Annotated in this window: 49 protein-coding genes (1 of these 49 running past the window's edge); 22 read left to right on the forward strand and 27 right to left on the reverse strand. The window is 61.5% G+C overall.

Going from position 1 to position 57,671, the window contains the following annotated elements; genetic code table 11:
* From AC1DWF_RS02995 to AC1DWF_RS03020, 6 genes are all read right to left on the reverse strand, one after another.
* Nucleotides 1–1,481: M14 family metallopeptidase (locus AC1DWF_RS02995; RefSeq protein ID WP_476841441.1), on the reverse strand; the 1,481-nt coding region annotated here is incomplete at its 3' end.
* On the reverse strand, nucleotides 1,478–2,332 hold the full coding sequence (locus tag AC1DWF_RS03000) for an ABC transporter permease (RefSeq protein WP_476787848.1): 855 nt from the start codon (nucleotides 2,330–2,332) through the stop codon (nucleotides 1,478–1,480). The genes AC1DWF_RS02995 and AC1DWF_RS03000, both read right to left, overlap by 4 nt.
* A gap of 6 nt (nucleotides 2,333–2,338) precedes the next feature.
* Complete coding sequence (locus AC1DWF_RS03005) at nucleotides 2,339–3,262, reverse strand: ABC transporter permease (RefSeq protein ID WP_476783936.1); 924 nt, start codon at nucleotides 3,260–3,262, stop codon at nucleotides 2,339–2,341.
* Between the two features lie 129 nt (nucleotides 3,263–3,391).
* Nucleotides 3,392–4,891, reverse strand: coding sequence for an ABC transporter substrate-binding protein (locus AC1DWF_RS03010; RefSeq protein ID WP_476783940.1), 1,500 nt, complete (start codon nucleotides 4,889–4,891; stop codon nucleotides 3,392–3,394).
* Between the two features lie 90 nt (nucleotides 4,892–4,981).
* A complete protein-coding gene (locus AC1DWF_RS03015; protein ID WP_476783937.1) occupies nucleotides 4,982–6,814 on the reverse strand; it encodes an ABC transporter ATP-binding protein in 1,833 nt (610 codons plus the stop codon).
* Nucleotides 6,815–6,824: 10 nt separating this feature from the next.
* On the reverse strand, nucleotides 6,825–7,409 hold the full coding sequence (locus tag AC1DWF_RS03020; RefSeq protein ID WP_476783938.1) for a winged helix DNA-binding protein: 585 nt from the start codon (nucleotides 7,407–7,409) through the stop codon (nucleotides 6,825–6,827).
* A gap of 116 nt (nucleotides 7,410–7,525) precedes the next feature.
* Between AC1DWF_RS03020 and AC1DWF_RS03025 the strand changes: the two genes are divergently transcribed.
* Nucleotides 7,526–11,155, forward strand: coding sequence for a hydantoinase B/oxoprolinase family protein (locus AC1DWF_RS03025; protein WP_476841442.1), 3,630 nt, complete (start codon nucleotides 7,526–7,528; stop codon nucleotides 11,153–11,155).
* Between the two features lie 183 nt (nucleotides 11,156–11,338).
* On the opposite strand, the gene AC1DWF_RS03030 is transcribed toward AC1DWF_RS03025, so the two are convergent.
* Together AC1DWF_RS03030 and AC1DWF_RS03035 are read right to left on the reverse strand one after the other, a co-directional pair.
* Nucleotides 11,339–12,139: a LuxR C-terminal-related transcriptional regulator gene (locus AC1DWF_RS03030; RefSeq protein WP_476787851.1), complete on the reverse strand. Its 801-nt coding sequence runs from the start codon at nucleotides 12,137–12,139 to the stop codon at nucleotides 11,339–11,341.
* Nucleotides 12,140–12,302: 163 nt separating this feature from the next.
* On the reverse strand, nucleotides 12,303–13,526 hold the full coding sequence (locus tag AC1DWF_RS03035; RefSeq protein WP_476786910.1) for an acyl-CoA dehydrogenase family protein: 1,224 nt from the start codon (nucleotides 13,524–13,526) through the stop codon (nucleotides 12,303–12,305).
* Between the two features lie 17 nt (nucleotides 13,527–13,543).
* On the opposite strand from AC1DWF_RS03035, the gene msuE reads away from it, so the two are divergent.
* The 4 genes from msuE to AC1DWF_RS03055 all read left to right on the forward strand — a co-directional run bounded on the left by msuE (nucleotide 13,544) and on the right by AC1DWF_RS03055 (nucleotide 17,011).
* Nucleotides 13,544–14,296: an FMN reductase gene (gene msuE / locus AC1DWF_RS03040; RefSeq protein ID WP_476787852.1), complete on the forward strand. Its 753-nt coding sequence runs from the start codon at nucleotides 13,544–13,546 to the stop codon at nucleotides 14,294–14,296.
* A gap of 18 nt (nucleotides 14,297–14,314) precedes the next feature.
* A complete protein-coding gene (locus AC1DWF_RS03045; RefSeq protein WP_476787853.1) occupies nucleotides 14,315–15,115 on the forward strand; it encodes an alpha/beta fold hydrolase in 801 nt (266 codons plus the stop codon).
* A 46-nt stretch (nucleotides 15,116–15,161) separates the two neighbouring features.
* Nucleotides 15,162–15,605: a cupin domain-containing protein gene (locus AC1DWF_RS03050; RefSeq protein WP_476784383.1), complete on the forward strand. Its 444-nt coding sequence runs from the start codon at nucleotides 15,162–15,164 to the stop codon at nucleotides 15,603–15,605.
* A 191-nt stretch (nucleotides 15,606–15,796) separates the two neighbouring features.
* Nucleotides 15,797–17,011 (forward strand): MFS transporter, encoded by a 1,215-nt coding sequence (locus AC1DWF_RS03055; protein ID WP_476787854.1) that lies wholly within the window; start codon nucleotides 15,797–15,799, stop codon nucleotides 17,009–17,011.
* Nucleotides 17,012–17,315: 304 nt separating this feature from the next.
* On the opposite strand, the gene AC1DWF_RS03060 is transcribed toward AC1DWF_RS03055, so the two are convergent.
* From AC1DWF_RS03060 to AC1DWF_RS03070, 3 genes are all read right to left on the reverse strand, one after another.
* Nucleotides 17,316–18,095, reverse strand: a complete 780-nt coding sequence (locus tag AC1DWF_RS03060) for a FadR/GntR family transcriptional regulator (protein WP_476787855.1) — start codon at nucleotides 18,093–18,095, stop codon at nucleotides 17,316–17,318.
* A 68-nt stretch (nucleotides 18,096–18,163) separates the two neighbouring features.
* Nucleotides 18,164–19,087 (reverse strand): dihydrodipicolinate synthase family protein, encoded by a 924-nt coding sequence (locus AC1DWF_RS03065; protein WP_476784381.1) that lies wholly within the window; start codon nucleotides 19,085–19,087, stop codon nucleotides 18,164–18,166.
* Between the two features lie 11 nt (nucleotides 19,088–19,098).
* Entirely contained in the window at nucleotides 19,099–20,814 is a 1,716-nt protein-coding gene (locus AC1DWF_RS03070) for an IlvD/Edd family dehydratase (protein WP_476841443.1), read from the reverse strand.
* Between the two features lie 553 nt (nucleotides 20,815–21,367).
* On the opposite strand from AC1DWF_RS03070, the gene AC1DWF_RS03075 reads away from it, so the two are divergent.
* The 5 genes from AC1DWF_RS03075 (at nucleotide 21,368) to AC1DWF_RS03095 (ending at nucleotide 25,869) form a co-directional block, all read left to right on the forward strand.
* Nucleotides 21,368–22,372, forward strand: coding sequence for a TRAP transporter substrate-binding protein (locus AC1DWF_RS03075; protein WP_476784379.1), 1,005 nt, complete (start codon nucleotides 21,368–21,370; stop codon nucleotides 22,370–22,372).
* A 72-nt stretch (nucleotides 22,373–22,444) separates the two neighbouring features.
* Nucleotides 22,445–22,990 carry a TRAP transporter small permease gene (locus AC1DWF_RS03080; protein ID WP_476787858.1) on the forward strand — a complete coding sequence of 182 codons (546 nt, stop codon included), beginning with the start codon at nucleotides 22,445–22,447 and terminating at the stop codon, nucleotides 22,988–22,990.
* Entirely contained in the window at nucleotides 22,987–24,267 is a 1,281-nt protein-coding gene (locus tag AC1DWF_RS03085) for a TRAP transporter large permease (RefSeq protein ID WP_476787859.1), read from the forward strand. The genes AC1DWF_RS03080 and AC1DWF_RS03085 overlap by 4 nt, the downstream gene beginning before the upstream one ends.
* A gap of 43 nt (nucleotides 24,268–24,310) precedes the next feature.
* Nucleotides 24,311–25,222, forward strand: coding sequence for a 2-dehydro-3-deoxygalactonokinase (locus tag AC1DWF_RS03090; RefSeq protein ID WP_476841444.1), 912 nt, complete (start codon nucleotides 24,311–24,313; stop codon nucleotides 25,220–25,222).
* A gap of 14 nt (nucleotides 25,223–25,236) precedes the next feature.
* A complete protein-coding gene (locus tag AC1DWF_RS03095; RefSeq protein WP_476782848.1) occupies nucleotides 25,237–25,869 on the forward strand; it encodes a 2-dehydro-3-deoxy-6-phosphogalactonate aldolase in 633 nt (210 codons plus the stop codon).
* Nucleotides 25,870–25,878: 9 nt separating this feature from the next.
* Here AC1DWF_RS03095 and AC1DWF_RS03100 read toward each other — a convergent pair whose 3' ends face one another.
* The 5 genes from AC1DWF_RS03100 to AC1DWF_RS03120 all read right to left on the reverse strand — a co-directional run bounded on the left by AC1DWF_RS03100 (nucleotide 25,879) and on the right by AC1DWF_RS03120 (nucleotide 31,081).
* Nucleotides 25,879–26,658 carry an SDR family oxidoreductase gene (locus tag AC1DWF_RS03100; RefSeq protein WP_476782849.1) on the reverse strand — a complete coding sequence of 260 codons (780 nt, stop codon included), beginning with the start codon at nucleotides 26,656–26,658 and terminating at the stop codon, nucleotides 25,879–25,881.
* On the reverse strand, nucleotides 26,655–27,539 hold the full coding sequence (locus tag AC1DWF_RS03105) for an aldose 1-epimerase (RefSeq protein WP_476782850.1): 885 nt from the start codon (nucleotides 27,537–27,539) through the stop codon (nucleotides 26,655–26,657). The genes AC1DWF_RS03100 and AC1DWF_RS03105 overlap by 4 nt, the downstream gene beginning before the upstream one ends.
* Before the next feature lie 8 nt (nucleotides 27,540–27,547).
* Nucleotides 27,548–28,498 (reverse strand): L-arabinose ABC transporter permease AraH, encoded by a 951-nt coding sequence (gene araH / locus AC1DWF_RS03110; protein WP_476787861.1) that lies wholly within the window; start codon nucleotides 28,496–28,498, stop codon nucleotides 27,548–27,550.
* Between the two features lie 11 nt (nucleotides 28,499–28,509).
* Nucleotides 28,510–30,021 (reverse strand): L-arabinose ABC transporter ATP-binding protein AraG, encoded by a 1,512-nt coding sequence (araG, locus tag AC1DWF_RS03115; RefSeq protein WP_476804351.1) that lies wholly within the window; start codon nucleotides 30,019–30,021, stop codon nucleotides 28,510–28,512.
* Nucleotides 30,022–30,088: 67 nt separating this feature from the next.
* A complete protein-coding gene (locus AC1DWF_RS03120; RefSeq protein ID WP_476782853.1) occupies nucleotides 30,089–31,081 on the reverse strand; it encodes an arabinose ABC transporter substrate-binding protein in 993 nt (330 codons plus the stop codon).
* A gap of 198 nt (nucleotides 31,082–31,279) precedes the next feature.
* On the opposite strand from AC1DWF_RS03120, the gene AC1DWF_RS03125 reads away from it, so the two are divergent.
* Nucleotides 31,280–32,023, forward strand: a complete 744-nt coding sequence (locus AC1DWF_RS03125; protein WP_476787863.1) for a FadR/GntR family transcriptional regulator — start codon at nucleotides 31,280–31,282, stop codon at nucleotides 32,021–32,023.
* Nucleotides 32,024–32,057: 34 nt separating this feature from the next.
* On the forward strand, nucleotides 32,058–33,206 hold the full coding sequence (dgoD, locus tag AC1DWF_RS03130; protein WP_476841445.1) for a galactonate dehydratase: 1,149 nt from the start codon (nucleotides 32,058–32,060) through the stop codon (nucleotides 33,204–33,206).
* Nucleotides 33,207–33,272: 66 nt separating this feature from the next.
* Here the strand turns inward: dgoD and AC1DWF_RS03135 are convergent, their stop codons facing one another.
* The 4 genes from AC1DWF_RS03135 to kynU form a co-directional block, all read right to left on the reverse strand.
* Nucleotides 33,273–34,313, reverse strand: coding sequence for an amino acid ABC transporter permease (locus AC1DWF_RS03135; RefSeq protein ID WP_476782856.1), 1,041 nt, complete (start codon nucleotides 34,311–34,313; stop codon nucleotides 33,273–33,275).
* Nucleotides 34,310–35,461, reverse strand: a complete 1,152-nt coding sequence (locus tag AC1DWF_RS03140; RefSeq protein ID WP_476841446.1) for an amino acid ABC transporter permease — start codon at nucleotides 35,459–35,461, stop codon at nucleotides 34,310–34,312. The genes AC1DWF_RS03135 and AC1DWF_RS03140 overlap by 4 nt, the downstream gene beginning before the upstream one ends.
* A 25-nt stretch (nucleotides 35,462–35,486) precedes the next feature.
* Nucleotides 35,487–36,521 (reverse strand): amino acid ABC transporter substrate-binding protein, encoded by a 1,035-nt coding sequence (locus AC1DWF_RS03145; protein WP_476782858.1) that lies wholly within the window; start codon nucleotides 36,519–36,521, stop codon nucleotides 35,487–35,489.
* A 140-nt stretch (nucleotides 36,522–36,661) separates the two neighbouring features.
* Nucleotides 36,662–37,909, reverse strand: a complete 1,248-nt coding sequence (gene kynU, locus AC1DWF_RS03150) for a kynureninase (RefSeq protein WP_476782861.1) — start codon at nucleotides 37,907–37,909, stop codon at nucleotides 36,662–36,664.
* Between the two features lie 170 nt (nucleotides 37,910–38,079).
* On the opposite strand from kynU, the gene AC1DWF_RS03155 reads away from it, so the two are divergent.
* From AC1DWF_RS03155 to AC1DWF_RS03180, 6 genes are all read left to right on the forward strand, one after another.
* Nucleotides 38,080–38,832 carry a GntR family transcriptional regulator gene (locus AC1DWF_RS03155; RefSeq protein ID WP_476782859.1) on the forward strand — a complete coding sequence of 251 codons (753 nt, stop codon included), beginning with the start codon at nucleotides 38,080–38,082 and terminating at the stop codon, nucleotides 38,830–38,832.
* 61 nt (nucleotides 38,833–38,893) lie between these two features.
* Nucleotides 38,894–40,570, forward strand: coding sequence for an amidohydrolase (locus AC1DWF_RS03160; protein ID WP_476782860.1), 1,677 nt, complete (start codon nucleotides 38,894–38,896; stop codon nucleotides 40,568–40,570).
* 32 nt (nucleotides 40,571–40,602) lie between these two features.
* Complete coding sequence (locus tag AC1DWF_RS03165; RefSeq protein ID WP_476787866.1) at nucleotides 40,603–41,478, forward strand: alpha/beta hydrolase; 876 nt, start codon at nucleotides 40,603–40,605, stop codon at nucleotides 41,476–41,478.
* A 572-nt stretch (nucleotides 41,479–42,050) separates the two neighbouring features.
* Nucleotides 42,051–42,902, forward strand: a complete 852-nt coding sequence (gene exbB / locus AC1DWF_RS03170) for a tonB-system energizer ExbB (protein ID WP_476841447.1) — start codon at nucleotides 42,051–42,053, stop codon at nucleotides 42,900–42,902.
* Nucleotides 42,903–42,913: 11 nt separating this feature from the next.
* Entirely contained in the window at nucleotides 42,914–43,372 is a 459-nt protein-coding gene (gene exbD / locus AC1DWF_RS03175) for a TonB system transport protein ExbD (protein WP_476784226.1), read from the forward strand.
* Nucleotides 43,369–44,262: a TonB family protein gene (locus AC1DWF_RS03180; protein WP_476784227.1), complete on the forward strand. Its 894-nt coding sequence runs from the start codon at nucleotides 43,369–43,371 to the stop codon at nucleotides 44,260–44,262. Before exbD ends, AC1DWF_RS03180 begins: the two co-directional genes overlap by 4 nt.
* A gap of 146 nt (nucleotides 44,263–44,408) precedes the next feature.
* Here AC1DWF_RS03180 and AC1DWF_RS03185 read toward each other — a convergent pair whose 3' ends face one another.
* Complete coding sequence (locus AC1DWF_RS03185) at nucleotides 44,409–45,359, reverse strand: helix-turn-helix transcriptional regulator (protein ID WP_476784228.1); 951 nt, start codon at nucleotides 45,357–45,359, stop codon at nucleotides 44,409–44,411.
* 363 nt (nucleotides 45,360–45,722) lie between these two features.
* Here AC1DWF_RS03185 and AC1DWF_RS03190 point away from each other — a divergent pair, with 363 nt between their 5' ends.
* The 4 genes from AC1DWF_RS03190 to AC1DWF_RS03205 all read left to right on the forward strand — a co-directional run bounded on the left by AC1DWF_RS03190 (nucleotide 45,723) and on the right by AC1DWF_RS03205 (nucleotide 51,171).
* A complete protein-coding gene (locus AC1DWF_RS03190; protein WP_476841448.1) occupies nucleotides 45,723–48,002 on the forward strand; it encodes a TonB-dependent siderophore receptor in 2,280 nt (759 codons plus the stop codon).
* Between the two features lie 130 nt (nucleotides 48,003–48,132).
* On the forward strand, nucleotides 48,133–49,173 hold the full coding sequence (locus tag AC1DWF_RS03195; RefSeq protein WP_476784230.1) for an ABC transporter substrate-binding protein: 1,041 nt from the start codon (nucleotides 48,133–48,135) through the stop codon (nucleotides 49,171–49,173).
* Nucleotides 49,174–49,221: 48 nt separating this feature from the next.
* Nucleotides 49,222–50,304, forward strand: a complete 1,083-nt coding sequence (locus AC1DWF_RS03200) for a DUF2218 domain-containing protein (RefSeq protein ID WP_476787867.1) — start codon at nucleotides 49,222–49,224, stop codon at nucleotides 50,302–50,304.
* A gap of 417 nt (nucleotides 50,305–50,721) precedes the next feature.
* Nucleotides 50,722–51,171 (forward strand): Ros/MucR family transcriptional regulator, encoded by a 450-nt coding sequence (locus AC1DWF_RS03205; protein ID WP_476785416.1) that lies wholly within the window; start codon nucleotides 50,722–50,724, stop codon nucleotides 51,169–51,171.
* Nucleotides 51,172–51,336: 165 nt separating this feature from the next.
* On the opposite strand, the gene AC1DWF_RS03210 is transcribed toward AC1DWF_RS03205, so the two are convergent.
* The 6 genes from AC1DWF_RS03210 to AC1DWF_RS03235 all read right to left on the reverse strand — a co-directional run.
* Complete coding sequence (locus AC1DWF_RS03210; protein ID WP_476787868.1) at nucleotides 51,337–52,248, reverse strand: LysR substrate-binding domain-containing protein; 912 nt, start codon at nucleotides 52,246–52,248, stop codon at nucleotides 51,337–51,339.
* 142 nt (nucleotides 52,249–52,390) lie between these two features.
* Nucleotides 52,391–53,935, reverse strand: a complete 1,545-nt coding sequence (locus AC1DWF_RS03215) for an ABC transporter ATP-binding protein (RefSeq protein WP_476841449.1) — start codon at nucleotides 53,933–53,935, stop codon at nucleotides 52,391–52,393.
* Nucleotides 53,936–53,945: 10 nt separating this feature from the next.
* Nucleotides 53,946–54,878 (reverse strand): ABC transporter permease, encoded by a 933-nt coding sequence (locus tag AC1DWF_RS03220; RefSeq protein WP_476787869.1) that lies wholly within the window; start codon nucleotides 54,876–54,878, stop codon nucleotides 53,946–53,948.
* Between the two features lie 7 nt (nucleotides 54,879–54,885).
* A complete protein-coding gene (locus tag AC1DWF_RS03225; RefSeq protein ID WP_476787870.1) occupies nucleotides 54,886–55,983 on the reverse strand; it encodes an ABC transporter permease in 1,098 nt (365 codons plus the stop codon).
* 76 nt (nucleotides 55,984–56,059) lie between these two features.
* Nucleotides 56,060–57,043, reverse strand: coding sequence for a BMP family lipoprotein (locus AC1DWF_RS03230; protein ID WP_476787871.1), 984 nt, complete (start codon nucleotides 57,041–57,043; stop codon nucleotides 56,060–56,062).
* Nucleotides 57,044–57,091: 48 nt separating this feature from the next.
* Nucleotides 57,092–57,671, reverse strand: the 3' portion of a protein-coding gene (locus tag AC1DWF_RS03235; protein WP_476787872.1) for a BMP family protein. 404 nt of this gene lie beyond the right edge of the window; the window shows 580 of its 984 coding nt (coding positions 405–984); its start codon lies off the right edge, out of view — the gene reads right to left on this strand; its stop codon occupies nucleotides 57,092–57,094.

Here is a 57,671-nt window from a genome sequence, read left to right on the forward strand (position 1 = left end):
AGGCCGGGGATCTTGCCCAGATGGGCGGTAACCTGATCAAGCATGCGTTCGGCGCGCGCCTCCCACCCTGCGTGATGGCGCATGACGAGGAAGAAGCCCTTCGGCAGCGTCCACATAGCGAAGTTGCGTGGCACGTAGCCCGATAGAGGCCGTGTCCATTCATGGCTCGGATAGCCGTGCAGGTTGACGTGCAGCTGTGCACCGGTCAGGCGCTGGGCCTCGATGCGAATGGCCTTTTCGTGCAGCACGCCGCGGGTGTTTTCCAGCGTGCGGTATTCAAGATCGTCGCCCATCGCAGTGTAGCGCGCGGCATGATGCATGTGGCGTGGATTGGCGGCCCGCAGCCTTTGATGCAGCGCATAGCCGTCAGGGTTTTCCATTGGGCTAACGCTGAAATGCGCGTTTGGCCGCCGTGCCAGCACCTTTGCCGCGCGCATGGCCCCAACGATGCCGGTATTTTCATTGGCGTGCTGGCCACCGCTGATGATGACGGGCGCATCCGTTCCCTTGACAAAGCGACCCAGTACAGGCCGGCCCGCGCGGCTCAGAGCTTCGAAGGGCTGGCCGCCGATGGCATCGAGCTCAGCGATCACCTGCGCGAAGAAGGGCGGCTCGCGCATCGTATCGACTGCGACAACAGGACCGCCAGTAATATGCGATGACAATGGCCGCACGCTGACCGCGACAGCGGGCACCGAGCCCTGCGCGATCTCAGGCACGATCTGGCCGGGACGAAGCCCCCGATCGCCGAGCGGACGGCCAGACTTCTTCTGGAAGACTTCAAGCAGCGAGAAGTAGAAATCCTCGTGCAGCGCCTCGCGCAGGCTGAGCACTTCGTCGCCATAGGCCAAACGCTCGTCGGCTGCGGGAAGTACTGCCTGAATGTTCAACTCGTCGAAATAGGGCTCAGTCATTCCCCACTCATGTGACTGGATGGCGGCCACCGTCTCGGCAAACAGCTGCTCGTAGTCCGTTTCCAGTCGCTCGCCAGGGCCGGTGCCGCTGATAATCCAGCCGGTCGGCGACACGATGGTTTCTCCAACAAAATCGGCATGCACCCGGTTGGGGGCGAAAACGGTGTGGCTTGCCGTGCTGCCGTCGGCCAGCGTCAGTGTCACACCGTAGTGGAACAGGTCATCGGGGCGGGCGGCGAAGGATATCCTGATGTCCCCGGCAAGGGCGGCAAGCGGATAGGTTTCGAGGATGAAGCGGTTTTTTGGCGCGCGCTCGTGAACGGGATAGGTGACCGCAATTTCGGTCACACCGGCCAGATCGAGTTCTTCGAGGAAGAAGTGCAGCAGCGGCTTGTAGGCGGAACGGATGCGGGCGCTGATGCCTTTTTGTGCCAGCTTCTGCTCGGCCGCCTTGCGGCTCGCGCTGTCGTCGAAGGTCCACGCCTGCAGCGTCGCGCCCACACCTGCAGCGGTTGCGACGAGCGCATCCAGCGTGCGCCCGTAGGTCTTTTCGAAAATCGATGTCATCGTGAGGTTCTACCTGTCGGATCGAGGCTGTCGCGGAGCCAGTCACCAAGAAGGTTGAGGCCAAGCACGGTCAGCAAAATGGCGAGGCCGGGAAAGACGCTGACCCACCAGGCCAGCTGCAGATAGGTGCGTCCGTCGGCCAGCATGCCGCCCCAGCTCGGGATCGTCGGATCGACGCCAAGGCCGAGGAAGGTCAGGCTCGACTCGAGCAGGATGTTGCTTGCGACGTTCAGCGTCATCAGCACGATCACCGGTCCGATCAGGTTCGGCAGCAAATGCTGGAAGATGATGCGCCAGTCCCGTACGCCGATGGCACGCGCCGACAAGATGAATTCCCGTTCGCGCAAAGTCAGCACCGAGCCGCGCACGAGGCGGGCATACTGCACCCATTGCGACACGATCAGCAGGATGATCGTATTGGTCAGGCTGCCACCGACGATGGCAATGAATGTGATGGCCAGGAGAATGAAAGGCATCGCCAGCTGGATGTCGGCAAAGCGCATGACGACCATGTCCCAAAAGCCGCGATAGTAGCCGGCGATCAGGCCCATCAGCACGCCGATGACCAGGGCACCTGCAACCGAGGTGAAGCCAACAAGCAGCGATATCTTGCCGCCGGCAACCACGCGCGCCAGCACGTCGCGTCCCAGCGGATCGGTACCAAGCGGATGGGCAGCGTTGACGAAGGGCGGCGTCAGGCGGGCGAGCAGGTCGATCTTGGCGCCACCGCCGGGAAACAGCAGGTCGGAAAAGACCACCGCGAGACAGATCGTCACGGTGAGGAAGGCGCCGAGAATGAATTCCAGGCTCATGAAGCGCGACTGGCGCAAGGAGAATGTCTTGGAGGCCATGGCCGTCTACTCCGTACGGATGCGCGGATCGACCAGCCCGTAAGCGATATCGACCAGAAGATTGACGCCGACGATCATCAGCGAGAGCACGGTGATGACGGCCTGAAGCACGGGATAGTCGCGTGCGCCCACAGCATCGAAGGCCAGCGTGCCCATGCCGGGCCAGTTGAACACGCGCTCCACCACCACGATGCCGCCGAGCAGGCCGCCGAACTGCAATCCGAAATAGGTGATGAGCGGAATGGCACAATTGCGAAGCGCGTGTTTGTAGAGGACCTTGCTTTCGCTCAGCCCCTTGGCGCGCGCCACCATGATGTATTGCGATTGCAGTGTCTCGAGCATCGACGTGCGCACGAGCCGCACATTGGTTGCCGTCAGGATGACACCCATTGTCACGGCGGGCATGATGTAGGCTAAGGCACTGTCCATGCCGCTGGGCGGCAGCCAGCCGAGCGTGATGGCGAAGAGCAGGACCAGCATGGTTGCTAGCCAGAAATTCGGAAACGACAGGCCGATCAGCGACAGGATGCGGATGATCTGGTCGGCCGACTTGCCGCGCGCCGTTGCCGCCTTGATGCCGAGCGGGATGGACAGCGCGATGGATACCACCATCGAGATGAATGCCAAAAGCAAAGTCGCAGGAAGGGCGGCGCTGATCAGTCCCGCTACGGGCGTGTTGCCAACAAAGCTGCGACCGAAATCCAGTGTCAGCAGCCCTTTCATGAAGTCGAGATATTGCACGATGAACGGCTTGTCGACGCCGAGTGCCTGACGAATACGAGCCAGGTCGTCTTCGGTCATGCTGCCCCCGCCCTGAAACATGGTGACGGCCGGGTCGCCAGTCAGGCGAATGGCAAACGACACCAGGAGGGTAATGGCAATGACRACAAAGATCGCCTGCAACAGTCGCTTAATGAGGAAGCCGGCCAAGTGTTTTTCCCTAGTGCGTGATCTCAGTGTAAAAGCGCGCAACGCTGTTCGAACAAAATCAGGCGTCTGATCGTTGAATAGGAACGAAGAGGGATGCCACCCATGATGGGCGGCATCCCTTGATGTGGATTAGTTGACCGAGACTTCGTTGAGTTTCAGCCGGTTATCGGGTGCTGGAACGAAGCCCTGCACGCGCTTGTTGATGCCGTAGATGGCATTCGTGTTGTAGAGCGGTAGCTCCAGAGCGCGATCGGCGGCGTATTTCGCGATTTCCTTGAGGATGCGCTCGCGCTCCGCACGGTCCGTTAACGGACGCTGCGATTCAAGCAGCTTGTCCATTTCCGGGTCGCTGTCGTAGGGGTTCCACTTTTCGCCCGAGTGGTACATCGAATACGCGGTGTTGTCGTAATCGAAGGTCCAGCCGCCCCACTTCTGCTGGAACATCGCACCGGTCTTGCCCTGTGGAATGATGTCGTTGAGCAGAACATTGGTTTCGTAGGGCTTGATGGTGGCGGTGATGCCGACCATCTGGAAATAGCTGGCGATGACCTGGGCCACTTCGTTCATCGTCGCATCATTGCCGCGAACATCGATCTGGACGGTCGCGCCTGATTTCACCCCTGCTTCAGCCAACAGCGCCTTTGCGCCTTCGGGATCGTAAGGCAGCGGCTTCAGCTCCGGATCGTAGCCAAACGAAAGCGCACCCTGGAAACTGGCGATTTCGGATGCCTGGCCAGCGAGAATCGATTGGATGATGGTCGCGCGATCCACGGCCATGATCAGCGCCTTGCGCACCTTGGTATCGGCTGTGATGCCGCTCTTGGTGTTGAAGCGCAATGCATCGACGGTAGGTCCGGGCACAGAAACAAGCTCGAGTTTGGCGTCGTTCTTAATGACGTCGATCATGCCGATCGGAATGGTCGGCGGCAGGACGAGGTCCACACGGCCGGCCTGAAGCTCGGCAACGGCGGTCGAGGGCTCTGCAATGAAACGGAAGTCGAGTTCCGAAAGCTTTGGCGCGCCGCCCCAATAGTCGGGATTGGCCGCGAGCTGGATATTGACCTTCGGCGCATAGGAAACGAACTTGAATGCGCCCGTGCCGACCGGATTGGCGTTGAAGAAGTCCTCGCCTTTTTCAGCGACGTATTTCGGCGGCACAATCATCGCGCCATAGCCTGCAAGCTTGGTCAGCAGGACGGGATCTGGTGCCTTCAGCTTCATGTCGACGGTGTATTCGTCGATAATCTCGATGCTGTCGATTGCGACGTAGTTCGAGCGCTGCGGACCTTTCGCACCCTGCTCGCCGAGCAGGCGTTCGAAGGTGAATTTTACGGCTTCGGCGTTGAACGGTTCGCCATTGTGGAAGGTTACGCCCTTGCGGAGATGGAAGCGGATGCGCTTGCCTTCGTCGAGTTCTTCCCAGGATTCAGCCAGACCCGATACGAGCTTCAGGTCCGGGCCGCGGTAGGTCAGACCGTCAAAAATGTTGGTGGCAACGGCCGCCCACTGCACCAGGAAGGTATCGACCGGGTCCCAGCTGCCCGGATCCTGCGGCGAAGAAACCGTGAGCTTGCCTTCCGCCAATGCAGGCGAAGCGATGAAAGCCGTGCCTGCCATGGCGAGCGCCATGTAAACCGCTCGAATTCCGATTATTTTTTTCACTAGCATCTACTCCTCTTCAGATGTTGTTTCTCTTCAGATGTTGTTTCGTTGATTCAGTCAGGCGCTTCTGGCGACGAAGTGCCCAGGGCTGACCTCCTCGCGGAGCAGGATTGCCGGCTCATTGCCGACTGCCCTGACCGGGCTGGGGATGTCGCCTTCCATCATTGCCGTGCCGCGCTTGCGCGTTGGATCCGCGACCGGGACAGCCGAAAGCAGCTTGCGCGTATATGCATGGGTGGGTGTTTCGAAGACCTGGCGGCGGCTGCCGAGTTCCATGATCTGGCCCAGATACAGAACAGCAACGCGGTGGCTCATTTTTTCGACGACGGCCATATCGTGGCTGATGAACAGATAGGCCAGGCCCCGTTCGGCCTGCAGTTCCATGAACAGGTTGATGATCTGCGCCTGGATCGAGACGTCGAGGGCCGACAATGCCTCGTCGGCTATGATCAGCTTGGGGTCGGAGGCGAGAGCGCGCGCGATGCAGACGCGCTGGCGCTGGCCACCAGAAAATTCGTGCGGGTAGCGTTCTGCATGCGCCGATGTCAGGCCGACACGTTCCAGCAGCCCGTCGACGCGCTTGCGGATCTCTGCGTTGCCAGAAATCAATCCATGCGTGCGAATTGGCTCGGCAATGGAGAAACCGACCGTCTTGCGAGGGTCCAGCGAGGCAAAAGGGTCCTGGAAGATGTACTGGACTTCCTGAAGCAAGCGATGGCGCTCGACGGCATTCATCTGCGCCAATGATTTGCCACCGAAAGTGATCTGGCCTGAGGTGGCCTTCTGCAATTGCTGGATGGCGCGTCCGATGGTGGATTTTCCAGAGCCGGATTCACCAACCAGAGCCAGCGTCTCGCCAGGGTGAATATCGAAACTGACCTCCTCGACCGCGTGCACGCGATGCGTCACTCCGCCGAAAATGCCTTTCTTGACATTGAAACGGACGACGAGATCGCGAACCGACAGAAGCGCCGGAGCGTCATATCTAGGCGTGTCCTGGATGCGCTCAGTACCGACCAGTTTTGGCTGGCCATCTTCGAGAATGGTCAACGGCATGCGTTTTGGGAAGTCCTGGCCTTCAAGACTGCCAAGCTTCGGCACCGATCCAAGCAGCATACGCGTATAGGGGTGCTGCGGATTTGCGAAGATCTCGCGCACCGGCCCCTGCTCGACCTTTTTGCCTTTCCACATGACCACGACATCGTCGGCCATCTCGGCGACCACGCCCATGTCATGGGTGATGAAAATCATCGCCATGCCGAGCTCTTTTTGCAGATCGCGCATGATGTTGAGGATCTGGGCCTGGATGGTTACGTCGAGCGCTGTCGTCGGCTCATCGGCGATTAACAGCTTGGGCCGACATGCGAGCGCCATGGCGATCATCACGCGTTGGCGCATGCCACCGGAAAGCTGGTGTGGATAACGGCCGAGCAGTTCGCCTGAATCCGGCAGACGCACCATGTCGAGCAGGCGCCTTGCCTCCACAAGTGCTGCATTCTTGCTCATCTTTTCGTGCAGCATCAGCACTTCGCTGATCTGGTCACCGATGGTGAACACAGGATTGAGCGAGGTCATCGGCTCCTGGAAGATCATTGCGATCTCCTTGCCGCGAATTGAACGCATCTCCTTTTGCGAGGCCTGCAGCAGATCGATGCTGCCTTTCACCCCGTTGAACGTGATGCGCCCGGTCGGAAATTTTGCGCCCATGATGTCGGCGAGCCGCATCATCGAAAGCGAGGTGACGGACTTGCCCGAACCGGATTCACCGACGATCGCCAGGGTTCTTCCCGGCGCGACCGAGAAGTCCAGATTCTCGACGACACGCGCGGCGCCGAACGCAACGGATAGATCCTCGACGGAGATGAGCGGGGTGGTAGTGGCCTCGTTCAAGCGCAGTTCCTTACAATGTCGTTGCGGCACGCGCCGCCTGATTGAACGCGCCCGACATGAAGCGAAGGACGGCTGCGATTTCCGATAATGTTTCTTCCGACGGACGGGCGTTCGCGGTCGAGTCGACCAGAAGCCGTTCGCGGATCTGGGCATAGCGAGCGCAGGCCTCAGCACCCTTTTCGGTAATCCGCACCGTCTTTTCCTTCGCCGCCTTGCCGGAAGTCAAAAGACCAGCCGCCTCGAGCTTGCGGATGGCGTAGGTGACGACGTGCGTGTCTTCGATGTCGAGCACGAGGCAGATGTCGGCGAGCTTCTTTTCGCGGCCGCGGTGGCGAATGGAATGCAGGATCAGCACTTCCATGGACGACAGGTTGGGCAGTCCGGCCGCCGACATGCAGCGCACCATCCAGCGGGAAAAAGCATGGCTTGCAAGGATCAAGCCGTATTCGACCTCGGAGAGGCCAGGCGACGCGCCCTCGGCCAGATGCGACGACGACACGATCGGGCCGATCGATGGAATGGGCTGAAGGTGCTTAGGCAGAGTCGTTTCGAGCCTTTCCAGCTCGCCCGGCTCCCGCTTCTCTTTTGTGACCATCTGCCTGCCCCCATCTTGACGGACATATCGTCACCACTTTATCGATAATTTGTCAATGTTTGCTGGTTCATTTTTGAGCGTGCCTATTTAGGCGGCAGAAATTCGGGATGTCGGATATGAACGGACAGAATGGATCGTGGGATTTCTGGATCGACCGCGGTGGCACGTTCACCGATGTCATCGGCAAGGATCCGCAGGGCAAGCTGCACGCCCGCAAGGTTCTGTCGGAGAACCCGGAGGCATACCGTGACGCCGCCGTGCATGGCATCCGCCTGCATCTCGGCCTTGAGGCCAGCGAGCCAATTCCGGCTGGGCTGATCCACGAAGTCCGCATGGGCACGACAGTCGCSACCAACGCSCTTTTGGAGCGCAAGGGCGAGCGGCTGGCACTGGTCACCACGAGAGGTTTCCGCGACGCGTTGCGCATCGGATACCAGGAGCGCAAGGATATTTTCGCTTCCGAAATCCTGAAGCCCGAGGCGCTTTACGACACGGTCGTCGAGATGGACGAGCGTATCCTGGGCGATGGCCGGGTGGAAACGGCGCTCGATGAAAATTCAGCCCTCGCCGCGCTGAAAAGCCTGCGCGATCAAGGCTATGACTGCATCGCCATCGTTCTGATGCACGCCTATAAATTCCCGCAGCATGAAGAGATTCTCGCCCGTGTGGCCCGTGAGATCGGCTTTGCGCAGGTATCCGTCAGCCATGAGGTTTCGCCGCTGGTTAAGTTCGTTGGCCGCGGCGATACGACAGTCGTCGACGMCTRTCTGTCGCCGGTCCTGTCGCGTTATGTGGCCCAGGTATCGCGCGAACTCGACGTGGAGCGCACCGGCGCGCGCGTCATGTTCATGATGTCGTCGGGCGGACTGACCGCGGCCAATCTATTCCAGGGAAAAGATGCCATTTTGTCGGGTCCTGCCGGTGGTGTCGTCGGTCTTGCGCGCACGGGTGCGTCTGCTGGTTTCCCGAAAGTCATCGGCTTCGAYATGGGCGGCACCTCGACCGACGTTGCCCATTTCGATGGCGAATATGAACGTGCATTTGAAACACAGGTCGCGGGCGTGCGTGTGCGTGCACCGATGATGCTGATTCATACGGTTGCAGCGGGCGGCGGCTCAATTTTGCATGCTGATGGCGGTCGCTTCCGGGTTGGCCCTGATTCCGCGGGCGCAAATCCAGGTCCCGCATGTTACCGTAATGGTGGTCCGCTTGCCGTAACCGATGCCAATGTGATGGTCGGCAAACTTATTCCGGATTATTTTCCGGCCCTTTTCGGACCGCAGCAGAACGAGCGTCTCGACGTAGAGACAGTTCGCACGCACTTTACCCAGGTCGCCGACGAACTTGGCGACGGGCGCACGCCGGAAGACGTTGCCGACGGTTTCATCCGGATCGCGGTCGCCAATATGGTTGAGGCGATCAAGAAGATCTCCGTCCAGCGCGGGTATGACGTGACGCGCTATGCGCTCAACTGCTTCGGTGGCGCTGGCGGCCAGCATGCCTGCCTGGTTGCCGACGCGCTTGGCATGAAGAGCATTCTGCTGCACCCGATGTCCGGCCTGCTGTCGGCCTACGGCATGGGGCTGGCCGATATCCGCGCCACGCGCCAGAAGGCGCTCGGCGTCGATCTCGATGCGGCCGCGTCACGGGCCTTGCTCGATCTCGGGCTGGAATTGCAGCGCGATTGCCTTGCCAATCTAGCTGCGCAAGGCATCACCGAAAGTGCTGCAAAGACCTTTCTGCGGGCCCACATCCGCTATGCCGGCACCGATACGGCAATCGCCGTTGAGGCGACATTCCCTGACCTCGATACGCCGGAGCGCCTGCGTGCCGAGTTCGAGCAGCTTCACAAGAGCCGCTTCGGTTTCATCGACACAACAAAGGCACTGGTCATCGAGGCTGTCGAGGTCGAATCGGTCGGCGGTAGCGGTGCGGAGATCGACTTCTCCCAGGGTGCCGCAGATGACTCCGAGGTCATCCCGGCACGCCGCACGCGCTTCTTCTCGCAGGGCACATTCCACGATGCGGGTGTTGTGCTGCGTTCGGAAATGGCTGTGGGCAACCGCGTCAACGGTCCGGCGATCATCATCGAGAGCAACCAGACCATCGTCGTCGAGGATGGCTGGCAGGCTCAACTGACCGTGCGAGATCATATCGTTTTAGAGCGCATCGTGCCGCTTCCTGCGACCACTGCCATCGGGACGGCGGCGGACCCTGTCATGCTGGAGATATTCAACAATCTCTTCATGTCGATTGCCGAGCAAATGGGCGTGACCCTGCAGAACACCGCCTATTCGGTCAACATCAAGGAACGCCTCGACTTTTCCTGCGCGGTCTTTGACGCCAGCGGCAATCTGGTCGCCAATGCCCCACATATGCCGGTGCATCTGGGATCCATGGACGCCTCGATCGCAACAGCAATCCGCGAAAATCCGGTCATCCATCCCGGTGACGTGTTCTTGCTGAACGCTCCCTACAATGGCGGCACGCATCTGCCAGATCTCACCGTCTGCACGCCGGTGTTCAACACGGACGGCAAGACAATCCGCTTCTGGGTCGCCAGCCGCGGCCATCATGCCGACATTGGGGGTATCGCGCCGGGTTCGATGTCGCCTTTGGCAACCACGATCGAGCAGGAAGGCGTCTATATCGACAATTTCAAGCTGCTGGATCGGGGCATCTTCCGCGAGAAGGAACTTACGAGCCTGTTGACCGGCGGCACATATCCAGTGCGCAACGTCATCCAGAACATCAACGATCTGAAGGCGCAGGTCGCGGCGAACGAAAAGGGTGTCGCGGAGCTGAACAAGATGCTCGCCCAGTTCGGCGAGGATGTTGTCGAAGCCTATATGGGGCATGTTCAGGACAATGCCGCTGAAAGTGTGCGCCTGGTGCTCGATCGGCTGCCGGACGGCACTTTCAGCTACGAGATGGACCAGGGCTGCAGGATCGAGGTGAAAATCACCATAGACCGGCAAAAGCGCGAGGCCACTGTCGATTTCACCGGAACCTCGGACCAGCGTGGCGACAATTTCAACGCGCCCGAACCGGTCACGCGTGCCGCGGTGCTCTATGTCTTCCGCGTGCTCGTTGCCGGCGATATTCCGATGAACGCTGGTTGCCTGCGTCCGATCCGGCTGATCGTTCCGGCAGGCTCGATGCTGTCGCCGCGCTATCCGGCCGCCGTGGTCGCAGGCAATGTCGAGGTCAGCCAGGCGGTGACGAACTGCCTGTTTGGCGCGACCGGTGCGATGGCGGCCGCGCAAGGGACGATGAACAACCTGACCTTGGGCAATGACGAGTATCAGTATTACGAGACGATTTGCTCTGGCGCGCCTGCAGGTCCGGGATTTAACGGGGCGGACGCGGTTCACACCCACATGACCAATTCGCGCCTGACTGATCCCGAAATTCTGGAAACACGTTTTCCGGTGGTGCTGGAAGACTTCCATATTCGCAAGGGTTCAGGCGGAAAGGGTGAATTCTCAGCAGGCGATGGAACGCTGCGCACAATCCGCGCCATGCAGACGCTCGATGTCGCGATCCTGAGTGGCCATCGCCGTATCCCACCGTTCGGACTTGAAGGTGGTGCGCCAGGTGAATGCGGATCAAACACCGTGCGCCGCATAGACGGGAAGATCGAAACGCTTGGCGGGTGCGACCAGACCGTTCTGCAGCCCGGGGAAGCGATCTCCATCAGCACGCCGACCGGTGGCGGCTATGGAAAACGCGAGCTCAAGCCATGACAACCACCTTGGGCGTCGAATCTGAATAGCAGCACTTTCGGCGCTGATGGCCTCCGCCTGCTCCGTGAGGGAACAAGCGAGGTTCCAAGAATCTGACTGCGCCGCTGGACGGCGCAGTCCGGTGATTTCGGAATTTCTGCCTGTAAAGAGGGCCGACGCCCACGGTGAGGTTGGACTGGTTACTTAGTGGGTTGTCAGCAGTCGCTGGACCAGTTCGGTTCGGTTGTGGGCGTGAAGTCGCTGGCAAAGTTTGCCGACGTGATCCTTGACCGTATATGCCGAAATCCCCAGCGCCCGGGCGATCTGTTTGTTGGATTGGCCGCGGCAGATCAAAAGCGCCACTTCGCGCGATCGCGCCGGCAACTGGTTCAAAGCTTGTGCCCCGCCGATTGTCCGCTCATGGCGCGACGCTAGGCTGGACTGCGATATCCAGCCGATCGGCGCACCGTCGAGCCGGCCGGTTTCCACCATGGTAGCGAGGGCGAGCGAACCTGCCCGGCAGAGAATGTCCATGCTGTCGACCGCCTGAGCACGAAAGGGGCCTGTCTCGCCGCCAATGGCGGTGTAGACGACGCCAACCACACGATCCTCGACCAGAAGCGGCCCGGCCATACAGTGCTTGAAGCCCCAGCGCCTCAGCAGCTGGAAATTGTTGCAGTGCTGCCAGCCAGATGAGCCGACCACCGTCGATCCGTCGACAGGCCGGCCTTTCTCAAAGATGTAAGCGAGCAGCGGATCGTATTTATCGAACTCATCGCTGTACTCCCGGATGAAGCCCTCAGGCGCCTGCTTGCTGTAGAACAGGCTCGGCTTGTGATCATCCAACAGGTAAAGCCCGACCGTGGGCGATCCCATCAGCTTGCCGATTTCGCGGTGGCATGACTCGCCAAGAGCTTCGAGTGAACGGCTTGCGGCAACGGCCAGCGCGGCATGGCCGACCTCCCCCGTCGAATACTTCGATCGTGCAACCGACGTAACCGGCATCAAGTTCTCCTCCTCTCAGCCCTGCTGCTCATTGTTCGAGCTTGTCAGGAAGTGTGGCAAAGGCTCCGCCAGTAAGCGAGCGTTTCTGCCGAGACGGAGTTTCCAGCAACCCCGGCAAAAATCAAGCTGACTATGGCGGCGAAGCCTGCCGTTACGCCACTATCTAGCCATCCACACCAAAGACGCCCCATTTTGCATCGGCTTTGACCGCGCCGAGATAGACGCGCCCGCATTCCTGGACGATCTCGTCGGCCATCAGGATGTGCTGGGTGCCCGAATGGATATCGCGGTAAAAGCGCTGCATCGTTCCGTTGTGAAGTGAAGCGCCGCGCGCCGCGCGATGGGCGAAGGTGCCGACATCGGAGATGACGTCATGGACATGACGCATCGCAAGCTTCACATCGGCGATCTGCTCGACAGAGGCGTCACGGCTGGCATCGAAGGTTTCGGCCATGCTTGTCCAGGCCTGATAGGCAAAGGCACGTGCTGAGCGGAAGCACGCCTCGGCGCGAGCGAATTCATATTTGAAACTTGCGCTCTCATTCATCTTGCCAAACGCGTCGACGCGAACCGCAGCCAGTTTGGCAAGCTCGTCGAGCATGCGCCGCCCGACGCCAAGCGCCCAGGTCGTGTGACCCCAGGCCGTATAGCCGACCAGACCGAGGCTACCCTGCGGACCGCCTCGCTTGGCATCACCCTCGTTGAAGCCATAACAGAGGTGATTGGGCACAAAGAGTTCGTCAGCATCCTTGAGCGTGTAGTCAAAACTGCCTGTGGCGCGCAGCCCGAGTACGTCCCAATTGCCCTTAAGCTCGATGGTCTCGCGCGGGTGATGGGTGATGACGATTTCCGGCTGACCATTGGATTGCTTAACCATGGTCTTGCCGTCCGCCTCGGTAACGAAACAACCGGAATGGATCCAGGCTGCATGATGAATGCCGCTGCCATAGGCCCAGTTACCGCGGATCATGTAGCCGCCTTCGACCGGCCGCGCATAGCCGCGCGGCACACCGTTTCCGGCAACCATGACATTGGGACCCTCGGCGAAAATATCAGCGGCACCCTTTTCGGAGACAAACAGCGACATCACACCGCCGACCGCGTTGTTCACGATCACGCACCAGCCAGCAGAACCATGCGCCCATGCCACGCGTTCGCCGAGCCGCATCGCGTCAACATGAGACAGTTCAGCGCCGCCAACCTCCTTTGGCATCATCATACTGTAGAGACCTGCATCACGCAGAAGCATGAATGTCGCATCGGACAACCTGTTCAGCTGCTCGCTCTCTTCTGCAGCCGCCTCGATCGCCGGCAGTATGGATTCGACACGCGCGGCCATCTCGGCCAGCGACGGATTTCCGGTTTTCTTGAACTCGACGACTGACATGTTCACAGGCTCCACCCTTGCTTGTCAGCGCCTTGCCGGTCGTACCAGCCGGCGCTTTCTCCCGGCACTGTTCCAATCGGGCGACGCGTCAGCAACCCCCTCAACTGGGGGGCTTGCCGGAGAAGCACGCCATTCGGAAACTGAACGCTTGTGGGAGTTGGCGAACCGCCGAACAGGTCGATGAAGATCTAGTGGTTCCATACGGGAGTGATATCTGGATGACCGGTGTCAAAGTCATCGGCTTCTGCGGCAATGCGCAGAGGCCGTCGAAAACACGTGCGCTTGTCGAAGCCGTTTCCGAAAAAATCCGCCAACGCCATGGCTTTTCCGTCGAGATATTCGACCTGGTGGACGCTGGCGATGGGCTGGCCGCCTGTTCGCCGGCCGGATTGAACAAACAGGCCCGAACAATTGTGGAGGCAATCGAAAACGCCGACGCGCTGATAGTCGGCAGCCCAGTCTACAAAGGCTCTTATGCCGGGATGTTCAAGCACGTGTTTGACCTTGTCCATCCGTCCGCGCTGATTAACCGACCTGTGCTGCTGACCGCAACGGGCGGCGGCATGCGCCATTCCCTCGTCGTTGAGCACCAGCTTCGACCGCTGTTCGGCTTTTTCGAAGCCTGCACCATCCCGACAGCGATCTATGCCAGCGAAACCGACTTTACCGATGGCGTTCCGACCAACCCGATGGTGGTCAAGCGCATCATCGACGCCGTCGACCAGTTTGCCGGCCTCGCCGGGCGACCATGTTGTGCCGCCGCCGAATAATCAGGGAGTTTTCAGATCATGACACCGCAACCCGGACCCTTTCCAGCCTTGGAAGGTTTTGAGCGCGCCGAGTACGAGATCGGCGGCATTCGCACCGTCGTGCACAGTATCGGCGATGGCTTTCCTCTGGTCTTCTTGCATGGCGCAGGCACGTTTACCGGCTTCGAATTCGCCCGCACGCTCGCCTCGGGCGCGAAAGTCATCATTCCTTATCATCCAGGGTTTGGTGACTCGGCAGATGACGATCGCATCACCTCAATCGATGACTATGTACTGCACTATGCCGATCTGTTTGACCGGCTCGGGCTCGAAGCGTTCGACCTTGCCGGCTTCTCGCTCGGCGGCTGGATCGCGGCCGAGTATGCGGCTCGGCAAAGCAGCCGTCTGCGTCGGCTGGCACTGATTTCGCCGGCCGGTCTGGTCGTGCGCGAACACCCCGCCCCCGACCTTTCCACCGTCAGCCCGCCTGAACTTCCTGGCTACCTGACCCATGACCCGAGCGTCGCGCTTGGATATTTCCCAGAGACGCAAGACCCCGCTTTCGGCGCGTCGCTTGGGCGCGAGATGACGGCACTCGGTCGCCTGCTTGCCATCGAGCCGCAAGGCAATCCGAAACTTGGCGCCTGGCTTCGTCGCATCGCTGCTCCCACCTTGCTGCTTTGGGGCAGCGAGGACCGGATGCGGCCGGCAGCGCAGGGAGACGCCTGGCAGAAGCGCATCCCCGATTCCCGCCTCGCACTGGTTCCCGGCGCCGGGCACCTCCTGTTTGAAGAAGCGCCGCAGGCGACCGCCCTGCTTCGCGATTTCCTTGCCGCCTGACGGCACCCTCAACGACGAACCACCAACCCACAAGGACAACGACATCATGATTGTAATGCAGGCCGGCGTGACAAAGAGCGACGAAGCCTATGACGGCACCGTCTGGAGCATTCTTGGCCAGACATACACTCTGAAGCAGCAATCGGATGCCTCCATGGCGTGGCACGCGATCCTGCCCTCCGGCACCTTCGTTCCGCCCCACACGCACCCGACCCAGGACGAGTTTGTCTCGGTCTTCGAAGGCCGCCTTGACCTCTGGCTCGACGGCAAGGAAGTGATTGCAACCGCAGGCGACCTGATCCGCATGCCGATGGGAGAGCCGCACGGCATCTTCAACAAGTCTTCCAGCACTGTGCGCTGCCTGTTCTGGGTCTCGCCGACGCGGGTCCTGCGTGGACTGTTCGACCGCATCCACAATGTCGGCGATCCGGCTGAAATCATGCGTATCGCAGCCGAGCATGAGGTCAATTTCCTGCCGCCGCAGTCCTGAAAGCGACACGTCTATCCGCCTGCCTCAGTCGCGGCAGGCGGAACACCCGCGGAAATGGGCCGCGGCTCAAACGAAGCTGCAGAATAGGCAGCCGCACACACAAGACCAGATTTTCCAACAGGGGACGGACGATGAACTGGGACACAATTACAGAAAACGACCGGTCGCGCATTCGGCGATGGCAAATCGGCATGCTTGCACTCGCGCTGGTGTGCGAGGTCTTTCTTGCCGCGGATTGGTATGCCTTCGCCGCAGTCATTCCATTCATCTCCGAAACCCTGCAGCTCGACCCGGCTCAGGCCGGTTTCGCGCAGGGGATCTTCGCGCTGACCTATGGCATCGGCATGGTCGTGTGGTCGCAAATAAGCCGGCACATGACGGCGCGCATGATGCTTTTGATCGGACTAGCCGGGACCGGCATGGGCATGGTCCTGCAGATCTATGTGCAGAACTATGGTCAGCTGGTCGCTCTGCGTCTCTTCATTGGCTTCTTCGATGCAGCGATCTTTCTCGGTAACATGAAGCTGGTCATCGGCTGGTTTCCGCAGTCACGGCGCGGCAGCATCATCGGCCTCATCCTGGCGGCATACAGCCTGGCGATCACGCTTGATTTCGCGCTCGGAATTCCGCTGACCATAGCCTTTGGCTGGCGCACATTCTTCGCCGTACTGGCTGCCGGAACGCTGGCGGTTGCGCTCGTCAACTGCCTCTTCGCCCGCAATGGGCCGGCCGAGATCGGCATCCACGGCTTTGCCTGGGAGCCACCGCTGCCGCGTGGCGCATCGATCCCTATCAGCGTCATCTTCCGCTCGAAGTGGATCATCGTCGGCGGCCTGGGCATCGCGGCCTGCACTTTCGCCATCGCCGGAACGGCGACCTGGGTCGTGCCGGCCTTCATCGCCGTACAGAACATGCCGGTCGAAAGCGCTGCTGTTATCGGCACGTTGATGGGACTGTCGCAGGTGCTGTTCCTGGTCCTCGGCGGTTACGCCGCCGATCGCATGGGCAAGGCCCTCATGATCAAGTTCGGCACAGCGATGGCGCTGATGACCGCCCTCGCCTTCACCGCCTCGGCAATCTATCCGATGTCTTTCGGCTGGCTGCTGGTCCTGGCTGGCCTGAGCGGCATTGCGGTGCTTGGTGGCGGTGCGATCTTCGCCCTGCTCACCGAGAAATACGCCGACGATCTGGCGACCGTCGCAATCGGCTATGCGGAGGTCCTCGGCGTCGCGGCGAGTTTCTTGTCGCCGTGGATGATGGGCGTGGTGATCCGAGCCTCCGGCGGCTCATTTTCCGAAGCCTTCATTGCCTTTGCATTGGTGGAAGCAGCTTTCCTGGTGATCCTGCTTGTCTTGGCGCGAGAGAAATTTGCACGCCCAAGCGAGATGGCGGTCTCTGCCAACTGACGGCAGACGAGCGGCGGCCACTTAGCAGATAGGAGGCCACATGTGCCTCCTATCTATAAGGAAACTCGGCCGTTCGCCGAATGTATCGGTCGACCAGAGGCTCTGATCCAGCAACCCATTCCGCTGAAACATCGGAACTGTCACAGAGGAGGTTCGCGCCTTCAGGCGTGGCACGACATCGGATGCGCGACTTTGYGGCTACAAACCTGTCGGTTCCAAATGCCGTCAAAAAGCGAGGTAAGGGCATTTCGCCATCGCTGACGATATTGCGGGCACGTTCGCGCAGATCGATGTCGCAGTGCTTTCAGGTATTGAAGTTGCGCTGATACGTGTCCTGGATCAGTTTCCGTGCGGCCTCTGCGGCACCCACTTCATCGCCCTTCTCGATCGCGATGGCGATGGCCTCGTGCATGTCGAGCGAGTGCGCGATGCCGAACGTTCTTAGTGTTTTTGGGATACTGACAGTCAGCGCGGCGCGTATTACCGAAGAAACAGGCAGCAGAAAGCGGTTGTGTGCTGCCTGAATGATCTGGAGATGAAAGGCAATATCGGCCTCTATCGACTGCCGTTCGTCGTCATATTGGCGCGACATCCCCTCGAAGGCGCGGCGAATTCCTGCCCGGTCTGCGGCGGTTGAGCGGCGCGCCGCCAACCCCGCCGCCACCGGTTCGATGGCCAGACGTATCTCGAACAGTTCTTCGGCAAGCGTCTCGCTGCTTTCGGAGTCATCTTGCCACGACAAAACAGTGGGATCGAGCGTGTTCCACCGGTCCGCCGGCAGGACGCGCGTGCCCATGCGCGGCTTGGCCTCGATGAAGCCCTTGGTGGAAAGGATCTTGAGCGCCTCGCGCAACGTCGTGCGACTGACCTGGAGGCTCGACAGGAGCTCCAGTTCCTTGGGCAGCATGTCGCCCGGCTTGAGGTCGCCACGAGTGATGCGCCGGCCAATATCGGCGGCGATCTGAGCCGGCAAGCCTCGCTCTGGCATCGGCCTTGGCGTTGTCATCAAATCCGATCCCGGCATCTTGGGCGCAACATAGACCGCGCGCTGTGCTGCGCCGGCAAAATCACCGGCGCGTGCCATAATTCATACCCTCGACCGCATTTCAACTAGCGGCAGCACACAGGGGATGCCGACACGTGGCACCCTTGTCAGGATGCGGTAGTCGTTTTGCGCGCCAGCGGCCCCAGATCGGCTGCAAAACGCTCGATCATGGCAAGCCCCGTCCCGTTGGGACGCAGCGCCGGCCCACGATCATGCACGGCCAATCCGCAACGCAGCGCAAACAGGCGCTTGCCGTAGCACAGCAGATTCTCCAGTCCCTGCATGGTGGAAACGACAGCCGGAAGCATCTGGCGATAGGTTGCCAGCGCACCGCCCTCGTCGCCGGCCTGGAAACTGTCATAGGCGGCGACGGCATAGTCGATGCAATCCGGCGCCAGGATCAGGCCACGGCAGCCGATGCGCAGATTGTCGAGCATTTCGAGCCCGGCGCGCCCGTTGAAGATCGGCAGCTTTCCCCCGGTCGCCTCGACCAGCCCGGCGATGTCGACGACCGGCCCCTCGCCTTTCACCAGCTGGATGTTGGGATGCTGGCGCACGAGATCGCTGATCTCGGTGGAGCTCAGCCCGCGGCCCATGAAGGCGGGAGCGTTCTGGATGGCGACGGGCAGATCGGTCGCCTCGGCCACGCGTCCGAAGAAGCGGATGTATTCGGCCGCACCATACTGGCCGACCATCGGCGGCTGCAGGATCAGCCAGTCGGCGCCAACGCTTTCAGCGTGGCGGACCTGGGCGATCTGCTCGGCCACCGACGCGCCGAAGATGGTGAGCGCCAGCGGCACGCTGCCGCCGGTGTCCTCGGCGATCCAGTCCATCACCGTACGGCGCTCGGCATCGGTCAGCTTGGACACTTCGGTGGCAAGGCCAAGTGCCGCCATGCCATGGACGCCAACCTCGAGGCAGACCTCGACCTGGCGGCGCATGGCGGCCCGGTCTAGCCGCTCCTGGTCATCGAACAGCGCGTAGAGGATGGCGTGGATGCCGTGCATGTCGGCGACAGAAAAACGGGACATCGGTCTCTCCCTCAATGACTTTCGCGCGGCACGTCGTGGCCACGGCAGCCAACCAGGAAATCAAGGTCGGCGCCGCGATCGGCCTGCATGACACGCTCGACATAGAGGCTCTGGTAGCCGCCCTGCATATCCGGCACCGGCGGGGTCCAGCGTTCGCGGCRGCGGGCGAGTTCTTCGTCGCTGACCTCGATGTGCAGGCGGCGGTTCTCAACGTCGAGTTCGATCATGTCGCCATCCTCAACCAGCGCCAGCGGGCCGCCGACAGCGGCCTCGGGTGCGGCGTGCAGGACGACCGTGCCGAAGGCGGTGCCCGACATGCGGGCGTCGGAGATGCGAACCATGTCGCGCACGCCCTTTTCCAGCAGCTTCTGCGGCAGCGCCATGTTGCCGACCTCGGCCATGCCGGGATAGCCCTTGGGGCCGCAGTTCTTCAGCACMATCACGCAGGTCTCGTCAATGTCGAGCGCTGGGTCGTCGACGCGCGCCTTGTAGTGCTCGATGTTTTCAAACACCACGGCGCGGCCGCGATGGCGCATCAGCTCCGGCGACGCGGCGGAAGGTTTCAAGATCGCGCCGTTGGGCGCGAGGTTGCCCCGCAGAACGGCAATGCCGCCCTGCTGGGTAAGTGCCTTGTCGCGAGGCAGGATCACTTCGTCGTTGAAGTTCTCGGCGCCGGCAATGTTGTCGCCGACCGTCTTGCCGGTGACGGTCAATGCGTCGAGATCGAGCAGGTCGGCGATCTCCTTCATGACGGCGGGAAGGCCGCCAGCGTAGCAGAACTCCTCCATCAGGAATTTGCCGGAAGGCATCAGATTGAGGATGGTCGGGATGTCGCGGCCATAACGGTCCCAATCCTCGAGCGTCAGTTCGGCGCCGATCCGCCCGGCGATGGCGAGCAGGTGGACGACCGCGTTGGTCGAGCCGCCGATCGCGCCATTGATGCGGATCGCGTTGGCGAAGGCCTTGCGGGTAAGTATCCGGGACAGGCGAAGGTCTTCCTTGACCATCTCGACGATGCGACGGCCGGACAGGCGGGCAAGCCGCGCGCGATGCGCGTCGACAGCCGGATAGGCGGCGTTGCCGGGCAAAGCCAGGCCAAGCGACTCGACCATCGACGCCATGGTCGAGGCCGTGCCCATGGTCATGCAGTGGCCGGGCGAACGCGACATGGCGCTTTCGGCGGCGGCGAATTCCTCGGCACTCATCAGGCCGGCGCGCACGTCCTCGGAGAATTTCCAGACGTCGGTGCCCGAACCGATCGGCTTGCCCCGGAAGCGGCCATTCAGCATCGGCCCACCCGAAACGACGATCGCCGGAACGTCGCAAGATGCCGCCCCCATGACAAGGGATGGCGTGGTCTTGTCGCAACCGGCCATTAGCACCACGCCGTCCATCGGGTTACCGCGGATTGCTTCTTCGACATCCATGGAAGCAAGGTTGCGGAAAAGCATCGCTGTCGGACGCAGGTTCGATTCACCGCAGGAGAAAACGGGGAATTCCAGCGGCAGGCCGCCGGCCTCCAGGATGCCCGCCTTCACGTGCTCGACCAGTCCGCGAAAATGCGCGTTGCATGGCGTGAACTCGGAGAAGGTATTGCAGATGCCGATCACCGGGCGGCCGTCGAAAGCATCGTCCGGCAGGCCGTTGTTCTTCATCCAGCTGCGGTGAATGAAGGCATCCTTGCCGAAGCCCCCGAACCAGGCCTGCGAGCGCAATTTCCGTGTCACGTCTTGTCTATCCCGTTGTTGGTCAGTGTCTTGCGACACGAATGGGTTGAGCGCGCCTGAGGTCGGTCATTCGAATGGCCCAGGCCATGTCACATGATCGCGCTGACTTGCACCGAACGCCACCGCCTTGGCGGCAAATGCGCTGCTCGAACCGGCGCCGTTCCCTGCTTCTTGTGAGCTGGCGTGCCTGTCGCTTTCGTTTCCCCAAGTCCCTCGGCAATCAGTCTTGTTTTCTCTTATAATCGGAGTTATTGGGGCGTCAAGAGCATCCAAATTTTGCCTGGGAGGGCGCGTGGCCGAGTTTGTTTCGTGGAGTGCCGACGAAGGTCCGGACGCCGGTTCAGCGAACCGCAACATCAGCCCATCGCACGGGCATTCCATGCGGCTGAGCAAGCGTTTGTTGGCTCGCAAGCCCATGCGCGGCACACGATCGCGCGCCTCAAAGCCCACTCGCGCAAACCCATCGAATTGACCCAATCGGGAATGGCGCAAACCCAACGCCATCACCCCGCTCACCGCCTGAATACAAAACCTGAAGAGAGAGGAGTTTTCCATGCGTCTCAAAACGCTCGCACTCACATTGGCGGCAGCTGTCGGCCTGACTAGTCTCGTCGCCCCCGCAACGGCCGCCCGTCTCGGGCACGGCATGCCGACGGAGCATCCGCAAGCGGTGGCGATGAAGAAGTTCGCCGAAGACGTTGCAAAGGCGACAGAAAACCGCGTCGAGATCCAGGTCTTTGACGGCGGCATCCTCGGCGGTGACGACAAGATGTTGCAGGCAACCCAGAGCGGCACGCTCGAACTCTATGTCGGCGGCGTAGCCCCGCTCTCGGGCAAGATCAAGGAAGTCCAGATATTCGACTTCCCGTTCGTGTTTGCCAACCGCGAGGAAGCCGGCGCCGTGCTGAACGGGCCGGTTGGCCGCAAGATGCTCGACCGCATGTCCGAGATCGGCCTGACCGGTCTTGCATGGAGCGAATTCGGCTTCCGCAACCTGACCAACAGCGTCAAGCCGATCAAGTCGGTGGACGACATTTCCGGCCTCAAGCTGCGCGTGATGCAGAACCCGGTGGCGCTCGACACCTGGAAGGCGCTCGGCGCCAACGCCGTGACGATGTCGTTCTCGGAAGTCTTCTCGGCGCTCGAGACCAAGGCGCTGGACGGCCAGGAGAACCCCCTCGCCCACATCTACGCCAACCGTATCTACGAAGTGCAGAAATACATCACGCTGACCAACCACGTCTATTCGCCGGTAGCGATCGTGGCTTCGAAGACCTGGTTCGAGGCCCTGCCGGAAGCTGATCGCAACGCCGTCATGACGGCGGCCTCCGACGCTTCGGCCTATCAGGCCAAGCTGATCGCCGAAAACGACGGCAAGATCACCGACCAGCTCAAGGAAACCGGCATCGAGATCGACACGATGCCGGACGCCGAACTCGCCAAGATGCGCGAGATCGTCAAGCCGGTGGTGGAGAAATACACCGCCTCGGTCGGCGCCGACTTCGTCCAGGAGTTCACGGCCGCGGTCGAAGCGGCGCGCAAAGGCGCGGCCAACTAATCACCCTGACCGATGCCGCGGACGGAAACGTCCGCGGCATCTTCGTGTCGACAATCCCGGGAGGTCCGAGCCATGCCGCGTCTCGTAGACAGATTTTTTCAGCTGCTTGAAGCCGTCATGGTGGTTTGCCTGGCCGGCATGTTCGTAATGGTGCTCGGCAACGTCATCTTGCGCGCCGGTTTCAACACCGGCATCGACGTCTCCGAGGAGCTGCCGCGCTTCCTGTTCATCTGGCTGACCTTCATCGGCGCCGTGGTGGCGATGCGCGAGAACCGGCACCTTGGCGTCGACACCGTCGTGCTCGCGCTGCCCGTCAGATGGCGGCGGCTGTGCTGGATGATTTCCCAGATCCTGATCTTCGTGTGCAGCGTCTACATCTTCGTCGGCACTTTCATGCAGCACGAGATCAACGCCACCACCGTTTCCACCGTCATGCAGCTGCCGATGAGCTGGGTCTACGGCGTCACCTCCTTCACCGGTGCGCTGATGGCGGCTCTCTGCCTCCACAATCTGGTTCGTTTCGCACGCGGCAAGGTCCGCGACGACGAACTCATCCAGGTCGAGGAAGAGGGCATGCACGAAGTCGATTCAACCGTTGAGGCGGTGCGCAAGCCATGACCATTCTTATCTTCGTCGTCTCCCTGCTTGCAGCGATGGCGATCGGCATGCCGGTCGCAATGGCCCTCATCGTCTCCGGCCTCGCTCTGATGTTCCACATGGGCATGACCGATCCGCAGATCGTCGTGCAGAACATGTGGGACGGCGCCAACAGCTTCCCCCTTCTCGCCGTGCCGTTCTTCATGCTGGCCGGCGAGTTCATGAACGCCGGCGGCATCACCCGGCGCATCATCCACATGGCGATGGCCTGGGTCGGCCATCTGCGCGGTGGCCTCGGCTTCGTGGCGATCGGCGCCGCCGTCGTCATGGCATCGCTGTCGGGTTCGGCGGTGGCCGACACCGCGGCACTGGCCGCCGTGCTTTTGCCGATGATGCGGCAGGCCGGCTACAACCCCTACCGCTCGGGCGGCCTGATCGCCGCCGGCGGCATCATCGCGCCCATCATCCCGCCTTCGATCGGCATGATCCTGTATGGCGTCGCAGCCCAGGTCTCGATCACCAAGCTTTTCATCGCAGGCATCGTGCCCGGCATCCTGATGGGGCTGTCGCTGATGCTGACGTGGATGTTCGTGGCGCGAAAGGACAAGATCGAGGTCGCGCCCAGGCAGCCCATCCGCGAACGGCTTCGCCTGACGGTCGAGAGCTTCTGGGGCCTGATGTTACCTGTGATCATTATCGGCGGCCTGAAGTTCGGCTTCTTCACGCCGACCGAAGCCGCCGTCATTGCGGCAGCCTACTCGCTGGTCATCGGGCTTTTCGTCAACCGGGAGCTGAAGTTCAGCCAGCTCTACGGCCTCATGCTCAATGCCGCCAAGACCACTGCGGTCGTGATGTTCCTCGTCGCCGCGGCTTCGGTGTCCGCATGGCTGATCGCGGCGGCCAACATGCCGGCGCAGATGGTCGAGCTCTTGCAGCCTATCATGGACAACAAGACGCTGCTCATCCTGGTGCTGATGGTCCTGGTGCTGATCGTAGGCTCGGCGCTCGACTTCGCCCCGACCATCCTGATCCTGACGCCGGTGCTGGTGCCGGTGCTCAAGCAGGCGGGCATCGATCCGGTCTATTTCGGGGTGCTGTTCATCATGAACAACGCCATCGGCCTGATCACGCCGCCGGTCGGCACCGTTCTCAACGTCGTCTGCGGCGTCGGACAGATGCGCATGGGCAATCTGATGAAAGGAATTTGGCCGTTTCTGCTGGCCGAAACCGCGGTGCTGTTCCTGCTCGTCCTGTTCCCCGAGATCGTGATGGAGCCGCTGCGCTGGATGACCCAGTGATGGCCGCCATGTATTTCCCAAGGACATGCCAGAGGGGCCGAACATGAGTGCGTCACAAGAAGCTTTCTGCGTGATCGTCGACTGGGGCACGACAAGCTTCCGCGCCTGGCTTGTGGCACGCGACGAAAGCGTGCTGGCCGAAAGCCGCGGGCGCGAAGGCATGACGCATTGCGTGACGTCGGGTTTCGAACCGGTGTTGCGCGCACACCTCGCCGCGATGGAGGCGCCGGTGGGCCTGCCCATTCTGATCTGCGGCATGGCGGGCGCGCGCCAGGGCTGGGTCGAGGCGCCCTACGTCGACGCGCCGACCCGGCTGGCCGATTTCGCGGCCTGCGCCGTCAGCGTGCCGAACGGTTTTGCCGATATCCGCATCCTTCCCGGCATCGCCCAGCGCGACCCGCTTGCGCCCGAAGTGATGCGCGGCGAGGAGACCCAGCTGCTGGGCCTTGGCAAGGGGATTGCGCGCCGGCTCGTGTGCATGCCCGGCACCCACAGCAAGTGGGTTGTGATCGAGGACGGATGGGTGAGACGGTTTTCCACCTTCATGACCGGCGAGCTCTTCAGCCTGCTCAACAAGCACTCCACGCTCGCCTTCGCGATCGACACCGACATCACATTTGGGGCCGACACGCCGGCATTTGTCCGAGCGCTGGACAAATGTGGCGCCGACCTCTCGCTGGGCGGGCTTTTCGGCGTGCGCGCGGCGCAGCTTCTGAATTTCGAGGCCAGGGCCGATGGCGCGGCCCATCTCTCCGGCCTGCTGATCGGGGCGGAGACATCGGCGGCCCGGCAGAACTTCCCTGATTACACGGACGTCACTCTGGTCGCCTCGGGTTCGATCGCCGATCTCTACAACGCAGCGCTCCAGCGCGTCGGCCTGAACGTCAGGCATGTCGACGCCGACGACGCCGTCCGCCGCGGCCTCTTCTCGGCCGCGCAATCAATCTGGGCATAGAAGGAAACAAAGATATGGCCTCAAACATCGCCTGGCCGAAGCTGAAGCGGTCCCTCGTCGCCATCCTGCGCGGCATCAAGCCGGAAGAAGCCGAAGCGGTGGTCGGCACGCTGATCGAGGAAGGTTTCGACCTGATCGAAATCCCGCTCAACTCGCCCGATCCGTACACCTCGATCCGCCGGGTGATCGACACCTTCGGCGACAAGGCGGTGATCGGTGCTGGAACCGTGCTTTCGGCCGAACAGGTGGACCGGCTGGCCGATGTCGGCGGCCGCCTGGTCGTCAGCCCCAACATCGAGCCCGAGGTGATCGAGCGTGCGTCGGAGCATAAAATGCTGACCATGCCCGGCGTGTTCACGCCGACCGAGGCGCTTCTGACGGTCAAATGCGGGGCATCGGCACTGAAATTCTTCCCCGGCGGGATACTCGGGACGACCGGCGTCGCCGCCATCAAGACCATCCTGCCTGCCGACACGATCGTTGGCGTGGTCGGCGGGGTTTCCGAAACATCCTTCGCCGACTACCGGAAGATCGGCGTCAGCACCTTCGGGCTGGCGACGAACATCTACGCGCGGGGCGACAGCGCCGAAACCGTCCGCGGCAAGGCACGCGGCATCGTATCGGCCTACGACGCGGCGTTTGCCTGAACGAAACGATCAGACGGCGTGCTGGAGCACGCTCAGGCCGCCGTCGACGACAAGGCAGGCGGCGTTCATGAACGGGCACTCGTCCGAGATCATGAACACCGCCGCCTTGGCAATCTCCTGCGTGCTGGCGATGCGCTTGCCGGGATGCAGCGCCATGGTGTCGGCGCGCGCCTTCACCGGGTCGGGGAAGCTGTTCCAGTAGTCGATCGCCTTTTGCGTTTCGACATAGCCCGGCGCCAGCCCGTTCACGCGCACGCCCGCCCCCGCATATTCCAGCGCCAGCGACTTGGTCATGCCGAGCAAAGCGTGCTTCGCCAGCGGATACGGAAAGGTGCGCGGGATGATCGTGAAGCTGTGCGTCGAAGCGATGTTGAGGATCGCGCCGCCGCCGGCCGAAATCATACCGGGTAACGCCGCCTTGCAGCAGTTCCAGGCGCCCTTGAGGTTGACGTCGAAACAGCGCTGCCATTCGGCCTCGGTGGTTTCCAGCGGCGTGTTGAAGACGTTGATGCCGGCATTGTTGATCAGCGCGTTGATCGGCCCGATCACGGTGCCGGCCTGCGCCACAGCCGCTTCTATCGCGGCGGCATCGGTGATGTCGGCTTCGCCATAGGCCAGCATGCCTTCGGGTGCGCCGAGACTGTTGACGCTGTCACGCAGCATCGGCCCGTCGCGATCGACCAGGAAGAGTTTTGCGCCTTCCCTCAGGCATTCCTCGGCAATCGCGAGACCTATGCCCTGGGCAGCCCCGGTCAGGAAGATGCGCTTTCCGGCAAGACGGTCTGTCATTGGAAGTCCTCAAGATTCGAAACGGTGATTGAAAAGCCGCCCGACAGGACCTCGCCCGGCGCGAGCACATGAAGCCCGGCAGGCCCGGCCATGGCCAGCGCGTTGGGCGCATGCGACATCGGCTCGAGACAGAAGAAGCCGGGGTCGCTGTCGGGTGCGTAGAGCATATATCGGGAAAAGATCGGGTCGGCGGCGATCTCGGCTGAGAGCCCGGTTTCCGGCCACACGATGCGGGCGCGGCCGTTCCAGCCTTCGAAGCAGTTGTTCAGCCAGTGTGGCGGCAAGGTTCGAGGTTTCGAAAAATCGGCGTTTTCGGGAATGGCTTGCCGGGCGACCGGCATATGGTTCGGGGCCTCGGTCCACCATGCGTTTGCAGGCGCCGTGATCAAGGTTCCTGCCGTTCGGGGAAAGTAGGGATGAAAGCCGATGCCGAACGGCATCGCTTCGGCGCCGCGACTTTCGACACCCAAATGGAGGCTCAGCGTTGCGTCGCTCAGCCGGATCGTCTGGACGGCCCTGTAGATATGCGGGGAGTTAGCCGGCTGTGTTTGCTCGAAAGACAGGCGCAACTCGGTATCGCTGGCGTCTTCGACAGTCCATTCGCCGAGCCAGCCGTCGCCGTGAATGTAGAAGGGCTCATCGGTATTCGGTTCGAAGGCGTAGTGTTTGCCGCCGAGATAGAACCCGTTGCCCTCGACGCGGTTGCCGATGGGCACCAGCGGGAAGCATGCCGACTTCAAGACATCGAACGCCTCACCCGGCTTAAGAGCTGCCCGCAGTAACGGCCGGCCATCGCTTGTGTAGCCGTCGACAACCGCGCCGCCCTGCGTACTGACGCGCAGGGCAAGCCGGTCGTTTTCGAGTGCGATCAGACCAGACATCGGTCGGCTTAGCGCCGTCCAAGCGCGTTTGACCTGAGATTGTCGAGCAGCACGGCGAGCAGCAGGATCACGCCACGGACGATGTATTGATAGAAGGCCGGGATGTTGAGCAGGTTCATGACGTTTTCGGCGATGCCCATGATCATCACGCCGACGATGACGCCAGCAATTGCAGCCCGTCCGCCAGCCAGCGACACGCCGCCGAGCACGCAGGCCGAGATGACCGACAGTTCGAGCCCGACAGCGGCGTTGGGCTGGCCGGAGGTGATGCGCGAGGCAAGCAGGATGCCGGCGATGGCGCAAACCATGCCCTGCAACGTGAAGATCCAGATGCGGGTGCGGTCGACATTGACGCCGGCGAGCCGCGACGCCTCCGGGTTGCCGCCAATGGCCAGCGTGTTCTTGCCAAACACTGTGCGGTTGAGCACGAAGCCGAAGACCACGAACAGGATCAGCAGCACCCAGATCGGGGTCGGGACGCCGAGCAGTTTGGACAATGCGAGCTGGTAGAAATTCGGGTCGTTGATGCCGACCGCGCGGCCGTCGGATGCGATCAGGGCAAGACCGCGCACGATCTGCATGGTCGCAAGCGTTGTGATGAGCGCATTGATGCGGAACTTGGCGATGACCACGCCGTTGATCAAGCCGACCATCCCGCCGCAGAGAACCGCAGCGAGGATGCCGATGATGATCGAGCCTGTCGCGTTCGATGCCATGACCGCAACCATGCCGGCAAAGGCGACGATGGAACCAACCGACAGGTCGAAGTCGCGCGCCGCCAGGCAAAACATCATGGTACAGGCAACGATGCCGACGGTGACGACCGACTGCAGCAGGCCAAGCATGTTGCGTTCGGTGAGGAAATTCGGAACGAAGATCGACACCAGTGCGAAGGCCAGCACAAAAAGCACGACCAGTCCCTGATCGCCGAGCAGTACCTTCTTCAAAGAATTTGTCATGCTCCGTCCCTCTAGGATGCGATTGCGTCTGGCGTTTTCTTGTCGGGAAGCGCTGCCGCCAGAATGGCGCGCTCGCTGAACTGGTCGCGGTCGAGATACGCTGAAATGCGCCCGCCGCACATGACGAGGATCCGGTCGCAGATGCCCATCACCTCGGGCAGTTCGCTGGAAACGACAATGATGGCCATGCCGTCCTCGGCCAGCTGGTAGAGGATTTCGTAGATCTCCGATTTCGCTCCCACATCGATGCCGCGCGTCGGCTCGTCGACGATCAGTACGCGAATGCCCTGCTCCGACAGCCAGCGGCCAAGAATGACCTTCTGCTGGTTGCCGCCGGACAGGTTGACGATGTCCTGCTTGCGCGACGGCGTGCGCACCTTGAGCTTCTTGAGGAAGGTTTCGGCGACCTCGATCTCCTTGCCCGGGTTGAGAATGCCGAAGCGGGTGTGATGGCGCCGCGAGGAGATGTTGATGTTTTCCTCGAGCGAACGGCCCTGGATGATGCCGTCATGCTTGCGGTCTTCGGAGCACAGCACGATGCCGGCACGGATCGCCTGACGCGGATCGTCGATCTCGACCTGCCGGCCATCGATCGTGACCGCGCCATCACGACGGGCATCCGCGCCATATACGAGGCGCATCAACTCCGAACGCCCGGCACCGATGAGACCGAAGAAACCGACGATCTCGCCGGCACGCGCTTCAAAGCTGGCGGGTACAGGCAGCTTCTCACCAGTGATGCCCTCGGCCTTCAGACGCACCTCGCCCAGTGGACGCGCACGCCAGCCCCAGACGTTGGAGATCTCGCGGCCGACCATCTCGGCGACGACCTGCTCGCGGGTGACATCCCTAAGGCTCGGGTGATGAGCAGCGAGCTTGCCGTCGCGCAGCACAGTCAGGCTGTCGCAAAGGCGGAACACTTCGTCGAGCCGGTGCGAAATGTAGAGGATGACCTTGCCGTCGGCGCGCAGGCGCTCGATCAGGGCAAACAGAATTTCGCTTTCACGCGACGACAGCGACGAGGTCGGCTCGTCAAGCGCGATCACCCTGGCGTCGAGCATGATCGCCTTGGCGATCTCGACCATCTGGCGCTCGCCGATCGACAGCGTCTTGACCTTACGGCGGGGATCGATGTCGATGCCGGCGGATTTCAGTTTCTCGCCGACTTCGGCGAACATCTGCCGCGCCTGGATGACGCCGGCATTGGCCGGGAAGCGGCCAAGCCGCAAATTCTCCGCAACCGTCAATTCGGGGACGAGCTGAAGCTCCTGGTGGATGACGATGACGCCGGCGTGAAAGGCATCGCGGGTCGATGTGTATTTCTGGATCTCGCCGTCGATGCTGATGTCGCCCAAATTGGCATGCTGGTCGCCCGACAGGATACGTATCAGCGTTGACTTGCCGGCGCCGTTTTCGCCCATCAGACCATGCACAGCGCCCTTTTCGACGCCGAACGACACGTCAGACAGGGCCTGAACGCCGGGATAGGCTTTCGAGATGCTGGAAAATTCGAGAAACGACATTGACGGTCCTCCGAAATGTCTGGCGGCGGATCATGATCCGCCGCCAGACACCGTTCAACGATACGGCTTATTGAATGCCGAGTTCTGCCCGGACCTTCTGGAAGTCGTCGCGCTTGGCAAGCGCTCCGGCGGTCAGGATCAGCTTCTCCGGCTCCTTGTTATTGGCGACCCACTCATACATATTGAGCGCGGTCTCGTAGCCATGGCGCTTCGGCGAGATGATCACCGAGCCGATGAAACCAGTGGCCGTCGGCTTCTTGAACTCGTTGATGGCCGAGTCCGCGCCGCCAATGCCGACGCCGATCACGCCGTCAGCCGGGATGCCGACGCTTTCCGACGCACGCACAGCACCCAGGACCGCCTCGTCGTTAAGGCCGAAGGCGACCCACTTCTTGATGCCGGCGTTCTTGTTGAGCACGACGGTCGCGGCGTTCAGCGCTGCTTCCGTGTCGGTCTTGGCCTGCGGCGCGTCGAAGATGTTTTCGGCCTTGAAGCCATTCGCCTTCAGCACCGAGATCGCGCCTTCGACGCGGTCCACGGCGGTCGGAAGCTGGTCGTAGGAAACGCGGATCGCACCCACTTCGTCGGCTTTCCAGCCGCGCGCCTTCATCTCGTCGACGATGGCCTGGCCGACCGCCTCGCCGATCTTGGTCGCGGAGATGCCCATATGCGGCACTTCTTCGATCGGCTTGCCGTCAGCGCTGACCAGCCGGTCGTCGACTGTCATCAGCTTGAGGTTGTTGGCCTCAGCCTTGGCAACGATGCCAGGTCCAAGCTTCACATCGGGGGTGCAGACGATGAAACCCTGAGCGCCCTGGGCGCCGAGATTGTCGATCGCCGACATCAGCTTCTCGCCGTCCTCGGCGCCGATCTTGACCAGGGTGAAGCCCTTTTCCTTGGCGGCCTGGTCGGCGAACTTCCATTCGTCCTGGAACCACGGTTCCTCGGGCTGCTTCACGATGAAGCCGATCTTGGTCTCCTGCGCATAGGCAGAAGCAATGGTGGTGACAGACAGAACCGCAAGGGCGCCCGCAACGAGCGCCTTATTCAACAATCGCATGGTTTCCTCCCAAAAACGCGCCGGGCAGGCAGCCCGGATGACAAAAGCTAGCTTCATTCATCATACCAGTCAATTGCCTTGGTATGATGAATGAGATAGCTTCCTTTCCGGAGGAGTGGCTCGGCATTTGTCGTGAGGCAGGATTGTCCGGCATGTGGAGCGCACATAAGAACGACAAGACGTCAGGGGGAGGAATGCATGGACAGCGCCAAGGCTGATACGATCGGCACCGCCGCAAAGGCGCGCCGTCCGCGCGTCATGCCCGACGTGGTGCGGGCCATCGCCTCCGACATCCTGTCCGGCCGTTATCCGACCGGCGCAAACCTGCCGAGCGAAAACGATCTTGGCGCTGAACACGGCGTCAGCCGCACCGTCATCCGCGAGGCGCTAAAGGTGCTGGCCGCCAAGGGCCTTGTGCTCAGCCGTTCGCGGATCGGCACCGTCGTATGCGACAGGGAAAGCTGGAACATCATCGACCCCCAGGTGCTGGAATGGCACGCGCCGAACACCCTGGATCCGAAGCTGTTCGATTCCATCCTCGAGACACGCCGCGCCATCGAGCCGCTGGTGGCTGAGCTTGCTGCCACGCGCGCTTCCCTACACGAGATAGCCGATCTGGAAATGGCCTGGAAAGGCATGGAGGCCGCCGGCAGCGACGTTGCAAGTTTTGCCCGTTCGGACGCCGCCTTCCACCAGGTCCTCTACGGCGCCTGCCACAATCCGATTTTCCGCCAGATCGGCGGCCTAATCGAGACCGCGCTGAAATTCGCGCTTGAGGCGACGGCCAACTCGGTCGACCGGCGCGATGAAGCCGTGAAAGTCCACTACGGCGTGGTCGAGGCGCTGCGGATGCGCGACGGCACAGCGGCACGCAACGCCGCCAACGAGATCCTGGACCTGGCCGCCCGCGACCTGGAAAAGGCAAAGACCCAGAGAATATGAGACTGAACGAGCGCGAKCATTTGGGGCCGACACCATGAAGATCACAGCGTTCAAGACCTACATCGTTCCGCCACGTTGGCTGTTCCTCAAGATCGAAACCGACGAAGGCATAAGCGGCTGGGGCGAGCCGGTCGTCGAAGGCCGCGCCCACACCGTCGAAGCAGCGGTGCACGAACTCGCTGACTATCTGATCGGCAAGGATCCGAGGCTGATTGAAGACCACTGGAACGTCATGTATCGCGGCGGTTTTTATCGTGGCGGGGCGATCCTGATGAGCGCGCTGGCCGGCGTCGACCAGGCGCTGTGGGACATCAAGGGCCGAGCGCTCGGCGTTCCGGTGCACGAGCTTCTGGGCGGCCGCTGCCGCGATCGCATCAAGGTCTACTCCTGGATCGGCGGCGACCGGCCTTCGGAAGTGGCTGATGGCGCTCGGGAAGTCGTCTCCCGCGGCTTTACCGCGCTAAAGATGAACGGCACCGAAGAGCTTCAGATCGTCGACAGCCACGACAAGATCGATGCGGCGGTCGAGCGCGTCGCCATAGTGCGCGAGGCGGTAGGCAAGCACATCGGCATCGCTGTCGACTTCCACGGCCGCGTCCACCGGCCGATGGCGCGGGCTCTGGTCAAGGAACTGGAGCCGTACCGGCTGATGTTCATCGAGGAGCCGGTGCTCAGCGAAAACCGCGAAGCGCTAAAGGAGATCGCCGCACTTTCGTCGACTCCCATCGCGTTGGGCGAAAGGCTCTACAGCCGCTGGGACTTCAAGAGCGTGCTTCAGGAAGGCGTGGTCGACATCATCCAGCCCGAYCYSTCGCATGCCGGCGGCATCACCGARWSSCGCAAGATCGCGGCSATGGCSGAGGCCTAYGACGTTGCCGTGGCGCCCCACTGCCCGCTCGGGCCGATCGCGCTCGCCGCCTGCCTCCAGCTCGACGCGGTGACCTACAACGCCTTCATCCAGGAACAGAGCCTCGGCCTTCACTACAACAAGGCCAACGACCTGCTCGACTACGCCAAGAACAAGGACGTCTTCCGCTACGAGGACGGCTATGTCGCGATCCCCGATGGCCCCGGTCTTGGGGTCGATGTCGACGAGGACTATGTCAAGGAGCGCGCCAAGGAGGGCCACCGTTGGCGCAACCCGATCTGGCGACATGCCGATGGTTCGTTCGCCGAGTGGTGATCGCAGCTATGCCTCGTCAACAGTGGGGACGAAGCACCGGCCACGTTGAGAGCAGCAAGACTACTATCAGCCATGTTGCAAACGTCGTTCGAGCGAGCGGCTGTAGCGTGAGATGAACAAGCAGAACGCGACATAGATCAATGCGACGAAGATGTAGCCTTCGAGCGCGAAGCTGCGCCATTGCGGGTCGCCAAGTGCCTGCTTGGTAGCGAGCAGCAGATCGGTGAGGCCGACAATGCCGACCAGCGACGTATCCTTGAACAAGCCGATGAAAAGGTTGGCGATGGCGGGTATGGCATGACGCAACGCCTGTGGCACCACGATCAAAAGCGAGGTCTGCCAGTAGGTCAGGCCAAGGGCTTCGGCTGCCTGCCCCTGCCCTTCAGGAACAGCCTGGAGGCCGCCGCGGATGGCTTCGGCGAGGTAGGCGGCACTGAATAAGGTGATCGCTGCGAGCGCGCGCAACAACGCGTCGACCTGTACCTTGCCGGGCAGGAACAGCGGGATCATGAACGAGGCCATGAAGAGCACTGTGACCAGCGGGACGCCGCGTACCATTTCGATGAAGGCGACGCAGATTGACTTGACGACGCGCAGGCGCGACCGGCGGCCAAGCGCCAGCACAACAGCGAGCGGGAACGCTCCGACCATGCCGCCAAGCGCGAGGAAGACGGTCAGCGGCAGGCCGCCCCACAGGTCGGTCGGTACATATTCTAGGCCAAGTGCGCCGCCGCGCATCAGCACGATGATGGCGGTGACGCCGATGGCCCAGCCGGCGACGACGGTGCGCCAGCCGAAGCGCAGCGAGCAGCTGGCAAGCACCAGGACGATGGCCAGCGCCAAAGCGGCGAGCGGGCGCCACTGTTCGGCATAGGGGTAGCGGCCAAATAGGATCAGCCGATACTTTTCGTGGACGAACGACCAGCAGGCACCGCCATTGGCGCGGCAGACGTCCGGGGCGGCGGCGACCCATGTCGCATCGATGAAGGCCCACCGCAGCAGCGGCGGCACATACATGACGAATGCGGCGACCATCGCCAGCGTCAGCAGCGAGTTGCCGACGGAGCCGAACAGGCGCTGGCGCAGTTTCGGGACGGCTACGCTCATTTCATACCCACCAGCGCGACACGCGCATTGTACCAATTCATGAAGGCCGAGATCGACAGGCTCATGGTCAGATAGACGGCCATCAAGATGGCGATGACCTCGATGGCCTGACCGGTCTGGTTGATGATCGTATTGCCTATCGACATCAGGTCGGGATAGCCGATGGCGATGGCCAGCGAGGTGTTTTTGGCCAAGTTGAGATACTGGCTGGCGAGCGGCGGCACAGCGACCTTCAGCGCCTGCGGGATGATCACCAGACGCAGCGTGTGGGCGCGGCTGAGGCCGAGCGAGGCTGCTGCCTCGGACTGGCTGCGGCTGACCGACATGATGCCGGCGCGCAGGATCTCGGCGATGAAGGCTGCGTTGTAGAGCGACAGGCCGATGAGCAGTGCGGTCAGCTCCGGGGTCACCAGTCCGCCGCCGGAAAAGCCGAAGCGGGTCGGCTCAGGCACGTCGAAAGGCGTTGTGGCGGCAAGGAACAGCAGCGCAGCCATCGCCGGGCCGAGCAGCAACACTGCGCGCGGCCACAATAGCGCGGGCGCACCGGTCAGGTCGGCGCGGCGGCGCGACCAGAAAACGTAGGCTATGGCGGCGGCGGCACCTCCGATCAGCGCGCMAAGGACAAGGCCGGCGCCCGAATGCAGGATGGGAAAATGCAGGCCGCTTTTGGCAAGGTACAGTCCGGGCAGAAGCTGCGGCGCAGCAGATGCGGCCGGCAACATCTGGGTCAGCACCGCATACCAGACATAAAGCTGGAGCAGCAGCGGCACATTGCGGACAAGCTCGACATAGGTGGTGGCCAGCGGCTTGACGAGCGGGTTGCGCGACAGCGAAGCGACGCCCACGACGGTGCCGACGACGGTCGACAAGATGATGCCAAGGATAGCGACGACCAGCGTGTTGAGCAAGCCAACGATTAGAGCCTTGGCGAAGGTGGAGCTGGCGCTGTAGGGAACGAAGCTCTGGCCAATTTCAAAGCCGGAGGCCTGCCAGAGGAAGCCGAATCCGGTGCGGATCGAGCGTTCTTCGAGATTGCCGATCAAGTTGATGGCGAGGAACGCGATGATGCCCGCGACGAGCGCGAGCACCATCACCTGGGTGGCGATAGCGCGAAAGGCCGGATCGCTCCAGCCTCCCGCCGAACGCATTGATTGAGTTGCGCCCGTCATCGTCTCATCGCACGGGAAGGGCGTACATCTGGCCACCTTGCGACCACAGCGCGTTGGCATTGCGCTCCATGCGCAGTGGCGTCTTCGGGCCGACATTGCGTTCGAAGATCTCGCCGTAGTTGCCGCCACGCTTGATGGCGCGATAAGCCCAGCCGGCGTCGAGGCCAAGCTTTTCGCCCATGTCACCGGACGTGCCGAGCAACCGCTGGATAGCCGGATCCTGGCTATCCTTCATGCTGTCGATATTGGCCTGCGTGATGCCCTTTTCCTCTGCCTCGATCAGCGCCATCAGCGTCCACTTGGCGACCGTGTACCACTCGAGATCGTTGCGGCCAACGACCGGACCGAGCGGCTCCTTGGAGATCATCTCGGGCAGAATCTGCCAGTCGTCTGGATTCGGCGCGTCGGAAGCGCGGACCGACGACAGATACGACATATCGGCGGAGAAGGCCTGGCAGCGACCGGAGAAGAAGGCGGCGCGCGCCTCGTTCTGCGATTCGAACACGACCGGAGTGAACTTCTTGCCGTGGGCACGGAAGTAGTCGGCGAGGTTGAGTTCGCTTGTGGTGCCGGTGGCGGTACAGATGCTGGCGCCGTCGAGATCGAGCGCACTCTTGAGATCGAGCGACTTGGGTACGAGGAAGCCCTGGCCGTCATAGAAATAGACCCCGGCATAGAGCAGACCAAGCGAAGCGTCGCGGGTCAGCGTCCAGGTCGCAACGGTGGTCAACAAGTCGATTTCGCCGGACTGCAGGGCGGTGAAACGCTGCTGGGGGCTGAGCGGAACGAACTTCTCCTTGGCAGCGTCGCCAAGCACCGCCGCCGAAACGGCACGACAAAAGTCGGTGGTCAGGCCGGTCCACTGGCCCGAGCTGTCGGCAATCGAGAACCCGCCGATGCCGGTGGATACGCCGCAGACGACTTCGCCGCGCTGGCGGATGGCGTCAATAGTCACCCCCGCCTGCGCAGGCGGGGTGATACCGGCGGTGGCCGCCATCAGCATGGCGCTGGCCAGGCCGTTCTTGAGCAGATTGTACATTGGATTTCCCCTCCCTTGATACTCCGCGTCACCCTTGGCCATGGCAGCCAAGGGTTGCGGAAGTTGCCGCCGCCCTCTGGAACGGCGCGATCCGGTTCGACCGGCATGGATCGGCGCGCCCAGTGAGGCGCGCCGATGTGTCAGGTAACGGCGCGGCGCGTGGCAAAACGCTCGTCGCGCCAGCTTCCGGACCTCATAACATCGTTGAAGGCATCGGCCGCACGGTAGACGTCGGCGAAGCTGAGGTAGGCCGGCGCAAAGCCGAAGCGCATCATGTCGGGGGCGCGGAAGTCACCAACGATGTTGCGCGCAATCAAGGCCTGGATCACCGAGTATCCATTCTCGAAGGCAATCGAAACCTGGCTGCCACGAAGCGAGTGGTCGCTGGGGGTCACCACCGTTGCCTTGTGAGCCCGGCACGTCTCACCAACGAGTTCGATGAACACATCGCTCATAGCCAGGCTCTTGGCGCGGATGTCGGCCATATCGACGTCTTCGATGGCGGCAAGGCCGGCATTGATGGCGCGCAACGACAAGATCGGCTGGGTGCCGCACAAAAGGCGGCGCGCGCCATTGTCTGGGCGGTATCCGACCTCGAACGCGAAGGGTGCGGCGTGGCCCCACCATCCCGTAAGCGGCTGGCGCAAGGTCGCCTGATGGCGGGTGGCGGCATAGATGAAAGCAGGCGAGCCCGGGCCACAGTTAAGGTATTTGTAGGTGCAGCCAACCGCGAGATCAGCGCCGGTATTGTCGAGCTCGACCGGAATCACGCCAGCGCTGTGACACAGATCCCAGACGGCAATAGCTCCAGCCTCGTGGATGAAGCGAGTGAGGGCCGCCATATCGCGCAATTCGCCGGTCTTGTAGTCGACATGGTTGATGAGAACGACGGCAGTGCGCGCGTCGATCAGATCCTCGATCCTGTCGGCATCGACGCCTTCGAGTAGCAGTTTAATGTCCGGAAGGCCGGCAACGACGCCCTCCGCGACATAGAGGTCGGTCGGGAAGCTTCCGGCTTCGGCGACGATCGTGGTCCGGCCAGGACGCAGCGAAAGGCCTGCGTGCAGAGCCTTGTAGACATTGACCGAAACCGAGTCGCAGGCGACGGTCTGGCCAGCGCCTGCACCAATCAGCGCGCCGATGCGGTCGCCCAGGTTGTCGACGAGCGAAAACCAGCCGGCATCGTTCCAGCTGCGGATCAGACCCTCGGCCCATTCCTTGCGCACGGCGGTTTCGATGTCGTCGAACGCGGCGATGGGAGCGGGGCCGAGCGAATTGCCGGCAAGGTAGACCATGCCTTGAGGAAGATGGAAGCGCCCCTGCAGGTGACGCAACGGGTCTGCCGCGTCGCGCTGTTCTATCTCAAGCGGCACACTGGCCACGTTCATGGATACTGCCTGGTTCATCGCGCCTCTGCTGTCGTCACTGCGGGCCCCGCCGTTGCGCCTCGCCTTGGTTTCGATCATTCTGACTCCTCTCGAAGATGTCAATAGATATATATAATTCGACTTCCCAGCGTATCTTATATATAACAGGCTGGATTATATGAGGGGCACATATGGACGGACCCGAGGTCGCCACCAAGGCAGAGTTTGCGTATCGCACCCTGCGTCAGGAAATCCTGGAAACCCGGCTGCTGCCGGGTGCACCCCTCAAGCTCGGCGCCATGCGCGACGCCTATGGCATTGGCTGGACGCCGCTGCGCGAGGCGCTATCGCGGCTCGAAGCCGAACATCTCGTCATTTCGAGCGCCAACAAGGGCTACACCGTCGCGCCGGTGTCACTTGATGAGTTGAGCGACCTGACCAACGCCAGGCGCCTTGTCGAACTGCCTATGCTGGCGGACTCCATCGCCAATGGCGGCGAGGAATGGGAGACAGCCCTTGTGGCTGCCCATTTCCGCCTATCGCGCTGCAAGCCGCCGGTGGAAAACCCTGAGGAGCATGTCATCACCGACTGGAAGGAGAGGCACGAGGCTTTTCACCTCGCGCTGCTTTCGGCAAGCAAGTCGCCGTGGCTGATGCGCTTTTACATGCAGATTAAGGACCAGTTGCGCCGCCACCATCGCATTTTGGCTATCACGCCTGGCCTTGCGGCATCAAAGGGGCCGGAATGGCGCGAAAGCACAACTTACCATGCGTTGCGCTCCGCCTTGGCGCTCGAGCCCCATACCGAGCTGATGAACGCAGCGCTCGATCATGACGTCGACCGCGCGGTCGCACTGTTGGACGCCCACATCGAACTGACCAAGCTGGTGTTCGTGGCGGTCGATATCACGACAAACCCGACCTTGGCGCCTGAGCAGCTTTAGGGTGCCGGTCGCCACTTCCCTTGTTTGCGACATCAGACACCAGCAGATTTCGAGGACTTCCATGGCCACTGCGTTTTCCAATTGCAGCCCGACGCTCGTACTGCTCAACGGCAAGGTTGTCGCTGACGACGGCATCCATGAAGCTGTGGCGATCACCGGGCAGCGCGTTGCCGTCTTGGGCACATCGGCTTCCATAGGAGCGCTGGCGAACCCAGGCACCGAGATCGTCGATCTTGCCGGACGAACTGCCGTGGCAGGGCTTATCGACGGACATGCCCACATGGATCGCGAAGGCCTGAAGAGCACGCTCCCATCGCTGTCGGGTTGCCATTCGATCGAAGACATCGTCGAAAAGATCGCAGCGATTGCCGCCACCAAAATGCCTGGCGAGTGGATCGTGACGATGCCGATCGGCGAGCCGCCGAGCTATGAGGACGTGCTGTCGGGCATCGCGGAAAACCGCTTCCCAGACCGTTGGGATCTCGACCGCGCAGCGCCAAACAATCCGGTCTATGTCCGCTCGATCTGGGGTTACTGGCGCTCAACCCTGCCGCTGGTCTCGATCGCCAACAGCGCGGCGCTCAGACTGGCCGGCATCAACGCGACGACGGTTGCACCGACCGAATCCATGGAAATCTGTCGCGATGAGGCGACGGGCGAGCCAAACGGCATCTTCATCGAAACCAACAAGATGCCGGTGGTCGAGCTATCGCTGATGCGGCAGGCGCCGCATTTCACCCCGGCCGAGCGCGTCTCGGCTCTGGCTGCCTCGATGCGGGCATACAACCGCGCAGGCACGACCAGCGTGTTCGAGGGCCACGGCGTCGCTTCGGAAGTGCTCGACGCATACCGCCAGGTTCGATCTTCGGGCCAGCAGACGGTTCGCGCCTCTATGATCTTCAGCCCTGCGTGGGGTTCAACCTCACCCGACGATTGCCGTGCACTGCTTAAATCCTGGGGCCATTGGCTGGCCGGCCGCGGGCTCGGCGACCAGTGGCTGGGCATGGCAGGCCTCTATGGCGAGATCGACAACTCGGTGGAGCGCGAATTGCGCAGCGCTGCCTTTCCGCAGACGGGATGGGCCGGCTTCCACTACAACTCGTCACTGCCACGCGATGCGCTCAAGACAGTGCTTGTCGAGGCTGCCCGCAACGGTATCCGCGCCGTCGGCATCCTGCCCAACATGCTCGACCTATTTGCCGAGGTCGACGAAATCGTGCCGATCTCCGATCAGCGCTGGGTGCTCGGGCACATCGTCAGCCTCACGTCGGACCAAGTGAAGCAGGTTGCCGATCTCGGCCTCGCCGTCACCACCCATTTGAGCGCCTATCTCTACAAACGCGGCAGCGAGTTGGTCGAAAAATTGGGCAAGGACCGAGCCAGCGAGATCGTGCCGTTACGTTCGTTGCGCGAAGCCGGCGTGCCAATCTCGTTCGGCAGCGACAATGTCCCGCTCAGCCTGTTTCATTCGATCGCCCATGCCGTCAGCCGTCGCGACCGGACTGGGGCGCTGATCGCACCCGACCAGGCGCTGACGCGCGAGGAAGCGCTCGAGTGTGCCTCGCTCGGAGGTGCCGCACTAACTTACGAGGAAGAGGAGAAGGGCAGCATCGCCGTGGGGAAACTGGCGGATCTGGCGGTGCTTTCCGCCGATCCCCTGACCTGCGCCTCAGACGAGCTGGCGCTGATCGAAGCAGAGCTCACCATTGTTGACGGTCGCGTCGTTTATCGGCGGTGAACCTGCCCTTTTTCCGATACTGAAAGCCAACCATGAGCCAAACAACCGCTGCCCCGGTATTCCTCGACTACGACCAGGCTAGGCTTGACCTCAATTACAACCAGAGTGCCTGGGCGCCCAATGCTGGCGAGATTATCGCCTGGTATCGCAGTGCTTCAATTGCCGCGCATCAAAAGCTGGCCCCCCTTAACCTTTCCTATGGTGACGGGCCGCTCGAACGGATCGACCTGTTTTCGGTGCGTGAGGCGAATGCGCCGCTGGTTGTTTATGTTCATGGTGGCGCCTGGCGCGCGCTCAGCGGCATGGACAGCGCGTTTGCTGCCGAGGCCTTCGTTGCTGCCGGGGTCAATTTTGCGGCGCTCGATTTCGCTAGCATCCCTGACGCAAGACTGCCCGACATGGTGGGACAGGTGCAGCGTGGGATCGGCTGGCTATCGCGCCATGGAGGCGAGTTGGGCTACGACGTCGGTCGTTTGGTTGTCGCCGGTCATTCGTCCGGAGCGCATCTTGTCGCGGCTGCACTCTGTGTCTCGACCGACAGCCAGATCGCGCCTGGCACCGTCAGCGGGGCTGTCTGTGCCAGCGGTGCCTATGATCTCGAGGCCCCCATGCTGAGCGCGCGCGGGGCCTATCTGCAATTAAGTTCCGCCGAGGTCGATACCTTCAGTCCGGTTCGGCATCTGGAGCGTATCAGCTGCTCGATGATCGTTGCCTATGGCGACGGCGAAACCGATGAGTACTGCCGGCACGCGAAATCTCTGCACGCCGGGCTGATGCAAGCTGGCAAGGCAAGCCAGCTCATTGTTGCCAAAGGCCAGAACCACTTCGAGTTCAGCCGGACGCTGGCCGATCAGGACGGCATTCTGTTTCGTGCCACATTAGATCTAGCGTTCAACGGAATTGGCTGACGGCGCCGGCAGTCAAACATCTGAAATGGATAAGTAAAAGCCGTCGCTGGCGCGGCAATCTCGTTTTAGCCGCTGTCCGCATGCGTGGAGCAATGTCGAAAGCCGCTTGCCTGCCGCGCGGAGCGATGGGCTGGAAGCGGTAGAAGCCAAGTAAGAAAATGTGGACGCGTGCCCGCCTCTGCTTTCTTGATAATCACACTCAACAATGTTAGAGGCCGGCTCTGGCGGTGTCAGGTGACGCGACCGCCTGCAACGACCTCGAAACCACCTTGGTTTGCGATCGGGAGACGTGGGATATGCGGGACAGCTGGGCTATCGAGACCGCCGGCAGTGCTTTTCGGTCGAAGGCTCTGCGCCGGTACGCCGTGGCCTTAGGCGTATCATTGTCCCTGGCCTTGCATACAAGCGCTGCCCTGGCGCAACAGGCTGCACCGGCAAGTGCCCCAACCTCTGTCACGGTGCCTGGCCAGAATCTTGACAGCGCACCAGCGGCGGACCTTGCTGGTGAGACGACGCAGCCACCAGCTCAGGCTGACCCCTCCGGCGCGGCTGCCGCGCCCATCAACACCCCCATGACGCCGACCGCCCCCCTTGGCGATGTCGCCGGGAATGCCAACCCGGCCGGCATGGCCGTTGGCGCACCTGCCGACACCAACGTCCCCAAAAGCGTTTTGCCGCACGACCTATCGCCATGGGGCATGTTCATGGCGGCCGACTGGGTGGTCAAAGGCGTGATGATCGGCCTTGCCTTCGCCTCGCTGATGACCTGGACGGTGTGGCTTGCCAAGTCGCTCGAGATCGCCGCCAGCAAGGCGCGGTTGAAAAAGGCGCTGCGCGGCATTCTCCATGCCCGGAGGCTTGAGGATGCAGCTCAGGCCCTTGGAGAGCGTGCAGGTATCGGCAGTGTGCTGGTTCGCGCCGCCGTTGAGGAGATGGAAATGTCGGGCCATGAGCTCGGCTATGGCGACGCCTCAGGCATCAAGGAGCGGGTCGATTCGCGCCTGATGCGCATCCAGGCGCAGGCCGGCCGCCGCCTCAGCCGCGGCACCRGTGTGCTCGCCACCATCGGTTCGACAGCGCCATTCGTCGGCCTGTTCGGCACCGTCTGGGGCATCATGAACTCGTTCATAGGCATCTCGGAGTCCCAAACCACCAATCTGGCGGTTGTCGCACCTGGTATCGCCGAGGCGCTTTTGGCAACCGCTGTCGGCCTGATCGCAGCCATCCCCGCCGTTGTCATCTACAACGTCTTTGCCCGTTCGATCACCGGCTATCGCCAGGGACTGGCCGACGCTGCTGCAGGCGTGCAGCGGCTCGTCAGCCGCGATCTCGACCGACAGCCGCAGCAGCGTTCCGAGCGTTCGAACCCGACCAACGAGCCGGTGCGCGCCAACGGCCGGCTTACTCCTGCTGTAGCTGTCTAGGAGACGGATCAATGGCTGGCGGCATCAGACAATCGCCTGACGAGGACGACCTCCAAGAAAACCACGAAATCAATGTGACGCCGTTCATCGACGTCATGCTGGTGCTGCTGATCATCTTCATGGTTGCAGCGCCGCTGGCGACAGTCGACGTCAATGTCGACCTGCCGGCATCGACGGCGACCCCTTCACCGCGGCCGCAAGAGCCGCTGTACGTGACCTTGAAAGACGACCTCAGCCTCGCCATCGGCCAGGACACCGTGGTCCGGCCCTCTTTCCAGCAGGAGCTCGACCTGCGCGCCAAAGGCGATAAGCAAAGCCGCATCTTCCTGCGTGCCGATCGCGGCGTCGACTATGGCGAGCTGATGGAGGTGATGAACCTGATGCGCGGCGCCGGCTATCTCAAGATAGCCCTGGTCGGCCTCGAAGCCGTACCGACAGCACCCGTGCCAACGACGGGCCAGCCGCAATGAGCATGGCACAGCACGACGATTTCAGCTTCGGGGATGTCAGCCGTCGTGAAGCCGTGCTCTGGTCGGCGGCAGCGGCGGTCATTGTTTCCGTTCACATGGCCGGTGCCTGGTACCTGCATCAGCAACCTGCCATGACGATGGACGAGCCGCAGGGGCAGACGGCGGTGATGATCGACCTTGCACCGATGGCGCTCGCGCCGGAGGCGGTGCCGCAAGAGACATCGGATCTTGTCGACTCCCGGGCCGCAGAAAGCGTCGAGCCGACGGAAACCATCACGCCCGATCCGGTCGAGCCGGAGCCTACGCCTGTCGAGGAAGTCGCCCAGGAAGTTCCCGAGCCGGTGGAAGAAATCGCGGAGAGTGAGCCCGTCGAGGAGGTCGTGCCAGATCTCGTCGAAGCGCCGCTTCCGGAAGTGGCGATGGCCATTCCCGAGCCGCGCCCGGAGGTCGAAAAGCCCAAGTCCGTAGCCAAGCCGGTGCGTGAGAAAAAGAAGACTGAGAAGGAGCCGGTCAAGCAGGCCAAGGTCGAGAAGAAACAACCGGCCAACAGTCCGGCGGCCCAGAAATCGGCGCAGGACAGCGAAACCACCCGCGCAGCAGCCGCAGGCCAAGGCGGCGGTAGATCGATGTCTACCGCCCAATGGAAGGCAAAGGTCTTGAGCCGGATCGCCAGGCAAAAACGTGATGCGACTGGCAACGGATCAGTCCAGATTAGTTTCACGTTCACTGCCGCCGGCGAAATCCTCTCAGCTTCAGTCGCCTCTTCCTCCGGTAACCCGAAATTGGATCAAATCGCTCTTAAGATGGTGCGCCGGGCTTCACCGATACCGGCGCCTCCACCTTCTACGCCCCTATACCTGGTATCCCCTATTACCTTCAAAGCCCGCTGATCCGGGCCGACTCCCTGGCGATCTCGTGCGCAGAGCCTCCCGGCCGCTCCGCCCCTATATTCGCACGCGCCTCAATGGCTGGTGGTGTTCAGTTGCGGGCTTGGATGTCGCGGGCCGACTGGCGATACTTTGGACAGGTCGACGCCCTAGCTTCGCCCGTCCTGCGGCAAAGCCAGCGCCTCGCGGGGGGTGATGCCGAACTGCCGCCGGAAGGCAGTAGCGAAGTTGGCCGGGTTCGAATAACCAGCAATGGCGCTGGCTTCCTGGACGCTGGTCTCGCCACCCTTCAATACTTGGAATGCGCGATCGAGGCGGAGGCGGCGGACGTATTCGAAGACACTGTGACCTTCCGACATGCGGAACAGGCGTTGCAGCCCGCTGGCGCTGATGCCGGATTCGCGCGCGATCAACTCGACGCTCAAAGGCGCGGTCAAACTTTCAGCAATCAGGTCCTTTGCACGCCTGAGACGGATGATTTCATGGCTGCGCAGGATTGAGCCCGGGACGGCTCGGCGGTCGGTATGCATGACCGCTGAGATGGTTTCGGCTACGATCTCGACGGCGCGACCTTCGAGATAGAGATTACGCAAAGTGGGCGAAAATGCTTGCGGCGTGACGATCTGGCGGATCAATTCGGCAACGCGCGGTGTAGTCGCCCAGCGATGATCAGCGAGATTGTCCTTCAGCAGCCTCATGGCCACGCGCTCGTCGCCCATCTCTTCCATGCCGTCGATATTGAGCCATTCGGGCGTCGCCGAGACAACGAGATGGCGTACATGCTGATGCCCCACCGATGCCCGTTCGAAGCTTTCGGCGCCAGAACTCATGATGGCCGCGCCTTGTATGACACCGCGCTGATCGCCCTTGAACTCGAAGCGGCGGTCGCCGATTTTGAGGTCGATCTTGCCATCGAGGAAGAAGATGCAGGACAGCTCCTCGCGCTGGCGCGAGGTCACTGTAAAGTCGCGCTCCTCGACAGCGTCGCTGACATGCAGGAACAGGCCATGGCGTAGCTCCTGACGCAGGTACTCGCCATCGATGAGCGTGTCTTCCATCGATAGCCGGTCGTCTTGGCTGTCAAGAACAACGCCGTCCATTTGCATGAAATCGCTGACCCGGACACGCTTTCGGCCGCTCCGGGCCAAGCTATGATCGCTTAAGCCCGACCTCATTGATGATGCCTTTCCAGCCCCTCGGGCATGTTTCTCTGGATATGCCGCGGCCGGCCCACGCGATCATGGCGCTGGGGCGCAATTTCGTTGGACCGCAAACGTTTCTGATCGTCGCGYAAAGGTTCCTGCGTTGTCAGCCATGCCATGGTGCCCTAGTGAATAGGTTAACTTGATTATAATAGTCAAGTTTTTGAACTGGCGCATCGGCACCAAACCGATGAGCGGATTTGTGGTGAGAGCGCCTTGGCGCGTCCGGATGGGCGCCCGGCGTCTGGATAGGGGCGAAACGTGCGCGGTACGGAGATTTCAAAGAGCCATTCCGGAATAGGCAAACAGAGCTGGCGCCTAAGCGGTGCGCTGCTTCTGGTGTCCACTGTGCTGACCGTCGTTGTCGCCCTACCCGCCCATGCCCAGCAGGCCAAAACCACAACGACTGCTGCAGCAAAGACCGCTGGCGGCAATGCGGTGGTGCTTGAAACAATCGAGGTGGGCACTGAAAGTCCGCGAGGGCCCGACACTGGCATCGTCGCCAAGCGTAGTGCAGCAGCATCCAAGACCAACACTCCACTCATCGAAACGCCACAGGCCGTCAATGTCGTCACCCGCGGCCAGATGGATGCCCAAGGCGTCAATTCTGTCGCCGAAGCATTGCGGTATACGCCGGGCGTTCTGCCCGACCCAAATGGCTACGATCTACGCTATGACTGGCTCTATATCAGGGGCTTCAACAGCTATGGCACCATGTGGCTCGACGGCCTGGCTGTCGCCGGTGACCCGCTGAATTATGCCACGCCGAGCATCCATCCCTATGCGCTGGAGCGCGTCGAGGTCATCAAGGGACCGGCCTCCGTTCTCTACGGCCGCGCCGTACCGGGAGGGCTGGTCAACCAGGTCAGCAAACGCCCGCAAGCCGAGACCTATCGCGAAGCCTCGGTGGAGACCAGCGGCTTCGGCGGCATACAGGGCGCGGTCGATATGACCGGCGCGCTGACTGAAGACGGGAACTGGCTCTACCGCTTCACCGGCCTTGCCAAGAACATGAACACGCAGATCGACATGGAGCGCGATCGCAAGATCATGCTGGCGCCGAGCCTGACTTGGAACCCTAACGACGACACCTCGCTGACGCTCTATGCCTACTACCAGCGCGACCGCGACATCTTCAGCCCACGCTTTTATCCGGCAGTGGGCACGCTGTTGCCAAATCCGGCCGGCCAGATCCCTCGCGAGGTGTTCCTCGGCGATACCAATGCCGAGGAATTCAACCGCGATTATGGCCACATCGGCTATGAATTCTCGCATAGCTTCGACGAAACCTGGACCGTCCGGCAAAACCTGCGCTATGGCTACTCGCAGCAAGATATGTTCCTGGCGCTGGTGAACCCGGCCTTCGCCTATTCGGGCACGCCGTCAAGCCAGCTCGACCGCGTCTCGGCCGTCTCCGACGACTGGACCTCAACCTTCGCAGTCGACAGCCAGGCCGAGGCCAGCTTCCAGACCGGCGATTTCGCCCACACCGCCCTGTTCGGCATCGACTATGTGCGCGGCATCTCCGACACCAATTTCGGCAATACCGGATGGGGCGTGAAAGTGCCCGGAATCGACTTCCTCAATCCGGTCTATGGGCTGCCAATCCCGATGGCACCGGTCACCGCCTCGGCCCATCAGAAGCAGAACCAGATTGGCCTGTATACGCAGGATCAGGTTCACTACGGCGACTGGGTCGGCACGTTCGGCCTGCGCTACGATTTTTCCGACATTGAAACCACCAACCGCATCACCAATGCGGCGATGGTCGAGACCAACGACAGCAAGCTGACCGGGCGTGCCGGCCTGACCTACCTGTTCGACAATGGCCTTGCCCCATATGTCAGCTATTCGACCGCCTTCCTGCCGCTGCTCGGCAACGACAGGTTCGGCAATCCATTCGTCGCTCAGAACGCCGAGCAATACGAGATCGGCATCAAGTACCAGCCCCTCGATGGGCGGGGCCTGATCTCGCTGTCACTGTTCGACTTGACGCTCGACAATGCGCTGACGCCCGACCCGATAGATATCAACCCGACGCGGCCGACGCAGTTTGTGYAAACCAGCAAGCAGCGCGTGCGTGGTGTCGAGATCGAGGGCAAGTACGAACTGACATCTGAGTTCGAACTCCTGGCTTCTTACGCCTATTCCAGCTCGGAAGTGCTTAGTTCCAACAATCCGGTGTCGGTGGGCCGCGAAATGCTGCGCCTGCCCGAGCACCAGGGCAGCTTCTGGGTCAACTATAGCCCGACCTATGCAGAGGGCCTGTCGCTCAGCGCCGGCGTGCGCGCCACGTCGTCCTACCAGACCGACGCCACCTACCTCGAGAAGCTGCGCATCCCCGGCCGCGCGCTGGTCGATGTCGGTGCCGAGTTCGACTTCGGAGCGTTGAAAAAGGAATTCGAAGGCACCAGGCTGCGTGTCAATGTCACCAACCTGTTTGACGAAACCTATGTTTCGCATTGCCTGAACATAACAGGCGGCAGCTGCAATTACGGCGCCGGGCGCGTCTTCACTGCGAACCTGAAAACCACGTGGTGAGGACTTGTTCGTTCCGCATCTGAACATATCCGCCAACAGGCAAGCAGGCCGAAAACGTTTCGGTCTGCTTGCCGTTCTCGGTTGCCTCACAGCCTTGCTTGCCGTGCCGCATGCGTATGCCGAGATCCTGATGCGGGATGCAGCAGGCCGAGAGGTGCGCCTCGAGGCCGCTGCGACGCGCATCGTTACCAACGAACCGCTGCTGCTGTTGTCGCTGGCGCTGATCGATCCCGATCCGGTTTCGAAACTCGCTGGCTGGGCAGCACCCCAGCGTTTTGACCGTGGCATGTATGCCGCCTTCCGCAACCGCTTCCCCGCCATAGACAAGATCCCGGTCGCGGGGGCCGTGGTACCCGCCAATGTGTCGGTGGAATCCATTCTGAGTGCCGATCCAGACCTCTTCGTGGTGAGTCTTTGGCAACCGGGCTGGGAAAGTGCGGTGCAACTGTTGGAGGCTGCCGGCGTACCCGTGATCTTCCTCGACGGCCCGGAAAACGACGCGCGCGGCCCAGCTGAGGCGACGGGATTTTCGATGCGGCTTCTGGGCCAGGCGATAGGGCGGGAGGCCGAGGCCGACGCATTCTCCAATTTCGTCGCTCTACGCTACCAGCTGGTCGCTGAACGACTGAAGGGCGTGGTCGAACGCCCCGAAGTGCTCATCGATGCACATGCGGGCACGCTGTGTTGCGCCATTCCCGGCGCCGACAACCGCATCACTGAAATGATGCGGCTTGCTGGCGGACACAGCATGGGCTCCGACTTGGTCCCCGGCTATGACGGCAAGATTGACGCAGAGTATGTGCTTGGCATAGATTCGCGAGTCTATATCGGCACTGGCGGTCCGCATCTTGCTGCGCAAGGCGGCCTCGTGGTCGGCGGCGGGGTCGATGCCGCGACCGCGCGCGCCTCGCTGAAGGCGGTGACCGGACGCAACTTTCTTGGCGAACTCGATGCGGTGCGCGCGGGCCGCGCTTTCGGCATCTCGCATCAGCTCTCTATTTCGGCACTATCGGTGCTGGCGTTTGAAAGCTTCGCCAAATGGTGCCATCCCGAGCTTTTCTCCAACCTCGATCCTGAACAAACTCTGACCGAGATCAATCGCCGTTTCATGGCCGTGCCGCTTGAGGGGACGTTCTGGATCGGGATCGAGGACGAGATCGCCCGACCATAAGCCCTTGGACGCGGACTTGAAGGACAGCCGCGAATAGACGGAGTTTCGGTGAAGGAATTTGTTACACACACCAGCATCGCGCTGGACGATCCGGACGCGATGATTGCAGCGTTCTGCGAACATATGGTCGAGCATGGCGCCGAGGTGGAGACGTCCGACGACGCCCGCATCGTGCGCTTTGCCCAATCGCGTGCCCGCTTTTGTCGCCTGGCCGACGCCCTTCGCGTCGATGCAGCCGCTAGCAGCCTCGAAGAACTCTATTTCCTTCGCCTCACTGTCGCCTCGCATGTTCTCGAGCTTGCCGAGGACGAGGCTCCTGCCATCGTCTGGGCTGGAGACGGCGACGATTGCGAGCGGCCGCCGAATTTCCAGATCCTTGAGGTGCTGGCGATCCGTGACGTCACTCCTCATATGCGCCGCATCACATTTTCCGGAGAGGATGTCGGCCGTTTCGCCCAGATGAGCGCGCTGCATCTTAACATCCTTATCCAGCATCCCGAGCTTGCCGAGCCGCAATGGCCGCACGTTGGCGCAAACGGACTTGTCAGGTGGGAAGACCCCGAGCGGCGTCCCTCCTTACGCAAATATACGGTGCGTGCTCTCGACCTTGCGGCCGGCACGCTCGATATCGACTTCGTCCTGCATGCCGATGCCGGGCCGGGATCGGACTTTGCCGAGACAGCGCGCCCCGGCGACCGGATCGGCATATTCGGTCCCGGCGGCGGCGGACTGATCGAGGCAGACTGGTATCTCCTGGCCGGCGACGAAACAGCGCTTCCAGCAATATCGCGCATGCTTGAATACTTGCCCGAAACAGCGCGCGGTGTCGCGTTGATCGAGGTGCCCGATGCACGCGAGATTCAGCAACTGGAGATCAATGCCGCAATCCCACTCCATTGGCTCTGCCGCAATGGTGCCGAACCGGGTGCTCTGCTGACCGAGTCGGTACGCGACGTGCGTCTCCCCACCGACGGCGTGAGCGTCTTTGTCTGGGTCGGTTGCGAATTTGGCGCCTTTCGCGATATCCGCTCCTACCTGCGAAAGGAACGTGGACTATCAAAGCGTGAGCACCTCGTTGTTTCCTATTGGCGCCGCGGCAACAGCGAAGATCAGGCTGAAACGGAAACTTGACCGCTGCGGGCCGAAAACATTGAGCAGTGAGCGTAACTTGAGGGTCGTTGCTGGCATTACGCTGCTCGTGCGCTTGCAGGGCGCTCGAAATCGGTCAGCAGCGAAGCGCGGCAAGCGTCCTTCGCCTCCTGGCGAAGCCACAATGACGCTGAAATCCACTACCTAGCCGCTGCGGCGACGATGTATCGTGAGATGGACATGCAATTCTGGCTGGAGCAGGCCGAGGCCGAGATGCGCTTGTTGCAATAGAACGTATTTTCCAAAGCCGGGACTTGTTCCCCATCCTCAGTCGTGGCACGGGGACCGCCTGGCTACAGCATCATACCAAATCAGATTGTTTGACTACCAACGAGTCACTTGTTTTGAAAGAACTCATCCTGTAGCAAAAGAAAGTGGATCTACGTAGCGGAGCACGTGATGACTGAAATTGCACTGGTGAATCAAAACGCACTGATCGAATTGACTGCAGACGTTGTCGCGTCATACGTCTCGAACAACCCAGTTCCCGCCGGTGAATTGCCAGGATTAATCAGCAGCATCCATGCATCGCTGTCTAATTTGACATCGCCTCAGCCGGCACCAGCAGAAAAGCTGACGCCAGCGGTATCAATCAAGAAGTCGGTGACCGACGACTACATCATCTGCTTGGAAGATGGTAAGCAATTCAAGTCGCTCAAGCGCCACCTTGGCGTCCACTACAACATGACGCCCGACGAATATCGCGCCAAATGGAACCTGCCGTCGGACTATCCTATGGTTGCGCCATCTTATGCTGCAACCCGTTCGGCGCTTGCCCTTGCGGCTGGCCTTGGTCGCAAGCCTGGCCAAGTTGTGAAGCCAGCCGCTAGGGCCCGGAAGGTCAAGTAACCCCGCCCTTCCCTGACACGTTCAACCGCTCCCACATTGGGAGCGTCGCTACGCGATGACCCGGATTTTCTAAGAGGCGAGCTTGCTCGTTCCGCCAACGTCTTGGAACCAGCGTGAATGCTGGAAGCCAAGCTCGGGCAACTGACGAACGACAGGCTCCTTGCTTCAGCGCGCGGCAGATCGGTTCTCGTGCCGCACGGCCTCTAACAAAAACTCCTTCATCTTGGCAGCGGCCGGCGACAGCATCGGCTGCCGGTGCTGAAGGATGGAGATGTCGCGGCTGATCACCGGACCGACCAGCTCGATAACCCTGACATCGACGTTGGTGGTGAGCTGGCGCGAATTTTCCGGTAGCACGGCAACGCCTAGCCCCTCGGCGACCATGCTGATGGCGGTGGTTGAAAAACGCACCTCGTACTTCGTCTTCATCTCCGTGCCAGCCGCGATTAGCGCGCGGTCGACCAGGTCGCGAAGCGGATTGTCCTTGGCAAGGCCGATCAGCGCTTCTCCTGTCAGATCCGACCAATGCACTTTGCCCGTCCGCGCCAGCCGATGATCGGATCGGCAGATCAACATCAGCCTGTCGCGCATCAACAGGCTAGTCTGGATTTCGGGATCGTCGCCGGAAATGGTGCCTATACCAAGATCAGCCTCGTTGCGCTTTAACGCCGGCCGCATCTCTTCTTCTGGCATGTCGCGTATCTGCACCGAAATATCGGGGTATCGCTTGACGAACCGCGCGATGACAGGCGGTAGCAGCGTGGCCGCAAGCACGATCGCTGCGGCAACAGTCACGCGACCCCGCTGCAAGGCGGCAAGGTCGTGAATGTTGCCGACGGCAATCTCCAGATCCGTGATGACCTTTCGTGCCTGGGGCAGGAATTCCCGGCCCGCTGTCGTCAGGCTGACCATCCGGGTGTGCCGGTCAAACAGGCGGTGGTTCAATCCGACTTCTAATTCCTTGATCAGAATGCTGATCGCCGATTGTGTCAGATTGAGCTCGCCTGCGGCCAAGTTGAAACGGCCAAGATCCGCCACCGCGATGAATGCCTGCAATTGCCGGAGCGTCACATTCACGCGTGGTCACCTGGTCTGCGAGCCCCGGGCATCGGGACTTCTGGCAGAAGAATAGACAACTGCCGCAATTCTTATGCAATCCATCATAATGAGCAGAATTGTCTCAAGACATTCAATAACAAGACGACAACACGCGGCCTGATCAATGGACGGCTTCGCTTGCAGCCATCGCCTCGCTGACATTGCCGGCCATAAGCAGGCCTATTTCGTCGAGGCGGCTACGATCAGGCGGCAGCTCGCCAAGAATGCGGCCCTCGTAAATCACCAGAATTCGGTCGCAGATGGCGAAAAGCTCCTCCAGCTCGGTGGAGATCAGCAGGATCGCCTTGCCTGCCTCTCGCTGCTTCAGGACCTCCTGCATCACCAGCTCGGTTGCGCCGATGTCGATGCCGCGCGTCAGCTGGTTGATAAGAAGGAAATCGAAGCGGCGCGCAAGTTCTCGCCCGACAACGAGCTTCTGCTGGTTACCACCTGAGAGGTTCTGGATCAGCTCGCCGGGATGAGAGGCCTTGACCTTGAAGCGCCGCATCAATTCTCGCGTCTGGCTGGTTACTTCGCTGAAGTCGAGCATGCCGCGCGAACTGAAAGGCGGCTGGTTGTAGCGCTGGAGGAGGACGTTTTCAGTCAGCGGCAACGGCAGAACGATACCCATCTTGTGACGGTCCTCGGGTATGTGGGAAATGGGCAGCTGGTTGACGTCTTGTGACGTGAGACCACRCATTTCCTGACCGTTGAGACGTACGCTACCGGACGTGATGGGAAGCAGTCCAGTCAGCGCCAGAGCAAGTTCGGTCTGGCCGTTGCCTGAGACGCCGGCGATACCGACGATCTCGCTTTCGCGCACATCGAAGGACACGCCGCGCACGGCCGGCAAGCCGAGCTCGTTTTTGCAGTGCAGGTCCCCGACCGACAATACAAGCCGGCCGGCAGAAAGCTTCGTTCGCGGCAGGTCCATCAATACGTCACGGCCAACCATCATGCGTGCGAGTTCGCGCGGATTGGTTGACGACGTCTGGGTGGTGAAGACGACCTTGGCATCGCGCATGACGCTTACCCGATCACTGACCCGCATCACCTCGTCAAGCTTGTGCGAGATGAAGATCACCGTCTTGCCGTCGGCAACCAGATCGCGGAGCAGTTCGAGCAACCTGTCCGTTTCCTGGGGCGTCAGCACCGCCGTCGGCTCGTCGAGGATGAGCAGATCGATGCCATGGAACAGCACTTTCAGGATCTCGACGCGCTGCTGCTGGCCGACCGAAAGATTTGCGACCAGGGCGTCAGGTTGGACGTCGAGCCCATAGCGATCGCTGAGAGCGGTTATCCGCGCATTCACGTCGCTCATGTCGTTGATAAGCTTGAACGGCGAACCGTGGCCGAGTACGTAGTTTTCGGCAACGGTGAGATTGGGAACCAGCATGAAATGCTGGTGCACCATGCCGATGCGGTGCTTGATCGCCTCGCGCGGCGAGCCGAGCTTAAGCGGCTTGCCCATGAAGATGATCTGACCTTCGTTCGGCGAAAGCACGCCACACAGGATGCTCATCAAAACGCTCTTGCCAGCGCCGTTTTCGCCAAGCAGCGCGTGGATTTCGTTTTCTTCGACGTCCAACGTCACCCCGGCACTGGCGACGATGTCACCGAAGCGCTTGTGGATGTTTTCCATCAGAAGCAATGGCTTGCCGCTCATGTTGGTCTCCTCAAGCTTTCTTGTAGGGCACACCGAGCATACTCGGTGTGTCGACCTTGTTGCGCACGAGCATCAGGGCGATGATCGTCATCACATAAGGCAGCGCCTGGAACAGTTGGTAAGGCACCAGCAGCATAGGCTGCGCCTGGAGCTGGAGCTGGAGCGAGTAGAACAGACCGAACAGCAGCGAGACGAAGAAGGCGCCAATCGGCGACCAGCGCGCGAAGACAACGACCGCAAGGGCTATGAAACCACGACCCGAGGTGATGCCTTCGACGAACTGATTTGAGTGACCAAGCGTCAGAAAAGCGCCGCCCAATGCGGCCAAAGAGCAACCGATCAGCACCGCACCATAACGATAGAGCGCAACGCTACGGCCGGCGACATCGACGGCCTTGGGATGCTCACCGACGGCCCGCAGAGTGAGGCCAAATGACGTCTTGTAAAGCACGAACACCGCAAGCACGGTGACAAGGACGGTGCTGTAGACGAGCGCATTTTGGCGGAAGAACGCCTCACCGAAGAACGGCAGGTCACTGAGCCAGGGGATATCGAGCGGCTTGGCGATCTCGACGCCCTTGCCAGTCGATACAAAATAGGCGCGGAATAGAAACGCCGTCAGGCCAAGCCCCAGGAGATTGATCGCGGCGCCTACGACGATCTGATCGGCCTTGATGGTGATGGTGAAGAAGGCGAACAAAAGCCCAATCAGAATGCCGCCGCCGATTGCTGCGAGCAGCCCAAGCGGGATGCTTCCCGTCGTAAAGGCCACCGCGAAGCCAGCAAAGGCACCGACCAACATGACGCCTTCCAGGCCGATGTTGAGAACGCCGGCGCGTTCCGAAAAGATTTCGCCGATCGAGGCGAAGATCAGCGGCGTCGCGAGCCGCCAGGTGGCGCCCAGCGTGGTGGCAAGAAAGCTCAGAGTTGCAACATCTTCCATGTTTCACCTATTCGGATGGGCGAGCTGTGCGGAACCGGTAAACGCCGAAGCCGACAACCGACAAGATGACGATGCCTTGGATCACCGAAACCAGCACCTGCGGCACCTGGGCCGTGATTTGCATCAATTCCGAGCCGGAGCGGAGCACGGCAAACAAGATGCCCGAAAAGATCGCGCCAATCGGGTTGTTGTTGGCAAGCAGGGCGACGGCAATTCCCTCAAAGCCATAGCCGGGCGAAATATTCTGGTAGAGGCGGTGGGTGACGCCGGCGATCTCGAAGGCTCCGGCAAGGCCGGCCATGGCGCCGCTGATGCAAATCGCCAGCATGATGTTCCTGGGCACGCTCATGCCGGCATAACGCGCCGCATGTGGGCTAATGCCGACCACCCTGACGGCATAGCCGGAACTGCTGCGGAACAGGAAAATGTAGACGGCGACAGCCAGTGCCAGCGCGACAAGAATGCCGATATGCAGCCTTGTCGGTGGCAGGATGCGCGGCATCCAGGCCTCCTTCAGTAGCTTGGCCGACTGCGGATAGGCCGCAGCCGCGTCCCTCAGCGGCCCGGTGACGAGGTAGCTTGTGGTGATGATGGCGATATAGTTGAGCATGATCGTGGTAACGATCTCGCTTGCCCGGAAGTAGATCTTGAGCAGGCCGGCAATCGCCGCCCAGGCAGCCCCGGCGAGAGCGCCGGCGACGATGACCAGCGGTATATAGAGCCAGGACGTTAGCCCACCGAAATTGACGCCGACGGCCGTTGCGGCCACCGCGCCGGCATAGAATTGGCCCTCGGCGCCGATGTTCCAGATGCTGCAGCGGAAAGCCACGCACAGGCCAACACCAATCAGGATCAGCGGTGTTGCCTTGAGCAGGATTTCGGCAACCGAACGGGTGTCCTGAAACACGCCGAATAGCATGACGCTGAACACGTCCCAGCCGTTGAAGCCGTTGAGGCCGAGCAGAACCGCACCGCATGCCAGGGCGACCAGCACGGCTGCGGCCGGCAAGGCAATTGCCTTCAAGATACGAGACAGGATGCGTCTGGCGCCTTTGAAATGATCCGCGGCGACCGCCACAGGCTGCCCGCTTTCGATATTTGCCATGAATTCCATCGCTTTCAGAACGGGAAAGGACCGGGCGGCCGTTCGTAATGACCGCCGCCCGGTGAAGAATTGCGGCTTACTTCTGACGGGTAACGATCTCGCCGGAGACGATCTTCGCCCTGACCTCGTCGACATATTTTCGGACGTCAGCCGGGACGGTGCCGATGGCCTCGTCGTTGTAGCTGAACTTCATGACGTCTGAGTCCTTCAAGCCGAACACGATATTGGCGTTAGGCTTGAAGCTGCCGGCCTTCACCTCGGAGACTATGCGGACGATGCCCTGCCCGTAGTCGGCCAGATAGGTGCCCAGGATGTTCTTCGGGGCGACGTCGGTATAGTCGGAGTAGACGCTGAATGTCCGTACGTCTGGACCCGCCTCGCGTGCGGCCTGGATAACACCCAACCCGGCTGCGTTGGCATTTGGCACGACCAGCGTGGCGCCTTGGGCGAACATGCTGAGTGCGGCCTCCTTCGCTGCCGTCGCATCGGTGAAGGTGTTGAGGTAGATCAACGGCACGGAGAAGTTCGGGTCGACGCTTCTAGCGCCGTTGACGAATCCTTCGAAGGACTGCTTGATCGGTGGAATTTCCATCCCGCCGATCAGGCCGGCCGACTTGCCCGTCTTCGCCGCAATCACACCCATCAGATAAAAGGGTTCGCTGGAATCGGTGTTAAGACCGATGACATTGCCCTCGTGGATGTAACTCGACGAAATCAGGAAGGTCGTGTCCGAGAACTCCGGAGCGACATTCAGCGCGGCGTCCTGAAACTGGAAGCCGTGGCCGAGCACCACGTCATAACCCTGCGCGGCGTAGTTACGGAACGCACTTTCGAAGGCCGTGGGATTGTCGTGCAGCTCGACATAGCTGACGTCAGCACCTAGCTCTTTTTCTACACGCTTGAGCGCGTCGTAAGCGATGCGGTTCCAGCCCTCTTCCGCGACGCTGCCCGGCACCAGAAGCCCCATCTTGAATGCGTCCTGGGCGAAAGCCTGGCTACCCGCCAGGCCCCCTACCAGAGCAGCTACGCCGGCCAGACAGTTCCGTCTTGTGATCCGCATGATGCCCTCCATTTCTTCTTCATCATGAGTTCAGGGCGAGGCTGGTGCTTATTTCTGCCGGGTCTTGATCTCCCCTGACGCGATCTTGGCCTTCACCTCCTCGACATATGTGCGGACCTCTGCCGAGACAGGCGTTCCGGCCGCGTCGTTGTAGGAAAACTTCATCACGTCAGTGTCCTTCAGGCCGAAGTCGACATTCGTGGTGGGCTTGTTGCCATTCTTGATGTCGCCAACGATACGGACCACGCCACTTGCATAATCGGCAACATAGAGGCCGAGGATATTCTTCGGAGCGACCTCGGTGAAATCACTGAAGATACTGAATGTCTTCACGTCGCCACCGGACTCCGCCACTGCCTGGTAACCGCCTACCGTCGCGCCGGAGGCGTTCGGCACCACAAAGTCAGCACCCTGGGCGATCATGCTGAGGCTGGCTTCCTTGGTCGCGGTCGTGTCGGTGAAATTGCCGATGTAGACCTCGCTGATCGGGAAATCCGGAGAAACACTCCTGGCGCCGTTCGTGAAGCCTTCGAAGGCTTCCTTGATCGGTGGAATTTCCATGCCCCCGACGAGCCCGGCCTTCTTGCCGGTTTTCGCTGCGATCACACCCATCAGATAGAAAGGCTGG

This window comes from Aminobacter sp. P4_D5 (genome assembly GCF_056401815.1).

Bases quoted from the DNA above. Each gene is read 5' to 3' on its own strand.
- AC1DWF_RS03105 (WP_476782850.1), bottom strand. From the start codon at position 27,539: ATGTCTGGTCTGATCGCACTCGAAAACGACCGGCTTGCCCTGCGCGTC.
- AC1DWF_RS03120 (WP_476782853.1), bottom strand. From the start codon at position 31,081: ATGCGATTGTTGAATAAGGCGCTCGTTGCGGGCGCCCTTGCGGTTCTG.
- AC1DWF_RS03090 (WP_476841444.1), top strand. From the start codon at position 24,311: ATGAGTGCGTCACAAGAAGCTTTCTGCGTGATCGTCGACTGGGGCACG.
- AC1DWF_RS03020 (WP_476783938.1), bottom strand. From the start codon at position 7,409: ATGGTCACAAAAGAGAAGCGGGAGCCGGGCGAGCTGGAAAGGCTCGAA.
- AC1DWF_RS03155 (WP_476782859.1), top strand. From the start codon at position 38,080: ATGGACGGACCCGAGGTCGCCACCAAGGCAGAGTTTGCGTATCGCACC.
- AC1DWF_RS03000 (WP_476787848.1), bottom strand. From the start codon at position 2,332: ATGGCCTCCAAGACATTCTCCTTGCGCCAGTCGCGCTTCATGAGCCTG.
- araG (WP_476804351.1), bottom strand. From the start codon at position 30,021: ATGTCGTTTCTCGAATTTTCCAGCATCTCGAAAGCCTATCCCGGCGTT.
- AC1DWF_RS03180 (WP_476784227.1), top strand. From the start codon at position 43,369: ATGAGCATGGCACAGCACGACGATTTCAGCTTCGGGGATGTCAGCCGT.
- AC1DWF_RS03145 (WP_476782858.1), bottom strand. From the start codon at position 36,521: ATGTACAATCTGCTCAAGAACGGCCTGGCCAGCGCCATGCTGATGGCG.
- AC1DWF_RS03050 (WP_476784383.1), top strand. From the start codon at position 15,162: ATGATTGTAATGCAGGCCGGCGTGACAAAGAGCGACGAAGCCTATGAC.
- AC1DWF_RS03165 (WP_476787866.1), top strand. From the start codon at position 40,603: ATGAGCCAAACAACCGCTGCCCCGGTATTCCTCGACTACGACCAGGCT.
- AC1DWF_RS03205 (WP_476785416.1), top strand. From the start codon at position 50,722: ATGACTGAAATTGCACTGGTGAATCAAAACGCACTGATCGAATTGACT.
- AC1DWF_RS03030 (WP_476787851.1), bottom strand. From the start codon at position 12,139: ATGCCGGTTACGTCGGTTGCACGATCGAAGTATTCGACGGGGGAGGTC.
- AC1DWF_RS03225 (WP_476787870.1), bottom strand. From the start codon at position 55,983: ATGGCAAATATCGAAAGCGGGCAGCCTGTGGCGGTCGCCGCGGATCAT.
- AC1DWF_RS03185 (WP_476784228.1), bottom strand. From the start codon at position 45,359: ATGGACGGCGTTGTTCTTGACAGCCAAGACGACCGGCTATCGATGGAA.
- kynU (WP_476782861.1), bottom strand. From the start codon at position 37,909: ATGAACGTGGCCAGTGTGCCGCTTGAGATAGAACAGCGCGACGCGGCA.
- AC1DWF_RS03195 (WP_476784230.1), top strand. From the start codon at position 48,133: ATGCGGGATGCAGCAGGCCGAGAGGTGCGCCTCGAGGCCGCTGCGACG.
- AC1DWF_RS03010 (WP_476783940.1), bottom strand. From the start codon at position 4,891: ATGGCGCTCGCCATGGCAGGCACGGCTTTCATCGCTTCGCCTGCATTG.
- AC1DWF_RS03135 (WP_476782856.1), bottom strand. From the start codon at position 34,313: ATGAGCGTAGCCGTCCCGAAACTGCGCCAGCGCCTGTTCGGCTCCGTC.
- AC1DWF_RS03160 (WP_476782860.1), top strand. From the start codon at position 38,894: ATGGCCACTGCGTTTTCCAATTGCAGCCCGACGCTCGTACTGCTCAAC.
- AC1DWF_RS03230 (WP_476787871.1), bottom strand. From the start codon at position 57,043: ATGCGGATCACAAGACGGAACTGTCTGGCCGGCGTAGCTGCTCTGGTA.
- AC1DWF_RS03060 (WP_476787855.1), bottom strand. From the start codon at position 18,095: ATGGCACGCGCCGGTGATTTTGCCGGCGCAGCACAGCGCGCGGTCTAT.
- AC1DWF_RS03075 (WP_476784379.1), top strand. From the start codon at position 21,368: ATGCGTCTCAAAACGCTCGCACTCACATTGGCGGCAGCTGTCGGCCTG.
- AC1DWF_RS03220 (WP_476787869.1), bottom strand. From the start codon at position 54,878: ATGGAAGATGTTGCAACTCTGAGCTTTCTTGCCACCACGCTGGGCGCC.
- exbD (WP_476784226.1), top strand. From the start codon at position 42,914: ATGGCTGGCGGCATCAGACAATCGCCTGACGAGGACGACCTCCAAGAA.
- AC1DWF_RS03045 (WP_476787853.1), top strand. From the start codon at position 14,315: ATGACACCGCAACCCGGACCCTTTCCAGCCTTGGAAGGTTTTGAGCGC.
- AC1DWF_RS03095 (WP_476782848.1), top strand. From the start codon at position 25,237: ATGGCCTCAAACATCGCCTGGCCGAAGCTGAAGCGGTCCCTCGTCGCC.
- araH (WP_476787861.1), bottom strand. From the start codon at position 28,498: ATGACAAATTCTTTGAAGAAGGTACTGCTCGGCGATCAGGGACTGGTC.
- AC1DWF_RS03080 (WP_476787858.1), top strand. From the start codon at position 22,445: ATGCCGCGTCTCGTAGACAGATTTTTTCAGCTGCTTGAAGCCGTCATG.
- AC1DWF_RS03035 (WP_476786910.1), bottom strand. From the start codon at position 13,526: ATGTCAGTCGTCGAGTTCAAGAAAACCGGAAATCCGTCGCTGGCCGAG.
- AC1DWF_RS03100 (WP_476782849.1), bottom strand. From the start codon at position 26,658: ATGACAGACCGTCTTGCCGGAAAGCGCATCTTCCTGACCGGGGCTGCC.
- AC1DWF_RS03125 (WP_476787863.1), top strand. From the start codon at position 31,280: ATGGACAGCGCCAAGGCTGATACGATCGGCACCGCCGCAAAGGCGCGC.
- AC1DWF_RS03055 (WP_476787854.1), top strand. From the start codon at position 15,797: ATGCTTGCACTCGCGCTGGTGTGCGAGGTCTTTCTTGCCGCGGATTGG.
- AC1DWF_RS03065 (WP_476784381.1), bottom strand. From the start codon at position 19,087: ATGTCCCGTTTTTCTGTCGCCGACATGCACGGCATCCACGCCATCCTC.
- AC1DWF_RS03085 (WP_476787859.1), top strand. From the start codon at position 22,987: ATGACCATTCTTATCTTCGTCGTCTCCCTGCTTGCAGCGATGGCGATC.